The following is a 49,652-nucleotide window of genomic DNA, read 5'->3' as shown; positions in this document are numbered from 1 at the left end:
TTGGGGGGGTAGAAACATTCAAAACCTATAAGTAATATAAGAAAATGAATATACATAACCCTCTTTAAATAAAGCTTTTGAAAAGGATAAAGCTATCATTTTAGATTACGGTATAATCTTTTAAAGCAATCCAAATAAGAGTATTTAAAAGTGCAAATGATTTCTTTTTAGAATAATGCATATAAACATTCCTTTTAAAGATTGTATGTAAGCAATCTAACAAGAGAGGTATAGATTATGGTTATAAGACCTTATACCCCTTGTAAGGTTATCACACTCATTATGTGAGCATGCTTTAATAAGCTTATTCAGTTTCTCTTATTTCTAATTTTGGTAAGTTCTTAACAATCTTCATTGTTTCTAAACTTACGGTAATAACCCTTTGAAATAACTCTAGAGGGTAGGCAGGGTTGCCAACGGTTTCAACAGCATAACGATTGGCATCATTCACAATACCACTCTTTTTATCAGTCTTTACACATTGACGCTCCATAACCCATTCAAGAGCGGGTTTACCATTAACGATATACTCATAAGCTTCAAGAGGGATGTCTGTTATTGTGATATTGCTGTTGTAAATAACTGTAGATTTATCCTTTTCCTTACTATTCTTAATTTTTGCGAATTTCATTTCTGTAACGTAATAAAATTTTTCGGGATTAGAGATCTCTGTTTGTTTTGGATTACCCTTTTTAAAGGTCACTGGATAAGGCTCTACAGTCTCATAATTCACGTGCAAATGCCCTAGTTCATGTCCAGCATTAACAAACTTCCAAAAATCTTCAGCGCTTTTTACACAAGGGATGCGAGGCAATTCTTTAGAGAGGTTATCAGCATAACGAGCACGATAATCTTCCGAATGTAACAATCCGTAGACGTAATAGACCAAATTATCTTTAGTGATTTTTTCATTCGGATAAGCCGCTTGAAAATGGGCTAATCCTTCATCAGTAATGGCATCACGCCTCTGTAAACCAACTGTTTTACTTTCTTCTGTAGAATTCGCAAATAAATGAGATTGTTTTTCATTTTTGTCTCTTGAAACCGGAGCATCTTCATAGAAATATCGTGGAAAGCATTGACTAGCATTCATCACACCTAAATCAGGCAAATTCTTAGTCATAAGTGCAGAAAAGCCAACCATTGCTCCTATGCCTGTAACTTGTATGATTTTATTTTCAACCGCTTTCTCCATTGGGAATATACGCGGCGTTTGGTAAACTCTCTCATTGAAAGTACGATTATAATAAAGCCACTGTCGTGTAAAAGGGCGATATAAACTTTGCGTGAGGCATGCATCTTCGAATTTAAGAATTTTTCCTCTTACCAATTCTTGTTTAACATTATGGCTCCAGCTAATCTTGCTCTCATCTGCATTGATGAAATTGTTTACAGCATTTGCACGTATTTTATGATCAGCATGTGGATAGGCATCATTAAAACGTTCTACTTCGCTATTATAGAAAGTAATCATATTATGCATATTATTTTCTAAAATCTTATAGCTTGAGTTATATGCCCAAGCATCACGGTTTGTTTTTAGACCACAGGAATAAATTTTAAAGAGCTTTTTATCATGTCCTTTTTTAACACCTATAGCTAAAATTTTTTTAAAACTGTCATCACGTTGCTTTATCCAATCCCCATGCTTATCCGGTGTAATTATTTGCCAACCTTGTTTACTCCGTGTAATACCATCAATGCTTCCAAGGGATTCAATCATTGTAAGCTTTTCTTGCCTCGTGAGATAGTCTCCAATATCACGAAAATATATCTTACCACGCTGTTGTGCATTTGGATTTTTTACGAGAACGGAAATCGCTATAGGGGCTCGAGATCCAGAACCAAAAATTTTACCACCTTCTTTTCGAGAAAGTTCTCCAGAAGTTCGTTGGTTACCCCGTAAATGGAAAATATAAAGGCTGCTAAATTCCTCAACGAGGCACTTTCGTAAACCATCCATAGAGTGCCCACTAACAAAGCTTGCGTTTGTGACAAAACCAATAATACCATGGTCTTTTATACGGTCACTTGCCCAGCGGATAGCACGGATATAACTGTCATAAAGTGCTCGTATATTCGTTACTTTCGATTGAGCAGCATAAGTTTTACGGATACGTTCATCTAATATGGGATAAGGGCTGTTCTTTGCATTATCATTTTCGCTTTTTTGCCCCACGGAATAAGGAGGATTGCCGAAGATAACTTCAATATTGAGGTTTTTCTGAAGTTCTAAATATTCACTGTTTTCCTCTAATAAACCTTTCATCAAATCTTGTTTTTCCAGCATCCGGAATGTATCGGTTAAACCAATATGTTTGAAAGGAATATACTCTCCTTTCTTCAAACTATGATAAGTCGATTCAATGTTAATGGCTGCTATGTAATAGGCTAGTAAGACAATCTCGTTGGCATGGATATCATGACGGAACTTATATTCCATATCCTCTGGTTTTATGAGCTTTGATTGTAAAAGCCTTGTGATAAAGGTCCCCGTTCCAGTGAAAGGGTCAAGAATAGAAACTCCACGTGACCCCAAGCTTTTTCCAAACTCATTACGCAACACATCATCAACAGAATGAATGATAAAATCCACGACCTCAACGGGGGTATAAACAATCCCAAGCCTATCCGTGGTTTTCTTAAATGCCTTGGTAAAAAAATCTTCGTAAAGTTTGATAATAAGATTTTGTCTTGCCTGTGGTTCTGTAATGCCAGAGGCACGGAACTTTACGCTGTCATAAAACTCTTGTAATTCTTTGGATTCTTCCTCAATATTTGTTTTATCGAGTTCTGTTAAGATTTTTTCCATTGCTTGCGAAATGGCATTGTTTTGTACAAATTCATTGCCCTCAAACAAGGCTTCAAACACGGGACGCGTCACAAGATGTTGCGCTAACATCTCAATCGCTTCTTCTTGCTTTATCTCACTGTTTAAGTTGTTTTTTAATTCTTTATAAAACGCATCAAAGGCATGATAAGCTTCGCTTGTTTGATCAGAAAGCATAGTTTGAAGGCGTGTGATATGGTTTTGTGCAATCTCAGCAACATTGCCAGCCCAAATGCCCCAATAATCACTCATAGTAGATTTTTTAACAATCAGTGTTTTGAGAGCATTGGGAAACTCAACAAAAAAGGGTAATCTTCCTGTTACGCTATGACTATGTTGCGGTTCATGAGCTTGTGTCCCAATACAAAGTCCGGATTTTTCTGATTTTTCGTGGAGCGGGATTTCGTTAATAACCGTGGTGACATTCTCTAATTCGGTCTTTTTAGAAACTGTAACAATGTCGATGATAGAGCTTACGTCTTGTCCTAAGACCATCTGGTTAAGGGTTTTACTAAAATTCTCATCATGGGCAAGCAAAGCATTGAGAACTTGCCAGACAACACTGTATCTCTTATTGTTTTTTAATGCCTCTTCTGGTGAAACACCAGCAGGAACACCAACCGGCAAAATGATATAGCCCATCTTTTTGCCTTTTGCACGACGCATCACACGTCCTACTGCTTGTATCACATCCACTTGGCTTTTACGCGGGTGTAAAAACATAACCGCATCAAGGGAAGGAACATCAACACCTTCTGAAAGGCAGCGTACATTGGTTAATATACGGCAGACATTCTCACCCGCATCTTCTTTCAACCAATCAAGTTTTATCGTACGGTTTTTGGCACCAGATTTTCCATTAATATGATCTACTTGACAGTTAAGAGGGGGAATATTTTTATGGTTTTCATGAAGATCACGTAAATCTTTCTTAACTTCTTCATCATTGAATGTGTCACGAATGCGTTCAGAAGTATCAATATCTCTACAAAAAGCCAAAGCCCGATGCATGGGTCTTGTATCATCTCCAAGATCAATTTTCAGATCCATTTTGGTAAGAGCTTGATAACAACCCATGATCTTTGTTCTATCATCAAGAATAAGTTCATAATTCTCATCTGTCATCAGATGCTGGATAGATTTACTCACTTCTCCTTCATCAACACCTAAAACGATAATCTTGTAAGGCGTTAAAAGTCCATTTTTTACAGCATGGGAGAAACTATAAGAATAAAGGATTTTTCCATAAAGCTCTTCATCATCCATAGAAGCCAGAACGGCATCAATCTCATTAGCTTGTTTTTTGGCATTATCACTAAAGATACGAGGTGTTGCTGTCATATACAGACGTTTCTTTCCCCGAATAAGGCTATTATTATGAACCTTGATAAACTCAGATTCACTCTTGTCTGTTCCTAACACAGCTCCAGTGGTACGGTGTGCTTCATCACAGATGATCAGATCAAATTCCGGTAAAGCATATTTCTTTTGCGCATCCGAAATCACTTGGATTGAATGGTAAGTTGAAAAGACTACCGTCATTGCGTCTACTAGGTTTCCACGCGCTTCTTTAGCAAGGGCTTGAGCATCCGTGGTAGCAGGGAGAACAAGATCTGATGTTTCCATGCCAACAATATCATCTTGATTTTTACGACGCTTGCCTACTTTTGTATCCGAACACACAGGCAAAGGAACGCAACGGGACTTGTGTATCGGCTGTCCATTCACGGATCGTTTGCGAAACTAAAGCCAGAGAAGGTACCAGAAACAAAACACGCTTGCCTTTTCCTGCTATGTGTTCTGCTATCTTAAGGCTAGTGAAAGTCTTCCCCGTTCCACATGCCATAATCAGCTTGCCACGGTCTGCTTCTTTTAAACCTTCACAGACTTTCTTGATGGCTTCTTCTTGATGGGGACGAGGCTCTTTTGTTGATTTCAGAAGAACTTCTTGTTCTGTTGCAAATATTTGCCAATCTATCCGACTGTTTTCCATATGACGAAGGTCAATACGATAAACGGGTATCGCTTGTCCTTTAATCATGGCATTCACATTCTCACTTAATTCTACTTCCGTGCTATCAACGAGAAGACGATATTTAAAGATATCTTTTCCAGATGCTGCGATAAAGCTATCAATATCCTTTTTACTGATCTGATGGTCTGCTTGATAAAACTTACATTGAATAGCGACATAACTCTCTTGATGACGAAGCTTAGCCACCAAATCAATACCGATATCATTTTTATTCCAACCTTCACGCTTTTGCGCCCATTCATAATAGGTTTGAACCTTTTCGTAGCGTCCATAATGGAGAGGGTCTTTCGTCAAGTAAGCTATGACAAGGTTTTCAAACACTGTTCCTAATTCACGAAGTGATTTAGCTTGTTGACGATAATATTCCAACAGAGAGCGTAAAGTGACGTGTTAATTATCAGACTTAATAGATTGAAGCATATTGTAATAAAAATCCCTTGCCTTATGATATGATCAATAATCATCAAAAGAATCAAAACGAATTCAATTAAATGTACTTAAAGAAAATATCGATAAAAATGGGAAAAAACTGCTAAAAAAGCCGATATTTTTTTTCAAAAGGGGTCTTTAAGGCTGCTTATCAACAGCCCATGACATGGGATAAGATCAGTAAAGTAGTGAAATTTGCTATTCGTTTTATGGAAAAAAGACAAATTCGTTATGTGCTTTAAAATATCATAATGAGTATTTTGATAGGTTTTATGGTGAATTTTTCTTATAGGTTTTGAAGGTGTAAAAACCGTCAAAACCCCCTCAAAACGTATATTATTAGTTGAATTTATAGGTTGTGTTATCAATATGAGTTGTTTTTTTAAGATCTGTAAAATCTTAACCTATTGAAAAATAACATTTTTAATTTTTATCGTTTTTTATCTAAAAGAGGCAACCGTCAAAACTCAAAACCCCTTCAAAACCTATAGAGATTGTGTTTTGGATATCTTTGACACAAGATAAAAGGAGCATGTTTCTTCTTTAAAAAATTATAAAACAAAAACCCTCAAAGATACTTTGTAAACCCTCTGTTGGTACGATAAGATCTTTGAAGGTTTTAAGGATAACAAAAGATTACAATGACTTCATTGTTTGATGCTGTTGTTTTTAACGAAAGGGTGCCATTCATAACGTATGGTAGGTCGACCGCCTTGAGAGCTATTTTCGCTTGCTATTTGACGAATATGATTGGAGCGACATAAGAGCTCTAAAGCTTGCTTAACGGCTCTATTATCTGTTAAACCGATCCAACTTCTTTGATGAATATCACGTAAAGTAAAAACATCGGGTAAATGATCACAGCGCTCGACAATTAATTTTGCACGCTCTGCTGTTAATGTATCATTCGCCGCATAAAGACATTTTGCATGGCTTATCAGATATTTTTCCCAACGCAAAGCTGTTTGAAGGGCATAGAGTCCAATTTCAAAACGACCACTATCAAGAAGTTCAAAAATCAACGCAAGGCTTGCTATGGGTCTTTGGTATTTTTAAAAGATGCGATTGTAAGCTTTCAGAAAGGTTATTCTCTTTAGCTTTTTTAAAAATCTTTTGCATCCACTCACGAAAGATCTCTTGAGCATCAGCAGAAAAACGCATGACAAGCGGGTGTTCAGGAGAACCAAGGGGTTTATCATAATGAGAACGTATTAAGCTAAGAGGAGATGCCAAATTCTCAAAGGAGAAGTGCAATGCACCTTTACGAGTTTTTTGGACTTCATGATTTTTTGTACAACATTATGCCCCCCAAGATTATGTGCCCTTAAGCAGCTACAGTCGTTGATACAATATCCTCAGCAAGCATTTGTTCATCTTGCACATATATTTTTAGTATTTTTAATAATTTTTTTTGGAAGATTTCTTGATACGGCACGCGATACATCAGTGCTAACGTTCTCTTAAAAAACACACAGATAATTAATCAGCTTCAAAAAACAACCTTACCAATGAAGTACTAGCTAGAGGGTTGCATGCACAACGCAATAATGGCACACTGATTCCCACAAGCGTGCTTCACATATTGTACGCGTAGCCTGTACAGAGTCTACCGCTCCTAAATACTCAGACGTAATGCTACTGGATCGTACAGTGACCGCAGTTGCACCCTTAAATACCGGTTCCTACCATATCATAATGCTTGACAAAAGCATCATGCCATCATAGCAACCTCTTTGCGTAGGGGGTCCACAACATAGCTCTACAAATTGTTGACGCATTGCCAAGCTAACAGTTTTCTTGCCCACCTACGCCAATGAGACCATCACTATCCTCTTTTTGAATCGTAAAACAAAATGATTTCCCATGAGCGATAAACCATCTGCTCAAAGTCCAGCTAGCTCAAACTCATAGCATTCTAAACCTTTAGGCTCGCTCTTCCCCCAAGGGGGCATAGTCAGATATATCACTTCCCTCACCTATTCACGCGCTGGGATAAAAAAAATCTGAAACTACGAGGCAACGCTGCATTTGTATGCAGCGTTGTTGTTAGGTATAAGCTTCTATTGAGATAGTTCTAATGGGAAGCCCCCACAGCTAATGGTATAGGGATTAATTTGGATTCTTTCGAAATGTTATATATAAATTTAATGTGCCGCCCCAAAACACACCACCAGTGAACCCACTTAAAAGACCAAAAAGAAGGTTAAAATCAAATGCATATTTCAAATCAGGTACAACCTTGAGAAAAACAATCAATGTGAATTTGATGACAAAAGCGATAAGAATAAATGTCAGCGTCAACGGCGTACCAGGCAGAATAATGAAATCCGTTCCCTCTTTGATTTTTAAACGCGCAGTAGCACGCCAGAGCAACCAGCCAACGCCAAAGCCGATCATCAGCCCTGCCAACATTGCGATTGCTCCCCAGCGTGGGAAAGCCAGCTGGTTAATCACATCGCTTGCGCCCAAAAAAAGAAAGACTAACGGCAAGAGAAAAAGGCGGTAAACCTTCGTTTCCCTATCTTTCAATGCGATTATTCCCCTCGCAATGAGAAAAATAAGCAAAATCCAAGCCCATAAAGGGGTTCCGGTCAGAATGTTAAACAATGACATATTATGCTCCATGATGTTTGATGCGATAAAAATATTGCATGATGTTAGGAAGATATTTAGAAAAAAGAATACCAGTACAAATTAAACCCATAGTGATTAACCAAATCTGGGGGGTCCATGTAAAAAAAGCCACTAGAAGACCATTGGCAAAAAAGATGATTACCCAAATCCATGTAATATATTTATTGATGAGATAAAATAGGATATGTTTGCGTTTTTCTTCAGAAACACCAGCACTGGCATAAAAAATGGTAAAGGGTTTCTTTACCAGCAAGCTAATCAATGAAACCAGAGCAAGTGACAGATAGCAAAAAACTGTGGGGTAGTTCAGTAAAAGTGTAGACCATCCAGCGAAATAATTAACAAACAGGACAATAACTGTCAGAATGTTAGTAATCATCACGGGTTCTCCCTGCCGGACAATTTTAATATTCACAGCAATAATGAACAATAAAATCACAGTTAAGATGAGAGAGCGTTCGACCAGAGTTAAAAAGTTTCCATTGATAACCCAGGAGTAAATACTCCACGGAATAAAAGAGATTATTATGTTAAACATGGCGCATCCTCCTTTTTATATTTGATAGAAAACTTACCGCAAGTGCTTCGTTTTTTAGTTTCCGTATGAATATAAAAAACGCCACCCAGTTCACACTCTGTATCCTGTTTAATGGTCAACTGATAGGTATCTCCCGGATAAACTGCTTCAATGAACTTTACTTTTTTCAGCGCAACAGATGCGATATTTTTCGCCCTACCCTGCGTGGCCAAAGCCAGAACCATCTCAATCAATAGTGAACCAGGACATACGGCGTGGGAGGGGAAATGTTCCTCAAAAAGCGGGTGATGCGCATTAAAGGAAAAAGTACAAGAATCTCCGGTTACGGAAGAAATCTTACATAAATCGCCTAGTAATGGAAGAGCGACTTTCTGAGAACACGAGCCAAGGAAGCAGACTTTACTGACCATGATGATTGCCTGCGCAATAACGGCCTTTCCATTGTCATATGTGCTAGCCTTACAGTGAATACGATAGGCCTCATTAATGCGTTCAATATGTCCTTCAACGCATAACCGATCGCTATCAAAATGGGTGGTAGAGAAAAACTGTTCAACCATAACAGGGAGATAGCGATAAGTGAGATCCGAGTTTTTAGCCACCATGGTGGCGAATCGAACTGAAAACTGATGCAAGGCTTCGAGTAACAAGCCCTGTTTCAAATAGTTATGGGCTAACTCCCAGTGAGAAATATCGATTTGCCCGTAAGCACGCATCGGTGTGATTAAGGTGATACTCTGACATATACCCAAGAAATTTGGCTCGGTGTGATGCTTTATAGCCATAATTGGGAGACCTTTTTATATTTTTCTCTTAAATCCTTTGATGATAAACTGAAGGAATGAGTGCTAAACCGCGCTTGATAGTGCGCGAGAAGTATAGGCATACGACAAACGAAAAAAGCCAACAATCCCAGCTCAGGAGAAGCCCGATGTTTGCTCATGATGCTTGCAATTAGAAAATCGACATTGGGTTGCAGTCCTGTATTGTCCGAAATAGATCGCACAAGCGAACTGAAGGGGCACATAGGCACCTGAAAGCGTGAAAAAAAGAAATCAACCCGGACATCCCATTGCATAATCGGATGACCAAACCTTGGCCAGGGTTTGTCTTTGCAATAATGCGTTACCGCCGCCTTAAGATTCCCGGCTTCAATCTCATGGAGGACACCAGAAAGTCGCATGATAGCATATTTGCAGGCTCCCATATGCACGGAGCCAATGGCACTAAACCCACCGATTAGTGCAGAAATGACGTCGCTCTTGGTACTGATAATAAATCTTACCATGGTGGTTGTGGGTGTCACAGTACCAAACCCGCCCAGCAGTAGAGACATGCACCCGCAAAGCACATTAATATCCCAGTCGGAAGAAGCTTCCTTGCTAGTTAATACTAACCAAAAAGCAAGCTCCAAGGTATTGCAATTTTCGATCGCCGGCAAATCGGAAAACTGTTGGGAAGAGCACGCCAATGCAATAATCCACGGCATCAGCAAGATAATTTTAAGACAACCACCGTCGCTTACGGGAGCCATGACCTTACCCTGAGCCGCAGAAACCTCAACTTGCGATAATAACATCATAAATCGCTGCGTTAAACTCAAAGATGGCAATACATTGATCAGTTGATGCATCGCCTGCAGTTTGGCTGTAGGGTTCGTCTTTTGCAGTTCGGCGTTAGCATTCTGAATCAGCCGATCCATCTGTTCTTCATTAAGAAGGTTGCCGGTCAGTACAAACCATGCGTTCTGCAAATAACGGTTTTCATCGGCAATATCAATCAAATTACATCCACGAATAAACAATGCGTTATTATCTAAACCATAATTATCAATAACATCATCTGACATGATTTACTCCTGCTGCTCCGGTGACACGCTATAAAACCTGATGTTGACATTTATCGTATGCGAATTCCCTGATACAATTTCATTACACAAATTATCAAGTTGCATTACAGGACTCCCTTGCGTCATAAACTAGCAGGCATTTCCCTCTGGGTGAGAAAAGCAAATCGCTATATTCGACGAGGGTGAGATTAATACGCCCGCGCTTTTTCATATAGGCTTCATAAATATCCGGCAAATGATAGATTTCCTCAGTTAGTTCGGACAAATCAAGGTTGTGAAATACTTCGCGGCAGATTTTAATATCCATAATCTCTTGTCTATCCGCGGATAAAGACAATACAATTTGAACAATCACATCGGGCAACCTTCGATTAATAATTTTGAATATTTTTTCATGGCTAATCAAATTTCCCATGAAATTAAAATCAACAGCATTGCGTTTAATACCTTCAAAATAGAGGTCACCATTTTCAACGGATAATGTGCCCATATCGCCCACGGAGTATCTGATAAGTTTGCGCGAGGCATCGGGATCCAGCGATGTCACTAGCAGTCCTCTCTTATCTTCATATTCAAAGAAGAAATCATCGCTGAAGAGTAGGTACCGATTAAGCCGCCCTTCGGCGGACATACCAATGAAACCGCACTCCGACAAACCATATAAACCAATTATCCGCAGATCGGCGCCCAGCATCTCGCGCAGATAGTTTTCATGCACGCTCAGCATCGATTCACCAGTAAAGACCACTTTTTTAATTGCCAGTGGAACCCCAAGGCTGAGCATGGCTTCAACGAACTGAACGATGGTGCTGGGCACACCAAACAGTACCGAGAGCCGTATTTCAGCCAGAAACTCGAAATGATTCTTCAGCAGCAGAGCAATATCGCCAACCGGCACAACATGTGCACGGCAATTTTTTAAAATTTCACACGCCAAGTAGTGTAAAGATGAAAACAGATTAATCGTAAACAGGTTGCCAACGACATCCCCTGGGGAAAAAACCTGCCGCGCGCGCAGGTTACGAATTAAATTGCGCTCTGATGAGCTGATCCCTTCCTTACAGAATTTTAAACGAACGTTGGCCATTTTCATCGCCCCAGTGATGCCGCTTGTAGCACTAATCAGCATCGGTAAGTGTTCACCCGCAGAGTCCACTTGAGTCAAAGAACCACTATCACCAGTGGTCGAATAAACGCGTGTACTTATCCTAACCAAATCGCGGAAAGCAATGTAATCGAGTGCATGGCAGCCAGTTATTGCCGTTATACGTGGTTGCATTTTTGCATACATTTCAGCACAGAAATAATCCATGATAACTCAGACCTTTTTAATGAAAATTGCACAACCCAGAGCTGCTAGACCTTCTCCACATGCCACTGTCCAGCTCATCTCACTAAGATCGCAGCCATATAAAAAATCGGTGATACCGGCTAATGTAAATTTTTCTTCTGTGAACATAGCTGCCACACCGCATTCACGACGTGATTGGTTAAAAACACCCAGTGCTGTTTCTTCTGCATCAGCTAGGGGTTCATGGATGATAATACGACCGCCGCGATCTAAAACACGGCACAACTCCTGTAATCCTTTTTTAGGTTCAGCCCAGTGATGAATTACGGAACGGGCATAAATCATTGAAAAGGAGTTATCGGGAAACGGTAAATTGCTGACGCTGTCTTCAATAATGTTGAATGCATGCTGGTATTTTAACTCCGTACATTTTTTAACACAAAACTGAACCATACGGGGATCAATATCAAACCCGTAAAAGGAATAGTCTGTGAGTTTTTGGAAGCGGTAAAGCTTGAAAAGCATGTAGCCAGTTCCCATGCCAATATCGAGAATTTTTTTCTTCGCAGAAGTAACACCAGATGCTTCTTCCAGAATTCTTTCTATCAAATACGCATTCCACGATGATGTACCTTCAGTAGCATACCTTTCATAGTGCTCAGGGGTGATATTTACCAGTAAATCATTCATCACATATTTCTCTAAATGAAGCTAGTTATGGCATTGCCATAAACTCGTTAAAAACTAACTGGGTATAGAAACGGTTACGTCCTCATATAAGAAGTCATCTAAAATAATTGATTGCAAACATGCATCCAGCAAAACAACGGTTATCACAGATTGACAAAGATAATAGCAGTTACAAATAAATGTCATCCCTTTAAACGTAAATATATTCCCAACGTACCGAAAAACACATCGCGTCCTATCATGTTCAACTAAAAAATAATCATTTATATCAAAAGTGCACGCCGAGATGGCGCATAATGCCTTATACAAGCTCTCCATGCAGCTAAATATTGTGGTGCATAGACGATTATCCAGCACCTGCCCTGCTGGAAAGTCCGCGCATTTTTCACAGTAATCTAGCATAAATGGTCTCGGTAGTTTTTTTTTCTCAATAAATTCGATATCAACCCCGACAGACCGAATCCGCGGATCGTTATTAACCAACATAATACTTTTACTCCGTCCATGGCTCACAGAACTGTGTGACATCTTTACATCTGGCAAAATCCGTTTAAATATATCGATAAAAAGTACCTTCGCCATTTCACGTTGCAATATCATTCTCGATGTACGTTTCGTCGATACAGGCAAATAACGATGAAGCCTATCAATAGCCAAAAAATAGGTATAAAAAGAATGGCTCACAATGCACAGATAATTGTTTGCACGGCGATTAACATACACTCTGCTCATACTATGAGCTTTATCTACACGGTACATTTTATTTTCCCTGTATTTGTCGTGACAATTTTTCTGATATTTACTTTAAATGCATACTGATACCATTTATCAGTTAATAGTTTAGTAACGACTTTAACCTGCTCACTATTTGCCGACATATCAAGGTTGAGATAAAGATCGCCGTTCTGTGCTTTTGAAAAGTAATGTCTTAAACATCCGGCATACTTAATAATGTCATTTGAAATCAGTTGAACTGGGATAAACTTACCATTGTGTTTAAATTCATTAACGGCTCTAGCTATCCAGTAATAGCATTCGGATTCATCTTTAACAAACAGGTCGCCGGAATCAAACCATTCATCACGCGGCTTTAATTGCAAGGAACTATCAACATAACCATCACACGCGAAAGGCGTTTTATAAAACATACGGCGCACTGAATCAGAAGCATCCGCCCGATCAATGGGGCGCAAATCAATTTTTATATCACTCACCAGAACCTTACCCGGTGCCACAACGCCATATTTACTGGTTCTTTCAATATCGCGTAGCGAGCAGATCTTATTATGAAACAAGCGCGGTCCGGATTCGGTCTGACCGAAGTTATTCCATAACGTCGTGCATGATGAGAGGATGCCCGATGCTTGTACGGTAAGCAAACGATCGGATGCATTCAAGATATTTTGCACATGGATTCGGCTTTTGGTAAAAATGTCGCTTACTTCCAGCATCCAGTCACCGATTAAAGGCAAGTTGGTAATGCTGTAGTGCGAAACGAGTTCAACAATATTACTTATTTGAAATTTTTCAAATACCAGTTTGCTATCCGATAAGAAGGCACATAGCATAGTAGAGAGACCATACATATACTGCACCGGGAAATAACACAATGAGCAATCTTCATTACTTAGTCCAAGAGATTGGCTCACCGCGATGGCATTCTCAATCAGAATATTTTCATGATATTGAATCAACTTCGGCTTACTGGTTGTTCCGGAGGTACAAAAATAGAAATGCGCGCACGGATATGCTGTAAAATCAGCCAGATTTTCGTTCACAGTTGAAAGACAATGATCAAACGCGATATTAATCCGGTGACTGATGATACTAATATTCCTGACTTCATGGCTCATTACAACAGCCGCAATGCAATCGGCATCAACTAGCATATCAACAATGTCTAAATCATGAATACTGACGATCCAAGCTTTCAATTTTAGCACAGACGCAACAAAATAGCTGATCAGACCTTCGAAATTATTTCTAATCACAAAAACAAACAGCTTATTTTGCTCCTCTTGCGGGCGATCACGAAAATATCTAACTACGGTATCTGCACACCCTTTTGTCATCATGCTGACATCCTCTGCCGAATAATGACTGTGATGATAAATCACTTGCCAGTTTCTTTCTAATAAGGAATATATTGTTAACATGAGGTGTCCCTTACAAATATTGTGGATTCCCTAAAACCAAGCTGCTTGCGCCACCACCCATACCAAATGAGTTTTTCAATGCGTATTTAAGCGGTCGGTACTGATGCTCCCTCACAAGCGCAATGCCAGCAGGCAATTGAGGATCGATTTCATCACAATTCAAAATTTTAGGCAAAACATTGTTCCGAAAAGAAACCAGTACACACAAAATTTCCATCGCACCGGCAGCAGCAATCAGATGCCCGTGCCAAGATTTTGTCGCCACAATCGCTGGGTTGTGCGCGCCAAAAACCATTCTGATTGCACTGGCTTCGTGCTGATCATTTTGTACTGTCGATGTCCCATGTGTATTCACAAAATCAATAGCGGTACAGTCAATACCCGCATGTTCGATGGCTCGTTCCATCGACAGTTGCATTTCGAGATCATCTTTATGCGGCGCTACAATATGCTGTGCACAAAGTGCACCGCCGTAACCCAATAAATAGGCCAACGGCTCATGCTGCCGCGCCAGTACGTTAGATAATTTTTCAATAACGAACAAACCTGCACCCTCCGCTAAAACAAATCCGCTGCGATGCCGGTCAAAAGGCCGCGAACGCCGTGGTCCACAGTAGTTTTGATCAGTTGATATCACTCCCATTTCTTCTAATCGCGCAAGATTCAGCGGGGTGACTTTCGCAGAAACACCGCCGCAAATCACCGCTTTAACTTCACCATTGCGGATGGCTCGCATCGCGAGGCCGATACTTTGCGTTGATGCAGAACAAAGGCCTAGAAGGGCAAAGCTGAGGCCCGCAAACGGGATAATTTCATGTATCGTTTTTAGAACCGCAGTTGTATCGAGATCAAAAAACTCATTAATTTTAAAATGTTCTAGCGCGACATCGATCAAGCATTGCTTATCCGCGTCGGCGGGAACCTTGTCCGCAAAACTGATAGACTTTTCAATATCGATTGCCGATTCATCAATCCCTACAATACAGCCAATATCTTCTGCTGGATAATATTCCTGCAAATGCAGTCGTTCATGCAGTCTCTTTGCTGCTAAGTCCGCATAAAAAAGCTCGCCGTTTCTGAAGGATTTTTTTTTAGGCCAGCGTAGCAACTCATTACCTTCTATAGGAATCCCAGCTTCATGAGTTTGAAAATACTGGTGATCAAATTTTTTAATCTTCCGTATACCACTTTTCCCATGCATAAAGCAGGCGTGAATTTCATCCAAATGGCTGCCTAATGGCGTAACAGCCCCATATGCACTAATACATAATGTATCTGCATCAAAATGGGTATTCATTGTAAAGCTCCCCTTAGTGTTTAATTATCCAAATATTTCCGATACCATAATTGATAGCCGCACCAGTCAGCATAACTCGGGCCCCCGAGGGAATCGCAGGATCATTAAGACAGCATAAAATATCCAGTATGTTATTGAGTTTTCCAGTGTACCCAGTTTTAGATTTATAGTTAACAACCGGTATCCCTGGAAAAAATTTCTCTAGCGCTGAATATTCAGCTATTTGTTGCATACGAATACCGTTGTTATAACTAACAATAACATCAGGTTCCCCCTGTTGCGTCCGTTGTTTACTCAACAGGCTTTCCCAGTCCCGTTCTCCAAAACTGACTTTAGGGCAATAACGAATAGTCACAGAGATTAATTCAGCTAGCGCATCGCAACTGTTATTGTCTAAAGACATCACTGCCGCCCCCCAACTCGGGATAATACCAGAAATATCTTTATCACTTTGTCGAATTTCACCGAATTTTTTAAAGACAGTCAGACTATCGAAGCTCAGCATATTTGCTGCACTAACAACCATCGCTCGCTCTTTTGCAATTATATTAGCGATGTCAGCATAAGCCAATTTCAATGCAACTAGGCCACTTAATGATGCAGCACGTAACGGCATCCCTTCCTCATGATCAAGTAACAATTTTGAGATGTGATACAACACATTTGTTGGCAACAATCGTAACGTATTCAGAGGATTATTTATCTCCTTATACTGCTGGATATGCTTCCAGACGGAACCATCGTCCTTATATTTACGGCAAATTTCAAAAAGCAAATCAAAGCTGCGGTCTTCACTATCGCATGCAGTATATAGAAAGGCTTTTGCATGCTCCGTCAGGCAATCTTTACTTTGAAAATCTATCAGCGCATTGATTACCATTTTTGACATATCATTTAGCACTGAGCGGTCTTCTCTGCTGACCAGCTTCTTGTCTATCATAGACGGTGTCGAAAAGTGGTAATAGTCCATATCACAAGGATTAATGTCATCCGCAGTGCTGAGCAGCTGGCTCAGCGCTGCACTATTAGGCGCGAATTGCTGATACACACCATAGTTTTTTATATAGACCCTTTCCGTCATGCTAGTTGCGCTTTAAAACTGATATACGCTGGTTGATATAATTCAGCGTGAAATAGGAGTAGAGTTCTTTAAACTGGATTTTCTTATCAATCGATTCATATTCTTTTAACCCCAGCAGGTCATTGATTTTAGCAACACCTTCGCTAGTCCACTCTTTGGTATCAAATGAGTAAAATGCTTCTGTAGTGGCCCATTTATTTACCGGCCAAAGGCTTTCAGGGCTAACATCAACCTTGAAGTGCTTTTTTAACTCGAAGACAAAATCAATATAATCAATCGAAGTCATTCCGTAATCAGAGAATAGCGACTTGTGCGGATCAAGCTCTTCTGACTCATCAAGATACATGACATCTTTAAAAATCTGGCTAATTGTTGTAATATACATTAGATAATCCCCTCACCATTCCCGATCGTTAATGAAACGCCTGTAGTAATAATTTTACCGTTAATAAATGCATTGACAGCACTCGCAACATCTTCGGCAGCCAACATTTTCCTCATTGGGATGGTTTTTTCTATGCTAGCAATACTTCTTCCTTCTTTTGCACAATAGTCCTGAAGCATCTTTGTCTTGATATAACCAGGGCTTACGCACAGCGTTCTGATATTGAATCGGCCCATTTCCAGTGCAATGCCGGAGAGATATCTTTCCATAGCTGCCTTTGTCGAGCCATATAAAGAGTTACCCACTCTGATTTTTTTTGCGGCCACCGAACTGATAAATACCAGCTTGGTCTCATTTTCTTTATACTGCTTCATCGTTTTGACTACCATATTGAAAATCAGCACGGCTGACAGATAGTTAAGACGAGTGATGGCGTTAATATTTTCGGGTTCCAGCTCATCGCACAAACATGCCGGGTTATAACCAGCACAGTAGATAGCTATCTCAATTCTAACATTTTCTAAGGCAGCACAAAACTGCACGACGTCTTGCTCAGATGTCAAATCCAAGCGAACTGGCAAGACAGCACTTTGGTACCGATGCTTCATATCACTAACGGCGGTTTCATTACTGAACCATGTAAAAACTACGAAATAACCACCATTAATTAGTGAATCTATGACATTCCGCGCTATCTCAGCAGTCCCTGCGACTACCAGCGCCAAGGATTTTTCATTATATGCAGGATTATTTACGATATCGACAAAACTATGACTCATGCCTCCCCCTTATATTTAAACATGCTATAAATTTTCCAGCACAGAATCACCCTTGATAAAACATAATCCCAATGAAACTATATAGACGAGGATATCTGCTTACTTTCGCAGTACCACCTAAATTAATTAAAAGCAACTGCTTTTAATTAAAAAATTACCAGTACCTAAAGGCCAAAATTGTCATGATCCTCCCGAGTATATTGCAGCCCCGAATAAAGCTGCAAATCTGGATCAAACAGCTGGCTATGCCCGCTCTTCAACCAAGTTTGGTCATAACTAAAAGAAAAAGTCTCTTTGCCTCTGCCAGATGCAGCATAAAGCTGCCCCATGCGACATGGGACTTCCATGCCAGCCTAATGCGCCCAGACTTCTATCGCTTTTTGTTTTGACGCTTGCATTAATCTCTCTTGGGCACGCAGCGTTTCGTGTGCAGCAGGCCAGAATCCTGCAAACTGCGTCCCAGCGGATCGTTCCCTTCTAACAACAATAAATCTTTTCCAACCGTAAACAAGCATTATCGTTATCATTGACGGGGGTATTTTCATTGTTGTTTTGTAAATTACTATTTTTCATAGTTTCCCTCTTTTAAGAAAGTAATACGTTATTAAAATCAGTTCCTTTTGGAGCTTGCATCATAAAGACCTCAAGGCCTTGTCTATAGGCACGCGCAGCGAGGTTAAAACCTGCTTTACGACCCGCATCATCGCCGTCCATTGCAATGGTGAGACGCCCTTTTATAAGGGGGTAAATTCACACGCATCATGCCACTGGTTGAAAGGGACGCCCATAAATCAACGGGCTCTGATAACAACCCAGACAAAAGAGCCAGACCGGTTTCAATGCCTTCACAAATGACCAGATGTTTTGGATTGGCTTGGCTTAAATGCACCCCACCACCTGTTACAGATCCCAACATGGCTTTTGCTGGTTTCTGATCTGTTTTGCAGCCATTGTCTTTTAAAAAGGTTCTATGAATGGCAAAGGAACCAGCCCCCTTAACAAGAGCAACCAACGCGGGCAATGTACCCCCAGAGGGGTGTGGACATTTGCTATGAAAACGTAAATCAGCAGGCAAATCACATGTAATACCCCGCATACGTAAATAGGTTTCTGCTAAAGTGTTTTTAATTGGTTGGCTTTGTTGCCAAATTGCTTTTGCTCTCTCTGCTTTCCTTTTTGCTTGTTTGAGATCAGCACAAAACTGTTTTGAGAAAGAGAGCGTATGATCATAAGCTTGTTTTCCAAGCAATCCAATTCTAATAAGCGCTTGTATGATCTCTCTAAAAGAGCAGCCAGCATAACAAGTGAGTAAAAGACGCCCATCATGTCCATTGGCAAGGGATAAGCTAGGCAGCCTATCATCATGAGCAGGGCAACGGGCTGTTCCATAACGCCCATGCCAAGTACCATGCAAAGTACGTGTGATACCTTGCGCATTCTTAAAAGAACACATCATTTTAAATCCTATAACGTTGCGTCACAGGACGGTTTGTGCACTCTCTAGGGTGATGAGTTTGAGAAAGCCTTGTCCGTCCTTACGTGACAAGGTTTTTTTTATGCCGCGTCACTTTGACGTTGCTGTTTTGCTTGCTCGATGACATTGATAAGATCCGATTGTAACCAACGGGACAAAAAACCAAATTTTAAAGGTTTTGGGAGAGATCCATTGGTAACATGACGCCGGAATGTTGAGACACTCATATGAAGCAATTTTGCACTTTCACGGTCTGTTAAAAGAATATCATTTTCTGTCATTCTAAAATCCTTTCACGATAAAAATGGTAACAAATCATAACTATTTATTAACCACATTTTGGTTCATTTAGAAAGATGTTTTATTTATAGAAAACAATATTTTATCATACAATTTTTATGTGATAATTTATGACTCTTATTGAGAAAGAATGAGAGAGAAAAGAGAGCTAAAGTTATCCACAGATCATGGGGTTATGCACCCCATATCTTAAGATTGACCCGTGACATAAGCCGCCCATTTATCCATATAGACACGGCGCTGTTCTAGATAGTCAGTGCGACGATAGGCACGCTCTACTTTGCCGCCAACTGTATGACTTAGAATAGTTTCAGCAACCTCATAGGGGGCATTGGTTGTTTCAGCAAGCCAATCGCGTAAACTAGAGCGAAAACCATGCGGGCATGCTTCAATTTTATTTTTTCTCATATACCAAGCCATCATCGTATGTGAAAGAGGACCGCGACCGGTAGGAGAAAAAAGAAAATCACTTTTAGAAATACAACGAGCTTGTTCAATAATTTTCAGCGCTTCTTTTGATAAGGGGACGCGAAATTCTGTTGTAGTATCACGCTTTCCTTTCATATTTTCAGCAGGAATTGTCCAGACATCATCTTCAATTTGACCTTCACGAATATGACGCAAAGGAAAAGTACGAACTCCTGTCAAAATAAGCAAACGCAAAGCCAGTTGTGTCATAGTTGTTTTTTGACAAAGCGTTTGATAAAAAGCCGGCACATCTCTCCAATCCATGGCTGGTCTATTAATAACCTTATGACGTTGTTTGCCTAAGAGAGCGCGTGCTTTTTCCGTTGCTTGTAAATCAACATCCAAACCTAATGCAGCCGCATGTTTGAGACAAAGATTAAGACGCATCAATGCTGTTCGAGCAATTACAGCTTTTGTATGCCAAATGGGAGAAAGGGTATTGCGTATCTCTGTTTGCGTAATCTCTGAAACGGGTAAACAGCCTAATTTAGGGAGAATATGAAGGCGTAAAGGTGTAAACCATTTACCATTTTTACCATCACCTTTTAATTCAGCTTTACGAGTTTCAAAAGTATCTAGTGCAATATCTTTTAAGTAATGGAGATTGCTTATTGCCTCACGCTTTTGTTTTTCACGTTCTTTAATAGGGTCACGCCCTTCACGTAAAACAGTCCGCCATCCTGTTGCCAATTCACGGGCTTGTTTTAAAGAAACATCTCGCAAGGCACCCAAGCCTATTTCGCGGCGCCGACCATGAATGGTATAACGATAAAGCCATTGAGCACCACCATCTTTACGCTTATGGAGAAGCAAGCCGGCACCATCATTATATTTGCCAGCCCCCAATGTTGCGACAGACCTTGCATTAAGACGGTTCATAAGAGCCATTTTTACTCCTTTCTTATACAGTTTTTACCCACACGCCAGCCCCGCTTTTGACGTGCAAACGAATGGTTTTGATTGATTCAAGATAAGCAGATTTGAAATGAGATAATCCTACAGTATTAGTTTTTTCATTCAATATGAAAACAATAAGTTATCATTATAAATCAATGCCTTGAACACAGGGTTTTTGCCATTGTCAATCCGCCCTGCACTATAAGCCGGTGCTAAGAGAATTCCAGGTTCCACACCCAAATGCCCCCGCGCATGCGCTAAGGCATGCACACCGGTCAGGTGAGCGTTTGATCCCACCATCTCAGTTTGTGTCTCAGCAATGGTTGATTTTTCTTCCACACGCACAAGGATAATTTGTGCCTCAATCCCCTGTGCGCACACGGCTTTAATGACATCAAGAGCTGTGCTTCTTGTCCCAAGCTTTTGGATTTTTTCTGTCTCATGGCTAAAAACTAACACGGGCTCGTTGAGGGGAAAAACTTGGTTGTCAGCATCAGGGGCTGTAACAACCGCCCCAAGGGCGGTCTGATCAAATGTTGCTAAGGGACGTGATTTTTTACATTGATTATCCCTATTGACCTTAAATTATTGTCAAATACACAGAGTTATTCTTTATTTTGAGCTTTTCTTAATTCTGTAATGGGAACACCCCCAATACCCCAATTGTCTGTCTCCACTTCATCAATCACGACAACAGTCGTTTTCGGATTTTTATTCAGAATATTAACTAATAATTGAGTTGCCCCTTCTATTAGTTGCCGTTTCTGTTCAGAGGTAACCCCTTCATTAGTAATTTTAATATTTATGTAAGGCATAAGATCTCCATAATTTACAAATATTGAATAAAAAAGCTCAAATAAATGAACGCAAAAAGATTAAATATTAATACATAATAACTATGCATTTTAAAGCTCGTATCCACCGGTGAAATACGTAGGCTACTGGAAGCAAAAATAGCATTTATTGATACAGGAGAAAGGAGTTGAGCTGCAATAAAGAAGCAAATCCAAACCAAATAATCCGTAACCCCATAAGCCATCGATGACCCTAGTAAGGGAAATGCCAAACTAAATAGCACCATAGGATGAATTCCTACTACACTGAAAATTGGCAATACAAAGAGAATACAGGCATAGTGCTGCCAAACAGAAAGTGATGCCAATGAGTGACTAAACGTCACCGGCAACAAAGGAATAAGCAAATCACAAGTAGATATTAGCAGACTACAACCTAGCAACAACATAATTTCACTGGATATACTGCGTATCACTGCCACCAAAGGAGTCAAAAAATCAATACTGCGTGAACTCACACGCTCAATGACGTATAGAATGCTTGCCGTCAATGCAATGCTTTGTAGTGCATTCAACTTGATAACTGTCAACGCAACGATAAATGTTAGCCAGAAAAATATCAAAAAAATCCAAATTCTTACTCTCTCTCCTTCTTTATTCGCTCTTCTCTCATCGCAAATAATCGGGTTAGCTAGCGGTACAACAGGAGAAAGGCACAACAACAACAGACTGAATAGAAAAAGTGGTATCCCCAAAGCAGCGGATGTGAATATTGGTGTTCTAGGCATAGCAGCGAAAACTGTTGCTGCACCGATGCTGGTCGGCATCAGTACCATCGTGATGCTCATCATTCGCATCACAATAGCGGCCAAATGGCGAGAGGGAAAAACACTTTTCTTCAAGGCATCAATCATTAGGGGGATAACCCCCAAACTCATCGGCCAAGCTAAAAACGCAGTCAGTATCGCGATGGACAGGGTAAGCGAACCCTTTCCATAGCGCATCAACCGTTCAGAGAGAAATTCTGAAATACGCCATGTATTCATCACATGGCGCAACAATCCCATGGCGAGTAATAGCCAAAAGACATCAGTAAAACGCACAAGCACAGTACGAACATCAGGCAAGTGCCAACGCCATATCAGCACTAAAGTACAAGCCAACAGGATGAACACACCACTGCGTGCATTCCCCTTCAACCACCAGTATGGTATCGTCAAAAGCAAATAACCGAAAACAGTCACTCCAGCCAATGGAATAAGAAACCAAGTTCTTATTGAGATAGACATAAGAAAAATGAATAGCATCAGCATCGCCATTATAACGGATACGGAGGACATGCGTATCAGGAAGCTTTTTACATCATCAATGTACATTAATTGTTGAATCTTTGACTGAGTAGCGATTAAGAAGCTGCTCGTACATGTCAGTGACACAGCGCCCTGCGTCCCGCAATGCACGCGAATTAACTAAAGGCCTAGGCAAAATATATGTATAAAAATTAGGCCCCTCTACTGGATTACCGACCACCCATAATGTATTTTGTATTTGCCCTTTAGTGTCTATAGGATGCTGCCGACGGTCAATATCAATACCACCAGGATGATATCCTTGGTTGATAAATGGTCGAATGATGCCCTGAGCAGCCAAATTTTTGATAAAAGGAGACTCATCACGCAACGGAGAAAAACTATCAATCTTGGCCGTGATCAGCACATCTCCATCAACTGAACTGTTTTCATCTTGGAAAACAGACTGAATTTCGAAACGGCTAGTACTAGCATTGAGAACAAGTTTAGGTGAAGGGCCGCCAGCCAAAGTCACGATACCAGCCTCCATCAGAGCCTTCAACTCTTGGTTTCGCTGCATCGGTGGGCCGACAGAAATACGGTTAAAGTTTGGATTAAAATATTCAATAAAGTACTTGTGAGATGAAGACGTTAACCCGCAAAAATCAATTGCTGAACGTAAGATATCACGGACATCTCGTAGCACATCTGTAGCAGCTTTCACTGGGCCATCAACATTACCTTCAGCGGAAGAATGAAGATCGTCCTTCAAATGCTCCATGAAGAATCTTGTATAATCCTTCAAAGAGGCAAATATTTTATTTCGATGAGGATACAGCAACGCTTGAATACACTGCTCGTCTTTGGAAGTAACAACATAGGTTTCAAGGTCTAGCCAGTGCCCCAGCTGCGTACTTCGATAGACATAACACATTTCTTTAAGCAACAGAGGTAAAAGCTGCGTTTCGAAATCCAGCTTCGGAGAACCGTTAGCAATGCTGGATTGCTTACGCAGATGATGTATTGCATCGAGAGTAAGGAATGATGGTATGTATTGCCCACTACCACCCTTTTGATTAATCCCGCGACTACTAAAAGGCAATGTTTGACGGGAGAATAAAGCTATCTTCGGTTCTTTGCCGCTTGGCATGTAGCGCAATTGTCCAGCATTTTCAGTAAAAGTCCCACCGCGACCGTAAGTCAATTGCGACAAGACATCATAGCTAGTTAATCCAATTCCCTGCACCAGCACACGAGACTGAGATTGTATAGAGTCCAACTTTTCAATTGGATAAGGATTCGAATAATAGTTCAAAAGCGCATTTTTCATTTGGTGAGCAGCCACAAACTGTTGCAGGCTTTCATCATGCGATGAATATATATTCTTACCGTGACCCGTGGTCATATAAACAAAATCTACACTATAACGACAGCCATCTTCCAAAAGAACATCCGTTTTATTATCTTGGTGGATATGGAGATTAATAACCTTTTGTCGGATCTCCTTAATACGAATACCGGAAGGTAAATCTTGCGTGAGTTCTTGGTAAGCCCAAGACAGGTATTCCCCTAACAAACGACGTGATAAATAATCATTTTCTTTGATTTCTCTCCCAACATCATGCTCTGTACGAGAAAAAACACCGTTAATATTACGATAACCTTGTTGAATAGCCCATTGATAGAAATTCGGTCCCTTCCGAATAGGCCCGACACCCTTAACTGTATCATCACCAAATAAAGTAATCTGGCAAGCGACAGTGTTAACCAATAAATGATCTGGCTGATGCACACTATGGGTACCGGTTCCCATCTCATTGGGATCAATCAATAAAATATCAATGTTCCCAGAAAATGGATAATGGGAATAAAGTGTGAGCAAGCGTTCGAGAATACTGATCCCACGAGGACCAACGCCCAAAATAGCGACTGTAGAGTGAAGCATTCTGTAATCTCCCCTATTAGAATAATTTGACTTTCACAAAATGTTTCAAAAAGAATGGAATAAATTCTCTCGACTTTTTAGTGAAGATTGCGGGTTTATGAAACGCCAACGACCTTTTTACAAAGACAATATTGACAGATTCCAGCAGCAGCAAAAAGCGCTACAGCACCACAGATAACGGAAAGCGCAATGGCATGTGAACCAAACTGTAAAAAACTCGTCAAGAGAGGTCCTAATATTTGGCCAAAACCGTAAGTTAAGGTAGCCAAGCCTAGCAGATTTATGCCATACGGCGCATACAAACGCTTAGCTAACGGCATAACTAGAGAGGTCGTCCCCATAAAAGTAAATCCAAACCCTATACAACTGAGAACGATCAGTACAAGAGACTGGCTGAATAATGTCAGTAATACGCATCCTCCTTGGATAAGCAAATTGAGCATCAAACAACGTAATACCCCCCACCGATGGGCTCCCCATAACCAAATGAAACAACTAGGAACAATGGCTATTCCGACAAACGACCATAAGTGGTTAGCGAGTAGTGGGAAATTAAATGTTTTCGCCATCAGAGGAAGATATGTCGCGACAATAATATAACCAAACCCAGCAAGCCCATAAATCAGAGCGAGTTCCCACCAAACGATATTTTCGTGTGCCAATGACTCATTAATAGCAAATTGAGACGCATCAACACGACGTGGAAATAAAATAAACAACAAGAGCAACAATACAACAGATATAAAACCAGCTCCAAACCAAATATTTTTCGCGTTCAGCGATTTACTCAAACCAATAATAACATACTCATTACCCAGCAGAATACCAACTCCCACACCTGCATAGAGCGAAGCAATAACCCACAGCTTGTGACTATGCTGCATAACCGTCATAGAACCAAAAATCATCATTGCTGCACTCGCGATACCGGCAGCAAAGCGGATAAAGAAGACCAAGTAAAAGTTTGTTGTTAACGCCATGGCAAAAATAAGTGCACTCGTCACTATAGCTGCACCAAATAGCATGTAGGGAGCACGGGATATATTCCCAACTCTGCAAAACGAAAAAAACATACTCCCAACTAAATAACCGCCATAATTAGCGCTAGCTATATAAGAAAGTTGCTTAAAGGTAAACAATCCTTCATCCAACATAACAGGAAATACCGGCGTATAGAAAAATCGCCCAATCCCCATCCCCAAAATCATAATAATCATACCGAATACAGCGATTTTGAAACAACTCAAATCTTGACGATTATTTTTCCCCCCCATTACTCTAATCCCTTAACTAATAATTCGCTCATCCGCATTCTATCTCATCGAGAGTAACACTTATCTCAGAAAATAAAAGCCAATCTAGCCATTTGTTTAGGTAGCCAGAGCAACATATTTAACGATTATTGTCAACATTACTGGATCAGTTATATGCATTTCATCGTTTTACGCCCTGCTCCATGTATGATCTTCTCCCTACAAAGCTTCTTTTTCAGAAAAATAATGGCTGAAATTAAGCAGCAATAACAACGAGAAAATCAATAAGCACGCCCCAGTTCAGACAAGACAATATCCCCCAAAGCGACAGCTTCATCAGGTGCGACTAAAATACCCTCACAAGGTTGCGTTATGTTCACATGATGAACGTCCTCAACCATCAAGCGGCTTAGTATCCAACTTAAAGACAGATCACGCCCAAGCCTTTGCGCACGCGCCCATTCTGCTCTTAAATTCTGCTCCGCTCTTTCCAAAACAAAGGAGCCTTCATCCAGTAACAACCAAAAATCAATAGTATTGAAGGGTATAAAGGCTACTTTTAATATAGCTTTGTTTTTTATCAGCAGCAGTAAAAAAGTTTGTGTTTTTTATAAAAATTGAAATTTATTCATTTTTTATCGTATATTTTATGCTATTAATTTTAAGTTAATAAAGATCATAGAGTTTTAATCTGATGAGATGCGTTCTTTTCTTAATGTACATTCATCAATATTTTATGTAAAAATATCTACTTTACATCATAAAAGTGTATTTACAATAATAATATTTTCATATAAGTTCTCCTATCATATAAGTGGTGAATAATGAAAACATCAATAAAGGGGGGGAACATGGATCATTCAGAATGTAATTAATGACTAAAGAAAATTCTTTTCCCTAGAAAATAAATCTAGGGAAAAGTTGGTTTACTCTACAAGTGGGGAGGAGAAATGAAACAACAATATATTTTAGGAAAATACACACGTGTTGTTGTTCGTGAAGAGGATGCTATTTTTGGTGCGGGTTCAAAGCAGTTTATTATCAATGATAAAAATTTTTGGGAGAACTTAGTGCTTATTGCGGCACAATGGATCAAAAAAAGACAGTAGATGAAGTTTACAATTCACTATCATTAATCATGTTAAAAGAAAATTTTGACCATGCGTTTGATTTTCTTGTTTCTAACCATTTTCTTGTCAAAGCTGAAACATCAAACAATATTTTCAATAATCGGTATTCCAGAAGTCATCTCCATTATCAAAGCTATGGTATGCATCCAACCTCCGTTCAGCATACTCTTTTGCAAAAAAGTGTCGTCATTTTAGGGTGTGGTGGGATTGGTAATCATGTATCAGCAATGCTTGCATCCTCTGGCGTTGGAAAATTGACTCTTGTTGACAATGATGTGATCGAAATGACCAACCTTACCAGACAAATTCTTTTTACTGAAGAAGATATCGATCTTCCGAAAACAACAGTTCTTAAACGTGAGCTGATGCGGAGAAACAGCCAAATTGAAGTTCATGAATTACAAATGTTGATTACTGAAAAAGAGGATATCAACAAATTACCCAAAGCTGATTTATGGATCATTTCTGCTGATTCACCTGTTCAGCTAGGCCTATGGATCAATGAATGGTGTGTAAAAAATAAACAAGCCTATATAAATTCCGGTTATGTTAATGATATAGCTGTCTTTGGTCCATTTTACATACCTGGTAAAACTGGTTGTTACGCATGTAGCTCGTCTATAGGCAATCTTCCAGCAAAAAGTGATCATCTTATTTATGAAGCTTGTGTTATGATTAATAATAACTTCAAAGTTGCTACATTTCCCCCTGTTAATGCACTTTCAGCTGCCATGTGTGCTAATGATGCTCTTAAATTTTTGGGTGGTTATGGAAGCCTTCTTTCCACGGATCGCCGTGTGGGGATATGGAGCAGCCAACTTTTCACAGAAGAGCGTTCTCTAAAGAAAAATCCTCACTGTAAGGTTTGTGGAACAACACAATGAACAGACCACGCACCCTTGCTCTCACCTATGGATCCTATAATGCTGTACGCATGCTGATCGGCGTTTACCATGCTATTTTTTTAATGTCCATGGGAGTTAGTCTGGCGCAATTAGCTCTGCTTCAGGTTGTCTTTTCCACCACCATCCTGCTGCTTGATTTTCCCTGTGCTGTTTTATCTGACAGATATCGGCGTAAATATTCCGTTATGGCTGGGGTCTTTATGACAGGAGTATTTTATCTTCTATGCCTTCAAGCTCCCAATATGACAGCACTTATTATTGCGCAAATTCTCTATGCAGCAGGCATTTGCATCATTGTCAGCGCCATTGACGGATGGATTTACCATTCTCTAGGCGATAAACAGGATCACTTTTCGCATTATGCTCATCTCTACCACCAGGTTAACTCTTTCGGAAGTATTCTCAGTGGGATTGTAGGAATTGGAACGATCTATTACTCTGGACAATATTTTATGGGATATATCATCTCATGCCTCATGATGGGATTTATTTTTTTGATCTTCCTTATTGTTCCTGAAGAAAAGAAAACGACAATTGAAACGTCCAAAACAAAAACAATCTTGCACAATGCCAAGGAAACGCTTTGGATATTTCAAAATACAGTAGGAGGAGCATGGTTTATTTTCCTCATGTGCCTTTTTAGCGCTGGTATTCAAATTATTTATCATTTCTGGCAACCGATAATACTTTTAGAGGGGAAAATTAATCACCTCAATGGTTCGCAAATGCTCGTCTTGATGTGCTGCCATATTGGAGCCTTTTCAGCACAATATTTTTCAAATTTACTGATGTCTAAGTATCATGTTCTTGATAAAAAATATAAGAATTCTATAAAATATTTTTCCTTCTTTTCTGCACTGATGTGCATAGCGCTCTATTTTTCAGTTCATAGCCATCAAACTGCTGCATCAGTCATCGCCTTCTCTTTAATCCATGGATTTATTTGCACTGTACCGATCGGTGCAAAAAGCTTATTTTTCTCAGAACTTAACCAAAAACAAACGCAGCATATTTCCGGTGTTGTTGGTGCTGTCTCTTTTAGCGGAAGAATATTTTCAATTACAGTATTGAGTATTATTTCTTTTCTTCCTGCAAAAGTTTCTCCATCTTACTACCTAATATTACCGACCATTACTTTTTTCATATGTGGTTTGATTGTCATGAAATGGATGAAACACTCTCAAAAGTCTCTATGATGAGAGGAAAATTTTAAAATTATTACCCACAATGTTTTCTTCTAAAAGAAATCTATAACTTTTTTGAGAGCATTGCCACATCCAACTTTCAATATACAATGCAAATATAAAGCAACACGTTGATTTATAATGATAATATACCAAACGCGAATATTGTAAGATTTTTTCTTTTCAAATCTGCTTTATGGTTGAAACAATCAAAATCATTTGCTTGCACATCATAAGCAAAGAAAGCCGTATAAATAAAAACGATTTAGAAAGGAAAAATGCCTTTTATGAACTCTCATAGTCAAAATCTATAACAACAGGAAGGCAGATATATAATATGCCTCTTTGCATCTTCATAAGTATACAAATGGTGTGGCTTTATAAGGCTTTATAATGTCTCACAGAAACTTTTATGTTTTATACCATTTACGAGGCAGCGTCGCAAAATGGGCTTATACACATTGCAAAGATATCTCTTTAAAACAAGTGCATAAATCGGCAACACAAGTATATTTGTGTTTAGAACATGCTTTTTATATGAGAGGCATAATCCCAACGGGATAAACAGAATTCCGATACACAGTCAACTGCTTTTATAACAATAGATGGCGGAGAGGAAGAGATTCGAACTCTCGAGAGCCTTTTGAGCCCTACTCCCTTAGCAGGGGAGCGCCTTCGACCACTCGGCCACCTCTCCAACAGAGAGGCATAAATGGTATCAACAGAAAGTTCAAGACATTTTCGATTTTTTTCCCAAATATCTGAAAATTTTTCTCCTATTGATCCCATAGGAAGCAAAAGTTAATAAAACAAAAATTGTGTCTTTTTTACCACAGCATCTCGAATAGTACATGTATATATTACAAAAAGGTAATTTCATATTTGAAACTCTAAAAAGATTAGTTATAGCTAAAATAACAAGTGCTGCGTATTTTACTTATGTCTTTGTCCTTAATGCGTTAGGCAAATGGTACTCTTTAGAAGAAATTTAACCGGACCTCGGAGATCCCATATGAATATTAAATCCCTCTTTTTAAGCTCTACAGCAGCTTTTTTAGCAATTTCTGGAGCACATGCTGCTTCAACAGTTATCGCCGAACCTGAACCTGTAGAATATATTCGCGTTTGTGATGCCTACGGAAAAGGATATTTTTATATCCCTGGAACAGAAACCTGCATGCGTTTATCAGGAAATGTTCGTACTGATTTTATAGGCGGTGATAATATCGATGCAACAACCGAAACTGAACTAAGAGACAAAAGAAAAACCTATGGCGCATCATCACGGCTCACTCTTGTTTTTCAAGCAGCTTCTGAAACAGAAATGGGAACACTTCGTTCATATGCAAGAATTTATTCAAGCTGGGGTGATGGTAATGATAAAGCTGGTGCAAGGCTTGCAGCAGCTTACATTGAACTGGGTGGTTTTCGCGTAGGTCTTGATGATACAATTTTCAACAGTTGGACTGGTGGTTATGGAAATGTTCTCAATGATGACAGCATAGCACCTGCCGGCACAACACGCACTAATTTTATTTCCTACACCTTTAATGGTGACTCCGGCTTTTCTGCTATTATCGGCGCTGAATTAGGCAATAATGCAGATGCTCTTCCAGGAACAGTAGGATACTACATTGATAAAGATGATAAGCTTGTTTCTATCACGAATGATACTCTTCCAAGTAAAGCAATTAAAAATTACACCCCGAATGTGGTTTTGGGTATAAAGTTTATGCAAAAATGGGGTGGTTTTTCAGCGGTTGCAGCATATGATACTTACTACAAAAAGTGGGCTGGAAAAGTACGTGCAGATTTCAATGTTAACGATCGTTTCAATCTATGGGTAATGGCTGGTTATAAAAATGGACTTGATTACTACACAGTAAATACAAAAAATGAATTATCACGACAAAGCACAACAATTTATGCAAACTGGGGTGGTAAATGGGCTGCTTGGGCGGGTGCCACTTACAAGCTTACTCCAAAAGCAAATTTGAATGCTCAAGTTTCTTATAGTGCTGTAAAAACCTTTGCAACTTCTGTAAATATTACATACACGCTGGTTCCAGGATTTGTGATTACACCTGAATTAACCTATGTTTCTTGGAACGATGATCGCGTTGTGACGGATAAAAATAATGATGAAAAACATTTATTCAATAAGAAAAGTGCTTTTCAAGGTATGATCCGTTTACAGCGTTCATTCTAATCCTATTTAAGCTACAGCTTTTAAAAACTGGCAACATGGTTTGCCAGTTTTTATTTTTGAAATCAAATATCATGAAGATCTTTTCCTGATACTTATTGTCTTGTCTCTCGGAAAAAACCGACTTAGTTTCATAAAACTACTCTTAAGATTAACCTGATATGCTTGATAAGAGCACCTCACACGGGCGTTTACACATTACTTCAAACACAATCTCTTCCTTGCCCTTTAAAGCATGAATAACCCCTTTGCTTTATGACCAAATTGGTCTTTCTTGGTAATTTATACCTAACCTTTGCAATTTAGGTCATGAACTTCTCTGGTCAATTCTATACTGAACAGATAAAATATTGAAAAAACAAGACATCATTGTGTTTTTGATATGCCTGAATGTGTCTTCTATCAACACTCTAAAACACAATGTTTTATAACACTGCTTCATTAAAAAACTTAATCATTAAGAAACATGTTGTCAAAACGATGCAAACATCCCCTAAAGCAATAAAAGAGAAAAGAGATATATCTTCAAAAAAATGAATTGACCTCTTCCCCTTCTTAAGAATAGCCCCCTATCAGTAGCAATCTGTAAATGCCCCTATTTTTCTTGAATCTGCATCACTTTGATTTATAATGATCAATTTATAATTTTGCATGTTTCAATCAACCAAAACCTGTCACTTGTACACGACAAGCGGAGAGAGCCGTGTGAATAAAAACGAGTAAAGAAAACCCTTTTATGAATCGTTTTAAATTTCAAGGGTTGTAGTAACATTGAGATCTGACAAAATGTACGATAGTGCTAGGCACTTTTATTAAGCATCAAAATGAGGATACACTTCATAGAGGATTTTAGATTATATTCTCTATAAACGTCGCTGTAAAATATATGTTGTGATACACATTAAAAGACATTTCTTTAAAACAAGCATGTAAATATACAATACAAATCCATTTTATTTGAAGCGTTTTACCCTGCGTAAGGAACATGTTCATCATATACGCAACATCTTGGCTTTATGCGTTTTTAAAGGAAGAAAAATATAAGACAAAGAAACAATAAAATTTAATCTCTGCAAATCATAGAGCTTTCAGAGTTATGTTTCCATAAAACGCCTTATACCGTACATGGGATTTTTTACACGATTAATACCCTTTTTACATAAAGCCAATTGGCAAAAAGCAGCCTTTCCTGATAATAAAAAGGCTTACACGTAATCATAAGCCATATTTTCAATTAAAACACATTGAATTCACGGAAAATACTTATCAACCAATGCATAAAGAATTGCTGCTGTTTCAACATCTAGAATCCCATCATAATTTTCTTGACGAAAATGAAGTTGAAATGCTCGGATCAAATCTTTGTATCCTGTTTGGGTACACGCAGCAGAAATGTCATATCCATAACATTTTAGCTTCGCCAAAACATCTTCTTTGGGTGGCAAATTCTTAGAGAATTGCTCTTGATAATGACTTTTTAGTTCATCATCATACCATGCTCCTATACCTGCGCTATAAAGTTCTCTCCATGGAAAAGCTGCTCCTGGATCACTTTTTCTTCCAATGGCAATATCACTATGTCCCACAACATCTGTTGGCATAATATCAGGATACCGTTGAAAAATATTCAAGGCAAGTTCCTTAACAGCATCAATTTGTATTGGATTATAAGGAGGAAACATACCCGTCCCATCATGATAAGTCGCTAAATTAACGATTTCAATCCCGATAGATGCATCATTGAGATGACTATGCCCAGCCCATGAACTCACACCCGCATGCCATGCGCGCTCATTTTCATCAACCAGATTAAAAATACGCATATCCTTAAAGCCTGCCTCACGATATGTCTGCTCTGAAGGATCAGGAACAAGATAGTGTGCACTAACCTTTTCTCCTGTAAGCGCCATAATCGAGGCTTTAAAATCAATAGCCGTATAATGCATAACGAGAAAATGAACGCGACGACTAAAACTCTTGACAGAACGATAACTGTTGTAATCAATCTGATACATAAAAGCCCTTTCTTTTTTGCTTAAAAAACCACTGCGCATCACAACAGATAGAATACGAACTGTTAAAAAATGCAATAAACTTCCCATCTAGGTACTAAGAATTACGACTAAAATTTGTTCATCAAAAATATTGACACTCTTATCAACAATTAAGACCACATTTTTATTTTTCTCCCACACACGCATAAAATGTTTTTAACCACATTAAATATTTTCCCCAAAAAAATTCCTACAAATTACCAATCAAAAAGAAAACAAAAGCGTAAAATGATCACTCCTTAAATCTTCACGTCTTACAGAAAAAATAGTTCGTCCTGTTATCAAATTGAAAAATATCGCCCCTCGGAAGCGAATACCCAACGATCATGCAATCACACAAAAACTTAAAGGAAAAATTTTATGAGCTCTTTACAGCAATTTATTATCAGATAACGGAACGGGATATGTTCACAATAAAACTCTTCACGGACATATTGTTCAATAAAATTTGCAAAGCTTTCCTGTAAATGACACGACTTCTTGTCTTTTCACACCATCGCTTTTTGATTTACAAAGAATCTCAATTATCTACAACGCTTGAGACACACGAAGTCTCTGGATTCCTTGTTATCAGCGCTATGGAAGATAACATATTGATTTATAATCATAATTAATCATTATAAATATTGAATGTAGCGAGCCTAATATCGTAAAGTTTTTCTTAATTTTGAATCAATCAAAGTCATTCATTTACACATCAAAAGAAAAATTAACCTATAGACAAAAACCACTGAAGAAAAGGATCAAAATACTTCTTATAATAGAACGTTCAATAATTTGAGCAATATTGTTACATCCCCATAGAGTTTCATTTTTTCTTCTCTGTTTTCAAATATCTTTTTAAGACAGCCCAAGCTGCATATTCTTGTAAGACGACACCTAAAAGTGGTCGCGTATAGGGAAAAGTTATACGATCATCACCATAACCTTTCATCCGTATAGTCATGGTAGCATGTCCAAGGCTTTCTGCTTGATTTTCTAATGTCTCCAAAGAAGGCTCTAGGCTCACTTCAACCTCAAGCAGTGGAACATCTTGTTTACCTTTTTCTATGGGCTGAAAATATTTTAAAAGCCACGGATCATTGGCAGACCAATGAACCTCTGCATACATCGCTAATTGTTTACAAGCAGTAGTAACTTCTGCCCCAACTAAATGGGGGTGAAAATGATTTTCAAATTCTTCCACGAAATGTTGTTCCAAGGGCGCTTCTGATTGAGCAACCAGTTGCACCAAAACATAGGGGCTTTTCCATAAAAAATGCCGTTCAAAGGATTCATTTTCAAGATGATCATCAACCCACTGCGCAATGGTACTTTCATCAATTCCAATCAAAGTCCATGCATACTCCGCACGCGATACAGTAAAATATTTCTTCTCGTTGTGTTCTAAATAATTCTCTAAAAGCGCAAGAGCCTGTGATGGTGGACCAGGCAAAACAACAAGCGTACTTCCATCGCAAGAGAGATAAAACCCTGGTGCTGTACCTGTAGGATTATCAAGCACGGTTGCTGTCTCAGTAAACAATGTTTGACGCGCATTACTCTTATCCGCCGTAATCCCTAATCGTTGTAATTGACCTTTTATTATTTGCCAAACATCTTCATGATGTACCAAAGGCTGCTTTACAGCTTGAGCAACTCCATCGCGTGTTTTATCATCTGATGTTGGTCCCAATCCCCCACTGATAATGATAAGATCTTCTTGTCCAAGACAAGAAACAACAGTCTCACTGATTTGCTGTAATTGATCAGCACAAACAAAATGACGTGTGACTTGAATATTTCTCTTGTTCAAACTTTGGCTTAAATCTTGTAAGTTCGTATTCAAATATTGTCCTGAAAGGAGTTCATCACCAACAGTGATAATCGCCGCATGACAAACAAAGACAGGATTCACAAGAGAATTGCGAACAGCTTCAGCCATTTGACGGGTAGAGGCTACACCTCCAAGATCATAGGTAACGGTTTTTCCAGCACGAATAACTTGATCAACACTCTCAGACAGTTGTTTTGCTGCATCTTTAAAGCCTAAATGCTCTAAGAGTAAAGCCATGGTATAAAGCATCGCAGAAGGATTTGCTTTATTTTGTCCAGCAATACGTGGTGCGCTTCCATGAACAGGTTCAAAACAAGCAATCTCGCTCCCCACATTCACATGAGGTGCAAGCCCCAATCCCCCATTATCCCAGAGCCAAGATCAGAGAGAATATTGCCAAATATATTTTCAGCAACAATCACACCAAGCCGCTCTGGCTTGGTTGCAATCCACAAAGCAACCGCATCAACATTCTGAATATCTGCTTCAATTTCCGGATAGTTTTGCGCAATCTTCTCAAAAATTTCCTGAGCAAACTGACCACTTTCTCGCATAACATTGGGCTTATCAGCAAAAGTAACTCGCCTAAAGCTATATTTCCTTGCATAAGAAAAAGCATATTCAAATAACCGTTCTAAACCAAATCGTGTCTGCAAACGGACTGTCCACGCAGCTTCTTCAAGCCCATATTTTGTCAAATTTGGATGTTTTAGCCAAACGGCTGTTTCAGGAGAAATACCCCGAAAATCCAATCCAGCATAAAGGCCTTCACTATTTTCTCTGATAATACAAAAATGAAAAGGACGTTGGGGACCAAAGATGTATCTTACAGGACGTATATTCGCAAACAAACCTAACTTTTGGCGAAGTTGAAGTACGGGAGAAACATAGGCAAGTTTTTTCTCTTTTAAATGCGGAGCAAGTTCTTTTAAAGCCGCTTCTTTTCCTTTACTGGTCACAGCACCAAGTAAAATAGCATCACTCTGAGTAATTTTTTGCCAAGTCGCTTGAGGAATAGGATCTCCTTCCTGTTTCCAACATTCAAAACCAATATCACCATAAGTCAATTCAATCGGCAATTGGAATTGCTCTAAAACCATCAGCGCAGCATCACAAACCTCTGGTCCTATCCCATCACCAGGTAATACAAGAACTTTCTTTTTCATAGTCCCTCCAGCCACTCATCAATGACTGCATCTGTCATAGTAGGATTATCCTCCCACAAACGCGTACCAGCACCAGAGATAATCTTATATTCATGGTTCAGATTATGACTTTTTGTCTGATTATCTACCGTTGCAAGTTGCGACTTTTCTCCCACTAAAGCTAAAAACTTTCCCTTATACTTAACTATTTCATCTCTAGCATCTATTTCTAATAAGAGTTTAAACCCTCTTGTCATGCGTTCAATTGCCACGCTTTTTTGTTCATCAGGAATCTCCAATAAGGCTCTTTTTTTCATAACGCCAGAAGGATGCATAAAACCATTGAGTATTTCCAAAGCCCCCGATAAATCATTATTTTCTAAGGAGGCAAGAATATCTCCAAGGCGCCATTGCAAAACCTTATCTGGATAGCCAGGCGCATTCACAGCAAGCACAGCTTGAACATTGGGAAGCTGTACTGCCAATATTTGTACCAATGTTCCAGCCATAGAAAATCCCACAAGCACTGCGGGCTCTTTAAAATAGCTTTTAAGTTTTTCTGCCATAAAAGATAAAATGTCTACAGCAGAATAATTGAGAACATGAGAACCCTTAGGAAAAAGAGAAAGCGTATCCAGCAGAGTGACAGGGAATCCTTTTGTTGAACATAGCTTTGTCAATGGAGAACAAAAAACATCACCATCCCAAATTGGCATTACAGGAGAAAGAATAATAATAGGAAGGCTCATTGATCAATTCCTCCCCTTATTTTAAACATGCATTAGAGCCAGAACTTTTCCCACCCAATATAATGAAAATATGTTGAAACTCTAGGCTCATATTCTCCCCCCATAATAATCGATTTGTTAAACTCAAACTAAGCTTGTAACAAATTTTAAACCCACTCAATCCAGCAACTTAATAAAAAAATTCATCTAATGTACAGGTACCCCATTTGTGTAAAACATCAAAAGCATTTCCGCATAATACTTTCTTTTTATCATTTACTCAGCTTATTTCTGAAGTCATAAAATGACGCGCTTTTTGAATATAAATGATAAAACCAATCATACAACACACAGCTAACAAAGTTGCCATAGCCCGTGGGCTATGACCAGAGATTTTTCCGATAACCGCTGCACTGAGTGCCGCACTTCCTAATTGCAAAGATCCCATAACACCAGAAGCCGCTCCCGCAGCTTTCGGATGCGATGAAATAGCCAACGCTGTTCCTAACGGCAATAAAAAACCATTTCCAAAAGTAAGAACAGCAATAGCCATAAAACTTGTCACAAGGGGCCATGGGCTTAGATACATTTGCAAAGCAAACAGCACACCACCTATCACAAAAATAATGTACCCTCTCCCCACAGTTTTTTCCATAGACTCGCGTTCAAAAAACCATCGCGCCAAAAGATTTCCCAAAATATAGGGAAACGAGACACCAATATAGCTATAACTAATGTGTATCGGCGATAACCCCAAAGTCGTGAGTAAAAAAGGCGACTCCACAATATAAGCAAAATAGGCAGCGTAAGAAAAACACGGAATAAGTGCATAAAAAATAAATTGTTTATTTCTGAAAACGCCTAAATATGCCTTCATTAATCCTACAGGAGAAAAATGCTGCCGTTTTTGAGGGGGTAGAGTTTCGCTTAGCACAAAACAACATAGCAAAATGGTCAAAAATATAAAAAAGCTTAAAAAGATAAAAGTTGCCTGCCAATGAAAAGCTTGTATCAAAAGTCCACCAATGAAAGGTGCAAGTGCTGGCGACATTCCAATAAAAGGGAAAACAATCAAATAAAGTTTTCCAGCCGCTTTTTTATCCAACAAATCATTGATAATTGCACGACTTAAGACAAGTCCCGCACAAGCACCAAGACCTTGCAAAAAACGTAACACAAGAAAAGCGTGAATATGAACCGTATAAATCACACCAAGTGTCGTAAATAACCACAAGAATAAGCCCAATAGAAGTGTTTTTTTACGCCCAAAATTATCACTCAGCGGCCCATAAATGAGCTGTCCAAGTGCCAATGCCAACAAAAAAACCGCCACTGCACTTTGAATTTGAGATTGTGTCACTTGATAATATTGACGCATATCGCCCAGTGCCGGTAAAAAAATATCGGTAGAAATCAAACCTCCCGTCGATAAACATACGATAAGTATAATGAATGGTAATGTATATTTATGTTTCATCAGGAAAGTCACATTTCTTAAATTTAAAAATATTTAAATTTTACGTTTATAGAAAAATAATAATTTATATTTATAAATATAAAGCTATTTTAACTTTATCCACAGCGAATAAAATAATCAATTTTCTTTATTCTTTTACTTTATTCGAGAATAATTCATCTTGTTGAGACATAAATCCAGTGTATGATGCGCACGCACACACTCAACACGTAAATAACCACTTAGTTCTTCACTTTATAATTAATTTTAAAGCATAGCAAATCGCAATTTTAAAACTATACGCAAAAGAAGCTAAAAGATCAAACCTCTCCTTCAGAGATATATTTCCCAATCCGAAATAGCGCATTTTGTTGTATTCATGTTGCCCTATATTCATCAGCTTTTTTCATTGATATCATCAACAAAAACGCTTCCAAACTCTATCGCTCTCCATGACAACAACATCACTCTTCCGACAACATCTTTTATCAGAATTGGTTTACAACGCTCAAAGAAAAAAGAAGCCACAAACTCCCTTTCCTCAAAACTCCCCACACAAATATTATTGTAACAATACAGCATATAACAATGCCTCATGGAGAAGTCTTTATCAACACAAATAGTTGAGCAAATAAACTTAATAGCCCACTAATATCATAAAGCAAATTGTGCTTCTATCTCGCTCTAAAATCTAAATTCATCTTGTCCATTTTGTTAGAATTTCATTCTACATAGCCAGCACAAAGTTTATTGCCTAAGCTATTGACAAACATGATATAATAAAAATTTGATAAAATGAATACGATCATAAAAATCCCATCCCTAAAAATCCTATCCTTAGAAACTCAATTTTCTAAACATCTCAAAAACTTTATAAACAAAGTAAATGCAGCCATAAAAAGCATAATGGATGAATGTATTTTAATCGACAGTAAACCCGAAAAATGCACAAGTAACCTTTACACACATACATTTGAAACAGAATCCATGACAACTGCAAATGCAAAAGTGAAAACCTGTAGCACCTATGAACCGATTACAGTTCATAATCCCTACGTCATAAAGGTGGAACGCATGACCTTTACAAAATGCACTTTCTTAATACAAGATGGTCCATCGAACCAAATTTATCTCTCAAATCAAAGTGCTCTTACATCGTATAAAAAAACTGCGGGCGAAACTAAAAAACAACCTTTGGAGAGAATCTCGAAACTTTTGGACATTGTCTCAAAACTTTTCAACTTTCCTCTCTGGTTTTGGGAGTTTTTACTCAAAGAACTTAGAAAAGTTTTCTAGCATTGTTTTGATATAGAGCAATAAGAGAAGGAAAAACAGCTTAGAACACTAATGTTTCTTCCTTCTCTTTTATCTCTCATAGCTTTTTGAATTGAATACTTTTGATATTTATTTTGAATAATTGAAGCATTCTTTTAATTATAAGTACAATATAAAAAATAAAATTTTAGAAGACGTGCTGTTTTTACAAAAAATGGAATAATAAAATAAAGACTCCAGAATTTTACTTTTTACCTTCAAACACAATCAATGATGGAAAAGCGTTTACAAAGTTTTCCTCAGGCAGTATCCAGGACATTACTTGAAAGAAAAAGCATTAAGAGAGCTTACTTTTAAGCTAAGGGGGAAAGATTAAACTTCACAACGACATTCAATCTTTTAAACATTGCAGTACAGAACGGGAAAAAAGAGCCATTCCCCCATAGACCGTTTCCCCCCCATCAACTAAAATTCTCGATAAACTGGTATTATCAGTTCTAGACTGGAGTCATATAAGAAGAATTTTAAGTAATGATCACCGTCTTGTTTTCGATGTTTTCTGTCCTTTTTAGCTGCTCTTTATCCCTTTTGGAACATAATTAGCAAAAAGGCATTGTATCTCCAGCATATTCAAGGAGATAAAACATGGAAACTCGCATTCCTGAAAACACACCATTTGATACGAATTTTTTAGGAGAAACAACTCTAGAAGAAAAGTATTCATTCTTTCACACACCCATTTCATGGTCCGCAATCTTTGCGGGACTGGTGACGGCTCTTGCCACCTCAATCTGCCTCTCTTTTCTGGTCGCAGCTTTAGGCTTAAGCCAAATGGATTTCACTTCTTCATCCCCATTTGAAGGCTCTTTCCTCTCCTTTGGCGTGGGTTCCGTTATCGTTACACTGATTAGCCTAGCCTTGGGAGGCTTTGTAGCTGGACGTTTTGCTGAATCATCAGGGATTCTTCATGGCTTTCTCACTTGGGCTCTCATAACATTGCTGATGACCCTCCAAGCCATCCACGTGGTTTCTAGTACAGAAAAGATAGGAGCTAAAACGGCTTTAGAAAACAGCTCCATGGTCCAACAAACCGTTGACAGCCTAAAAAACAATATTTCCCCTATACTTGCAAAATTAAACAGTGAAAGTCTTGAAAAGTTTTTTGCAAAAAATAGTGACAATGATATCAATTTTGACCAACTTGGTAGTGAATTGCACTCCCTTCTCAATAAAAGTGACATTCCTGCTCTCAACCCTGATCGCTTGAAACAAACCTATCAAGCTGCACTCAATGATATTGGTTCTGCGATAAAAGCTTTCAAAAATGATCCTTCTCACTATCGCACCACTTTAAAAAATCTTGGTGAGCGCCTGTCTGATCGTGTAGAAGATCTCACAACAAAATTTGATCGAAGTGATATCATCAACGCGCTTATGAAGGATGGCATGACCCGTGCGGATGCACAAACAGCAGCCAACCATGCTGTTCAACTCTATCAAAGCGCAGAGGAAAAAACCGAAAAAGCCATCAAAGCCCTTGAAGAACAGGCAGAAACACTCTCAGACAATCTTGAGGATACGATCAAGGCAGCAAAAAACACTGCAACTAAAGCCACAAAAACAGCCTCCAATATGGGGTGGTGGGGCTTTTTAGGAAGTCTGGTAGGCGCCATTATTTCCAGTGTTTTTGGCTATTATGGTTATAGAAGCCGTAAGGACACTTTCATGCTTTAAAAACTTATAGCTCAAAAAGTATAAAACCAATAAAAAGCTGCACACATGGTGCAGCTTTTTATTACACCTGCGTGAAAAGCTTTTTGTATAAATGGCAACTTACGACCTTACAATATTCAGACAAAGCTTTTTAAAATTCAAACTTGAAAGCAAAATACACAAATGATGAGAGAATATTGTGCTCATCTTCCTTAAAAATCAAAAATCCTCGAAGAAAAAAATCTATCTTTTTATAAGAACGTAGAGAGCTCTTCATTATATGCAGTGTATCCCTTCAAAGAAAGAAGCAAAAAAAATCATGCATCTCTTTGTTGTTAAGAAAAAAAGCGTATACCCTTTTCAATGATATTGCTAAAAAACGCCTCAAAAAACAATGATATAACTTCAAAAAGAATAAGAAATATTTTCAAACAACATGACATTTGACAAAAAATAAATCCATGCTAAGTGTAGGAAATTGGTAGTTTTTTATATTTAAATTATCTGTATTTTATCAACTATAAGGGGGGAAATATATGAATATTTCACTTAATAAAGTAAAAAATGTTATTGAATTGGCTGCTGATGAAGTTGTGCCAACTGCAATGCTTACTAAGTATGCACAGCGTAACGATATTCAAATTTATCAAAGTGAGCTTGATGAGCTTAATATGAATGATTCGCTGGAAGTTTAATGATGTATTGTTGATGCAAATCTGCTTATCCATCCATCTTTAAAAATTAAGCTTATTTAAGTGCATGTTTCAGTTATTTTCAGAGGGCTTTTCTCAAAAAATTTGGGCTAAGCAAGCAGCTGAATTGTCAATTTCGTACATCCCTTTCAATGAAAGGGATGTTTTGAATGCTTTAAGACAATACGCTCTACATCCTCATAAACTCTTAGCTCTTAATCCTAAATCCGAAGTAGTAACAGTGGTTAATGGAGTGCGGAGTCCACGTCCTCTTTCAAACTTTCTTGTTTTAGATACGGATAGAACTATAGAAGAATATACTGCCCGCGTTGACCAATATGCCGAAGGACAAGAATGGGCGGTCATGTATTATGGATTATACGCTGCAACCCCTGTTCTATGGGATGTGGCAAAACAGTTTTCAGATCAATTAGCTCATTCTTTAGGTTTTAGTCCTGGTGGGCGCGTGGATATTGACTGCTTCATCGGTCGATATTCCTCCACCCATGTTGGGATACATGTGGATCACGCTCATAATTTTGGTTTTACTCTACAGGATGGCAAAACAATGTTTGCATGGCCCAGTACACGAGAAGACCCCCAAGGGCTAAAATATCCTGAATATGAAGCGCATAAATTAACAGCAATTGCGCTGCAAAACCGTACAGACCGTGTTGCCTACTTTCCCCATGATGCTTTCCACGTTGCTGAAACTGGAAAAAATATCGCGGCAAATATCAATATTGCTTTTTGGGAAACAGCACACGATGCACAACATCATAAAAATTATGTCACGCATTTACTCCATCTTGATGATCGAACGCGACATGATATCCGCGCATCAGGAAGAGCAAATTTAAACCCTGATAATGCTTTTCAACACTCTGCACTAAACTCCGCCATCGCAAATGGTACCTTAAAACGCCATATGCTGGTTTCTCAATTAATTTGTGATACAAGTTCACGTTTATGTGTCAAGCGCCCCCTTATTGACGTCTCTGAGATTGAAAATGAAATCACTCTTCGCGCATCTGCAACCCTCCAATGGGTGCCCTTACTAGAAACAAAAGAACTCCTCATCGCAGCAAATGGGCATTGCGCCAGTTTTGAGTATAGCTCTCATCTAGAACATTTCCTTTCTCAACTTTCATCAGGAAAAAAATTAGATCTAGCAAAATTAAATGATAAACCACATGACACAGCACAGAAGGAAATTTTAAAAGCTGTAAAAGCTTTAGCATGTTGGGGAGCATTGTGACAAAGAAAAAATCCATGATTTTTACCCAAATGGGACTTTTCCTTGTTTTGGGCTTTAGCAGCTTTGCCGATGAAACAGCACAAGTTACATTTGCTCTACACTTAGCAGAAAGCACAGCATCTATTTCAATGCTGCTGTTTGCAGGGCTTGTCGGGGCAATTTGTGCCGGACCAATTGCACCACGCCTCTTGCATCGCTTCCAACCAGCGCGAACAGTACCCATTGTTTTATTGTTTGAAGCACTCTTTATAGCCACAGCTGCAATCGCCAACCAATTTTGGGTTTATATTGCCCTTTCTTTTGCACTAGGGTGTGCTGGTTCACTCTTTTGGTCTGCTATCCTTGTTGCTGTACCTGACTTCGCAAAAAATGATCGGCAATTAGACCATATCAACCGCATTATCCAAACAGTCCGTAATCTTGGCTACATTGCAGGACCACTGTTAGGAGGTGTGCTATATGGTCTCTCAAACGGGCAAAAAGGGCTCTTTGCACTATCTATCATGGTTCTCTGTGCAACCTTTATCACTCTCTTCTGTTTTAAAAGTTTAAACATACATATGCCAACAACCACAACACAGCAAGCCAAAAAGGGACTAGATTTAAGAGGGCTCTTGCGTAAAAAAAATGTTGTCTATGCTCTTTCTCCCCTCATCATTACCATCATCCTCACCTCTGCTCTCAACGTCTTATCGATTGTCCGCATCCGCACTGAGCTGTACTTCAGTGCAGAAACCTATGGGATAATCACAAGCATGTTAAGTCTTGGCCTCGTGGTTGGTCCACTCTGTTTCTCCAGCTTTTTTCATCGCTTTGGTAATGCCGCTGGTGCATCACTGGCTGCCACAACCATTGGCTTAGCAATTTTCTGCTTTTCTCTCACACACATTGTATGGTTAATGATGCTGTCATTTTTCATCCTTGGGGGTGCTAACGGCGTGCAAAATGCTCTGATGGCAAGTTTTATGATGAAAGCCATTCAGAAAGAACACCGAAACAACCAAATGCCCGCCTATATCTTCATCATACAAACAGCGGTGTGCCTTGGCTTTCTAGGAGCTGGTTTTGTAAAAGTGCATCACACCCAATACACACTATTTATCATTGGCATTGCCACCATGATCGCAGGCCTATTAGGCTTTACGTTAAACCGCGCTATGCAAAAAAAGGAATGGGATAATGCCTAGCAAACTTTGCCATCTTTTCTCTCGAAAAAAACCATGCCCAAAAATGGCATAAAAATCATCACCTAATCAAATTATTGTATCTCCCATGCAACCCCATACCAAGCAATGTGATTTTGATAAACCATTCTCGTGTGGAGGAACAAACAACCCCAGCAAACAACCATTGCCAAAACTTGATATTTCAAAGCAGAAGAAAACAGTTTAACATCATGCAACAAGACCCTATAGGCTTAAACTTTTACAATAGAACAGGTGGTTATGTATGGCAACTGGCAGACTATATGCTACATGACTTGAATGAAAGCATCCACACACTTGAATTGCAAAAACCAACACCACCTATAGCCATCAATTCTTTCGCTGTCTACCCACGTGAACTCAATCCTTTATCACGCGTTCAATGGGCAAAGGACGTACAGATAACGAGAAACAAACCAGCACTCATTGGCAAACGGCAAATACAACCCATCACCATTGTTTCTACAAAAGGAGCGACATTTGGCGGATTCGACTTTCCCATATTTGAAGCACTTCGTGAAGGCTGCCTTGTCCAATCCTTAAAAGAAATCAAACTCAATGGTACTCTTCTTGCCTCTGGAAGTCTTTTGATATCACTGCTACGACACGGTCTCATCGAAACAGATCAAAAAGCCTTTTCAGAAAATGATGCAACAGCTCTTTTACGAGAGACAACATGTCGTATCATCGATTCTCCTCTTGGCACTCTTGCCATTAATCAACTTAATGGGCGCACAATCCGGCTTCATGAAAAAACAAAACATCTCTTGCAGAAAGCTGCCACACCAATGCATCTTCAATACCCGCTAGAGGATTCAATAAAGTTTCTTGTAAAAGCAGGAATGCTACGATTGCTCACATTATAAGGATAAAAAGATGCAGCTGATAAGACCTGACATGGGAACAGAAAATAGTGCTCAACTTATCCATACGCTTATTCAAATGGCAAGACCGCGCACAGTCATTGAAATCGGTGCTGGTGATAGTACGCGCTTTATCGCAAAAGCACTTCAAAAAGCGAATTTATCATGGCAACAAGATAAAAAGCTTTTAGAATCCGCCATTTGGGAAGAGCGCACAGCGTTGCTTGATCCTTCAGGAGTCCTTGAGAATTACGAACCACGGCTTATCACAATTGATGATTTTACAGTAGAAGGTCAATCAGCAGAAGAAGCATGGCAAGAACTTCTTAAAGATAGCATTAAAAAAGACACTGTAACATTTATCAATGAAAATTTTTTCTCTCTTGATGAAAGCACCCTCAAATCTTGGGCGCCAATAGATTTTGCTTGGATTGATGCAGGAACCCCCGCAGATGATGTACGATTTATTCTAACCCTTTGGGAACATATCACACCTGGTGGTTATCTTTGTTTGCATGAACCAACAATGATAACAACAATTGCTCTCAATGGCGAACAACGGGTTCGACGTGTTAGAACCCCTATCTGGGAAGAACTCCTCTATCGGCTTGATGGCTCCTATGAGGCTTTAACACTCCCCGAAAACCACAAATATCGCCAAGGTGGTCTGGGAATTATTCGCAAACGCACCCCAGCCGAACAAATTGTACGCGCACAATCACTACAAGCAGAACTCATAGAAATCAATGAACTTCCCATTCGCAACGATCTTTTGCCCATGGGAAAAGAAACCCTTCACAGACGCAATACCCGCAATTCACTGATCTCTGCCATGACATCACCGACACTGCGCGCTGTTTATGCCACCATCATCCTTGGTGCAAAAAATCTTACTGATATCCTCAAACATGTCGATTCAGATGCCAAAAACATTCACAAATCCATCAATCGCCTTTTGAATCTTGGACTTATTCACAACACAACAGAAGGATTTCAAGCCGAAGAGACAGTGTGGAAAATGCTAGAAAATAAACATGAACGGAATAGGGAAAATTTAAGCGACCGCCATTTAGAAACAGAAGAGATGCTATCAAAAATTGGTGAAGCCTTTCAAATGGGAAAAACCTATAGCGAAACGGAAGTTTCCAAGATATGCAACCTCTTTACGATAGACTTTGCCCGATTACGACGCACTCTTGTTGAGAGAGGTTTTTTACAACGCCATGGAGGAAAATATCAACGTATGCGCTAAAAGAGAATTGAAAAATGATTAGCGAACGCTATCGTTTTTCTTCTCTATTTCAAGAGAATGAATAACCTTCCACTAAAAAAATGTAATTTCATTAAAAGGTTACAAAATCATTCATCCCATTCATATGTTGACAATCTATGGAGATGAGATTAGCGTGCTCTCTTCGCAAGAGATGCAATGGGGAGGAACAAGAGTGCGGGATGTCAATTGGTTATTAAATAGGGTTAGAAACAGTCAAACCCATCAGGAGAAGATATAGGATCAAGGTCTCAATGATCTTACGATTGTTGCGCGAACATCCGGGCACAGTGTTGTTGCTCAATCCAAATCATACTCGATATTTCTAAAAACATCGTAGAAAAAACAATATTCTTGCATTGGACTGGCTAGTGAATCAAGAAAGATACTATTTCAACGAAATGTGCACAGCAAAAACAGGGCTGGCAAAACTTCCTCAAAAGATACAACAAAATGTCTTTGATCATTTAACAACACTTCTATGGAAATTCCATGGGCAAAAATAAAATAACTTTTTTCATCTATAGCACAGTTTTTCTTTCTGAATTTTCCTTTTTCTTTGTACTCCCTCTGCTTGGAAACTCTTCTCTCATAACTGCTGCCAATGTTGCTTTTTATCTCGCTGGATCAGTAATCCTTGAAAGCATTCTCATGGTAACCACAACGGGTTTATTAGAAAGATTTTCGCGTAAACTCTTAATGGCTACCGCCTTTATTTTAAGGAGTAGCGCTTTTGTGTGCATTATCCTATCGCTCACACCTTCTGCATGGTTGATCTTTTTTACCTTAATGGCTTTTTCGAAAGCAATTTCAAAGCCATTTTTGAGAGAAATTTTATCAGAACATCTCAATAAAAATGCTCTTAAGCGCGCATTAACTCTCTATTCTTTTTTTCAAAATGCTGCTGTCGTTATCGCCCCTCTTGTTGCAACGAGTGCCATAAAATACAACGCATCAACCTTCTTAATGGCTTTTTTTGCACTCATTGGTTTGTATCTTTGTGTTCTATCCATTCAAATTGTTTATCATTACCCGCATAAAACATTATCTCTTGAAAAGAATAAAAAAACAAAAAAAGCTCTTCTTTCTTCTTTAAAAACAATAATACATAATCGTTCTATTGCTTATTTACTGGTCACGGCTTTGCTTTGTGCATACCTCATGGGAATTTTCATCACCACCACAACACTTCTCAGTAAATTTGACAGCAATCTCGCCCCTTATAGTGGAATTTTCTTTTCAATTGTTGGCATCAGTATTTGTATCTGGCAAGGAATAATCAATAAACATCTCAGCCTTTCCGATAAATCAACTTTCTACCTATTATGGCTTATGGGAAGTTTCTCCTCATTTTTCCTCATGGGTGGGGTCTTTACCGCTGTGACTGCATTAATTGCCTACAGTGTCTATGAATCTGTCATGATTCCAGAAATATACTATCAAGCAGGGAAAACAACTACATCCCTCTCTGCCAGTGTTCTTTTCAGTTATATTCTTGTTATTTCAAATATTGGCCAAGCCGCCGGCTCATGGACAAGTGGATGGATTATCAGCCATTTCAACAATCATATCGCTTTCACCTTTTGCATGATTGTTGGTGCCTCCGCCTTTGCTTCTTGCCTTTGCCTCATGCAAACGAAAAAATAAGCAGCTTCCATATCACATATAGTTTTTGCAACCGGTGGCACAACAAGAGCACTCAAAACACTTCGCCATAAATGGCTCAATTATGATTTTGTAACACACTCTGCGGCAAAGAAGCTCGAAACTGTCTTTAAAGATTGCTCTGTAAACGCCGTTGCAAATTGTCTCATAGCTTAAAGGATTATGAGATAGACAAGCGTAAGGTAGCTACATTCTGCACGAATAATATTCTATTGATATCCATGTGCAACACAGCCAAATCATTTTTCTTATAATTTGCTCATTTCTGCCATGACCTCACCGACACTACGCGCTGTCTATACTGTTATTATACTTGGTGCTAAAATTCTTTCTGATATCCTCAAACTTGTCAATTCAGAGACCAAAAACATTCACAAATCTATTAATCGCCTTTTAAACCTTAGTCTTATTCAAAACACAACAGAGGGATTTCAAGCAATCGATAAATTATGGCAAGCGCTAGAAGATAAAAATGTACGAAATATGGAAATTTTTAGCGATCACCATTTAGAAACAGAAGATATACTTACAAAAATTGCAGAAGCATTTCAAATAGGAAAAACTATCGCGAAACGGAAACATAAAAAATATGTAGCCTTTTTACTTTAGATTTTGCGAGATTAAGACGAATCTTGGTGGAAAATGGATTTTTAAGACGATATGCAAGCAAATA

At 38.9% G+C, this 49,652-nt stretch carries 34 protein-coding genes, 1 tRNA gene and 6 pseudogenes (1 of these 41 running past the window's edge); 13 read left to right on the top strand and 28 right to left on the bottom strand.

The window, feature by feature from the left end; translation table 11 throughout:
• Positions 1 to 304: 304 nt before the first annotated feature.
• The 23 genes and pseudogenes from ACFINZ_RS06815 to ACFINZ_RS06705 all read right to left on the bottom strand — a co-directional run.
• Positions 305 to 5,237 (bottom strand): annotated as a pseudogene (locus tag ACFINZ_RS06815) (DEAD/DEAH box helicase).
• A gap of 704 nt (positions 5,238 to 5,941) precedes the next feature.
• A pseudogene (locus ACFINZ_RS06810) lies at positions 5,942 to 6,509 on the bottom strand (DUF3987 domain-containing protein); the annotation flags it as partial.
• Between the two features lie 894 nt (positions 6,510 to 7,403).
• Positions 7,404 to 7,907 (bottom strand): hypothetical protein, encoded by a 504-nt coding sequence (locus ACFINZ_RS06805; protein ID WP_375701265.1) that lies wholly within the window; start codon positions 7,905 to 7,907, stop codon positions 7,404 to 7,406.
• 1 nt (position 7,908) lies between these two features.
• Complete coding sequence (locus ACFINZ_RS06800; RefSeq protein WP_375641074.1) at positions 7,909 to 8,466, bottom strand: hypothetical protein; 558 nt, start codon at positions 8,464 to 8,466, stop codon at positions 7,909 to 7,911.
• A complete protein-coding gene (locus ACFINZ_RS06795) occupies positions 8,454 to 9,251 on the bottom strand; it encodes a beta-hydroxyacyl-ACP dehydratase (RefSeq protein ID WP_375684197.1) in 798 nt (265 codons plus the stop codon). Before ACFINZ_RS06795 ends, ACFINZ_RS06800 begins: the two co-directional genes overlap by 13 nt.
• Positions 9,242 to 10,315, bottom strand: a complete 1,074-nt coding sequence (locus tag ACFINZ_RS06790; RefSeq protein ID WP_375641076.1) for a citrate/2-methylcitrate synthase — start codon at positions 10,313 to 10,315, stop codon at positions 9,242 to 9,244. Before ACFINZ_RS06790 ends, ACFINZ_RS06795 begins: the two co-directional genes overlap by 10 nt.
• A gap of 94 nt (positions 10,316 to 10,409) precedes the next feature.
• On the bottom strand, positions 10,410 to 11,627 hold the full coding sequence (locus tag ACFINZ_RS06785; RefSeq protein ID WP_375701264.1) for a hypothetical protein: 1,218 nt from the start codon (positions 11,625 to 11,627) through the stop codon (positions 10,410 to 10,412).
• Between the two features lie 6 nt (positions 11,628 to 11,633).
• On the bottom strand, positions 11,634 to 12,296 hold the full coding sequence (locus ACFINZ_RS06780) for a class I SAM-dependent methyltransferase (protein ID WP_375680460.1): 663 nt from the start codon (positions 12,294 to 12,296) through the stop codon (positions 11,634 to 11,636).
• Positions 12,297 to 13,042: 746 nt separating this feature from the next.
• Positions 13,043 to 14,452 carry an AMP-binding protein gene (locus ACFINZ_RS06775; protein ID WP_375701263.1) on the bottom strand — a complete coding sequence of 470 codons (1,410 nt, stop codon included), beginning with the start codon at positions 14,450 to 14,452 and terminating at the stop codon, positions 13,043 to 13,045.
• Between the two features lie 10 nt (positions 14,453 to 14,462).
• Positions 14,463 to 15,749, bottom strand: a complete 1,287-nt coding sequence (locus tag ACFINZ_RS06770) for a beta-ketoacyl-[acyl-carrier-protein] synthase family protein (RefSeq protein WP_375701262.1) — start codon at positions 15,747 to 15,749, stop codon at positions 14,463 to 14,465.
• Between the two features lie 13 nt (positions 15,750 to 15,762).
• A complete protein-coding gene (locus ACFINZ_RS06765) occupies positions 15,763 to 16,830 on the bottom strand; it encodes a hypothetical protein (RefSeq protein ID WP_375680457.1) in 1,068 nt (355 codons plus the stop codon).
• A gap of 1 nt (position 16,831) precedes the next feature.
• On the bottom strand, positions 16,832 to 17,215 hold the full coding sequence (locus ACFINZ_RS06760; RefSeq protein ID WP_375680456.1) for an acyl carrier protein: 384 nt from the start codon (positions 17,213 to 17,215) through the stop codon (positions 16,832 to 16,834).
• Complete coding sequence (locus ACFINZ_RS06755) at positions 17,215 to 17,994, bottom strand: SDR family oxidoreductase (protein WP_375680455.1); 780 nt, start codon at positions 17,992 to 17,994, stop codon at positions 17,215 to 17,217. The genes ACFINZ_RS06760 and ACFINZ_RS06755 overlap by 1 nt, the downstream gene beginning before the upstream one ends.
• 353 nt (positions 17,995 to 18,347) lie before the next feature.
• A complete protein-coding gene (locus ACFINZ_RS06750; protein WP_375642555.1) occupies positions 18,348 to 18,539 on the bottom strand; it encodes a hypothetical protein in 192 nt (63 codons plus the stop codon).
• Positions 18,540 to 18,579: 40 nt separating this feature from the next.
• Positions 18,580 to 19,450: pseudogene (locus tag ACFINZ_RS06745) on the bottom strand (toprim domain-containing protein).
• Positions 19,451 to 19,548: 98 nt separating this feature from the next.
• A complete protein-coding gene (locus ACFINZ_RS06740) occupies positions 19,549 to 19,749 on the bottom strand; it encodes an AlpA family transcriptional regulator (protein ID WP_011180791.1) in 201 nt (66 codons plus the stop codon).
• 208 nt (positions 19,750 to 19,957) lie between these two features.
• Positions 19,958 to 21,124 carry a tyrosine-type recombinase/integrase gene (locus ACFINZ_RS06735; protein WP_375701261.1) on the bottom strand — a complete coding sequence of 389 codons (1,167 nt, stop codon included), beginning with the start codon at positions 21,122 to 21,124 and terminating at the stop codon, positions 19,958 to 19,960.
• A 162-nt stretch (positions 21,125 to 21,286) separates the two neighbouring features.
• A pseudogene (locus ACFINZ_RS06730) lies at positions 21,287 to 21,592 on the bottom strand (phage tail protein); the annotation flags it as partial.
• 146 nt (positions 21,593 to 21,738) lie between these two features.
• A complete protein-coding gene (locus ACFINZ_RS06725) occupies positions 21,739 to 21,948 on the bottom strand; it encodes a 2-hydroxymuconate tautomerase family protein (protein WP_375607418.1) in 210 nt (69 codons plus the stop codon).
• Between the two features lie 14 nt (positions 21,949 to 21,962).
• Positions 21,963 to 23,267 carry a hypothetical protein gene (locus ACFINZ_RS06720; RefSeq protein WP_375637044.1) on the bottom strand — a complete coding sequence of 435 codons (1,305 nt, stop codon included), beginning with the start codon at positions 23,265 to 23,267 and terminating at the stop codon, positions 21,963 to 21,965.
• A 25-nt stretch (positions 23,268 to 23,292) separates the two neighbouring features.
• Positions 23,293 to 25,161 carry an FAD/NAD(P)-binding protein gene (locus ACFINZ_RS06715; RefSeq protein ID WP_375701260.1) on the bottom strand — a complete coding sequence of 623 codons (1,869 nt, stop codon included), beginning with the start codon at positions 25,159 to 25,161 and terminating at the stop codon, positions 23,293 to 23,295.
• A 95-nt stretch (positions 25,162 to 25,256) separates the two neighbouring features.
• Positions 25,257 to 26,369 carry a YbfB/YjiJ family MFS transporter gene (locus ACFINZ_RS06710; RefSeq protein WP_375637045.1) on the bottom strand — a complete coding sequence of 371 codons (1,113 nt, stop codon included), beginning with the start codon at positions 26,367 to 26,369 and terminating at the stop codon, positions 25,257 to 25,259.
• A gap of 326 nt (positions 26,370 to 26,695) precedes the next feature.
• Positions 26,696 to 26,944: pseudogene (locus ACFINZ_RS06705) on the bottom strand (baseplate assembly protein); the annotation flags it as partial.
• A gap of 420 nt (positions 26,945 to 27,364) precedes the next feature.
• Between ACFINZ_RS06705 and ACFINZ_RS06700 the strand changes: the two are divergent.
• Genes ACFINZ_RS06700 through ACFINZ_RS06690 form a run of 3 tightly spaced genes read left to right on the top strand, consistent with a single transcriptional unit; the run spans position 27,365 to position 29,645 of the window.
• The gene (locus ACFINZ_RS06700; protein ID WP_375633564.1) at positions 27,365 to 27,523 is read left to right on the top strand and encodes a hypothetical protein; all 159 of its coding nucleotides are present in this window, start codon (positions 27,365 to 27,367) and stop codon (positions 27,521 to 27,523) included.
• Positions 27,502 to 28,428, top strand: coding sequence for a ThiF family adenylyltransferase (locus tag ACFINZ_RS06695; RefSeq protein WP_375633565.1), 927 nt, complete (start codon positions 27,502 to 27,504; stop codon positions 28,426 to 28,428). Before ACFINZ_RS06700 ends, ACFINZ_RS06695 begins: the two co-directional genes overlap by 22 nt.
• Positions 28,425 to 29,645 (top strand): MFS transporter, encoded by a 1,221-nt coding sequence (locus tag ACFINZ_RS06690; RefSeq protein ID WP_375684178.1) that lies wholly within the window; start codon positions 28,425 to 28,427, stop codon positions 29,643 to 29,645. Before ACFINZ_RS06695 ends, ACFINZ_RS06690 begins: the two co-directional genes overlap by 4 nt.
• A 594-nt stretch (positions 29,646 to 30,239) precedes the next feature.
• Here ACFINZ_RS06690 and ACFINZ_RS06685 read toward each other — a convergent pair.
• A tRNA-Ser gene (locus tag ACFINZ_RS06685) sits at positions 30,240 to 30,330 on the bottom strand.
• 315 nt (positions 30,331 to 30,645) lie between these two features.
• Here ACFINZ_RS06685 and ACFINZ_RS06680 point away from each other — a divergent pair.
• Positions 30,646 to 31,842, top strand: coding sequence for a porin (locus ACFINZ_RS06680; protein ID WP_375655353.1), 1,197 nt, complete (start codon positions 30,646 to 30,648; stop codon positions 31,840 to 31,842).
• Between the two features lie 1,247 nt (positions 31,843 to 33,089).
• On the opposite strand, the gene ACFINZ_RS06675 is transcribed toward ACFINZ_RS06680, so the two are convergent.
• From ACFINZ_RS06675 to ACFINZ_RS06660, 4 genes and pseudogenes are all read right to left on the bottom strand, one after another.
• Positions 33,090 to 33,854 (bottom strand): N-acetylmuramoyl-L-alanine amidase, encoded by a 765-nt coding sequence (locus ACFINZ_RS06675; protein WP_375612480.1) that lies wholly within the window; start codon positions 33,852 to 33,854, stop codon positions 33,090 to 33,092.
• Positions 33,855 to 34,701: 847 nt separating this feature from the next.
• Positions 34,702 to 36,875, bottom strand: a pseudogene (locus ACFINZ_RS06670) (isocitrate/isopropylmalate family dehydrogenase).
• On the bottom strand, positions 36,872 to 37,603 hold the full coding sequence (locus ACFINZ_RS06665; RefSeq protein ID WP_375701259.1) for an alpha/beta fold hydrolase: 732 nt from the start codon (positions 37,601 to 37,603) through the stop codon (positions 36,872 to 36,874). Before ACFINZ_RS06665 ends, ACFINZ_RS06670 begins: the two are co-directional and overlap by 4 nt.
• 259 nt (positions 37,604 to 37,862) lie before the next feature.
• A complete protein-coding gene (locus tag ACFINZ_RS06660; RefSeq protein ID WP_273791533.1) occupies positions 37,863 to 39,059 on the bottom strand; it encodes a multidrug effflux MFS transporter in 1,197 nt (398 codons plus the stop codon).
• Between the two features lie 1,899 nt (positions 39,060 to 40,958).
• On the opposite strand from ACFINZ_RS06660, the gene ACFINZ_RS06655 reads away from it, so the two are divergent.
• From ACFINZ_RS06655 to ACFINZ_RS06615, 9 genes are all read left to right on the top strand, one after another.
• Positions 40,959 to 42,047: a DUF3792 domain-containing protein gene (locus ACFINZ_RS06655; protein WP_375701258.1), complete on the top strand. Its 1,089-nt coding sequence runs from the start codon at positions 40,959 to 40,961 to the stop codon at positions 42,045 to 42,047.
• Positions 42,048 to 42,562: 515 nt separating this feature from the next.
• Positions 42,563 to 42,721, top strand: coding sequence for a hypothetical protein (locus ACFINZ_RS06650; protein WP_375618735.1), 159 nt, complete (start codon positions 42,563 to 42,565; stop codon positions 42,719 to 42,721).
• A 64-nt stretch (positions 42,722 to 42,785) separates the two neighbouring features.
• Positions 42,786 to 43,976, top strand: a complete 1,191-nt coding sequence (locus ACFINZ_RS06645; RefSeq protein ID WP_375701257.1) for a hypothetical protein — start codon at positions 42,786 to 42,788, stop codon at positions 43,974 to 43,976.
• Positions 43,973 to 45,163: an MFS transporter gene (locus tag ACFINZ_RS06640; protein WP_375701256.1), complete on the top strand. Its 1,191-nt coding sequence runs from the start codon at positions 43,973 to 43,975 to the stop codon at positions 45,161 to 45,163. Before ACFINZ_RS06645 ends, ACFINZ_RS06640 begins: the two co-directional genes overlap by 4 nt.
• 113 nt (positions 45,164 to 45,276) lie before the next feature.
• A complete protein-coding gene (locus ACFINZ_RS06635; RefSeq protein WP_375637055.1) occupies positions 45,277 to 46,047 on the top strand; it encodes a hypothetical protein in 771 nt (256 codons plus the stop codon).
• Positions 46,048 to 46,057: 10 nt separating this feature from the next.
• A complete protein-coding gene (locus ACFINZ_RS06630) occupies positions 46,058 to 47,296 on the top strand; it encodes a DUF2087 domain-containing protein (RefSeq protein ID WP_375701255.1) in 1,239 nt (412 codons plus the stop codon).
• A gap of 510 nt (positions 47,297 to 47,806) precedes the next feature.
• Positions 47,807 to 48,961, top strand: coding sequence for an MFS transporter (locus tag ACFINZ_RS06625; protein WP_375701254.1), 1,155 nt, complete (start codon positions 47,807 to 47,809; stop codon positions 48,959 to 48,961).
• Positions 48,962 to 49,249: 288 nt separating this feature from the next.
• Positions 49,250 to 49,588 (top strand): hypothetical protein, encoded by a 339-nt coding sequence (locus tag ACFINZ_RS06620; protein WP_375701253.1) that lies wholly within the window; start codon positions 49,250 to 49,252, stop codon positions 49,586 to 49,588.
• 26 nt (positions 49,589 to 49,614) lie between these two features.
• Positions 49,615 to 49,652 carry the 5' portion of a hypothetical protein gene (locus ACFINZ_RS06615; RefSeq protein ID WP_375638870.1) on the top strand. 16 nt of this gene lie beyond the right edge of the window, so 38 of the gene's 54 nt are visible here — the first part of the coding sequence; it begins with the start codon at positions 49,615 to 49,617; the stop codon falls past the right edge of the window.

Source organism: Bartonella sp. AA81SXKL, from assembly GCF_042196945.1.
GTDB lineage: Bacteria > Pseudomonadota > Alphaproteobacteria > Rhizobiales > Rhizobiaceae > Bartonella.
This window is presented reverse-complemented; position numbering and strand designations above follow the sequence as displayed.

Coding starts and splice junctions, on each gene's coding strand:
- ACFINZ_RS06665 (WP_375701259.1), bottom strand. CDS start 37,603: ATGAGCCTTCCTATTATTATTCTTTCTCCTGTAATGCCAATTTGGGAT.
- ACFINZ_RS06720 (WP_375637044.1), bottom strand. CDS start 23,267: ATGTCCTCCGTATCCGTTATAATGGCGATGCTGATGCTATTCATTTTT.
- ACFINZ_RS06680 (WP_375655353.1), top strand. CDS start 30,646: ATGAATATTAAATCCCTCTTTTTAAGCTCTACAGCAGCTTTTTTAGCA.
- ACFINZ_RS06785 (WP_375701264.1), bottom strand. CDS start 11,627: ATGGATTATTTCTGTGCTGAAATGTATGCAAAAATGCAACCACGTATA.
- ACFINZ_RS06625 (WP_375701254.1), top strand. CDS start 47,807: ATGGGCAAAAATAAAATAACTTTTTTCATCTATAGCACAGTTTTTCTT.
- ACFINZ_RS06650 (WP_375618735.1), top strand. CDS start 42,563: ATGAATATTTCACTTAATAAAGTAAAAAATGTTATTGAATTGGCTGCT.
- ACFINZ_RS06760 (WP_375680456.1), bottom strand. CDS start 17,215: ATGTATATTACAACAATTAGCCAGATTTTTAAAGATGTCATGTATCTT.
- ACFINZ_RS06660 (WP_273791533.1), bottom strand. CDS start 39,059: ATGAAACATAAATATACATTACCATTCATTATACTTATCGTATGTTTA.
- ACFINZ_RS06805 (WP_375701265.1), bottom strand. CDS start 7,907: ATGTCATTGTTTAACATTCTGACCGGAACCCCTTTATGGGCTTGGATT.
- ACFINZ_RS06800 (WP_375641074.1), bottom strand. CDS start 8,466: ATGTTTAACATAATAATCTCTTTTATTCCGTGGAGTATTTACTCCTGG.
- ACFINZ_RS06780 (WP_375680460.1), bottom strand. CDS start 12,296: ATGAATGATTTACTGGTAAATATCACCCCTGAGCACTATGAAAGGTAT.
- ACFINZ_RS06790 (WP_375641076.1), bottom strand. CDS start 10,315: ATGTCAGATGATGTTATTGATAATTATGGTTTAGATAATAACGCATTG.
- ACFINZ_RS06740 (WP_011180791.1), bottom strand. CDS start 19,749: ATGACAGAAAATGATATTCTTTTAACAGACCGTGAAAGTGCAAAATTG.
- ACFINZ_RS06645 (WP_375701257.1), top strand. CDS start 42,786: ATGTTTCAGTTATTTTCAGAGGGCTTTTCTCAAAAAATTTGGGCTAAG.
- ACFINZ_RS06620 (WP_375701253.1), top strand. CDS start 49,250: ATGACCTCACCGACACTACGCGCTGTCTATACTGTTATTATACTTGGT.
- ACFINZ_RS06630 (WP_375701255.1), top strand. CDS start 46,058: ATGCAGCTGATAAGACCTGACATGGGAACAGAAAATAGTGCTCAACTT.
- ACFINZ_RS06775 (WP_375701263.1), bottom strand. CDS start 14,452: ATGTTAACAATATATTCCTTATTAGAAAGAAACTGGCAAGTGATTTAT.
- ACFINZ_RS06795 (WP_375684197.1), bottom strand. CDS start 9,251: ATGGCTATAAAGCATCACACCGAGCCAAATTTCTTGGGTATATGTCAG.
- ACFINZ_RS06770 (WP_375701262.1), bottom strand. CDS start 15,749: ATGAATACCCATTTTGATGCAGATACATTATGTATTAGTGCATATGGG.
- ACFINZ_RS06735 (WP_375701261.1), bottom strand. CDS start 21,124: ATGGCTCTTATGAACCGTCTTAATGCAAGGTCTGTCGCAACATTGGGG.
- ACFINZ_RS06750 (WP_375642555.1), bottom strand. CDS start 18,539: ATGAAAATACCCCCGTCAATGATAACGATAATGCTTGTTTACGGTTGG.
- ACFINZ_RS06725 (WP_375607418.1), bottom strand. CDS start 21,948: ATGCCTTACATAAATATTAAAATTACTAATGAAGGGGTTACCTCTGAA.
- ACFINZ_RS06715 (WP_375701260.1), bottom strand. CDS start 25,161: ATGCTTCACTCTACAGTCGCTATTTTGGGCGTTGGTCCTCGTGGGATC.
- ACFINZ_RS06655 (WP_375701258.1), top strand. CDS start 40,959: ATGGAAACTCGCATTCCTGAAAACACACCATTTGATACGAATTTTTTA.
- ACFINZ_RS06690 (WP_375684178.1), top strand. CDS start 28,425: ATGAACAGACCACGCACCCTTGCTCTCACCTATGGATCCTATAATGCT.
- ACFINZ_RS06755 (WP_375680455.1), bottom strand. CDS start 17,994: ATGAGTCATAGTTTTGTCGATATCGTAAATAATCCTGCATATAATGAA.
- ACFINZ_RS06695 (WP_375633565.1), top strand. CDS start 27,502: ATGGATCAAAAAAAGACAGTAGATGAAGTTTACAATTCACTATCATTA.
- ACFINZ_RS06700 (WP_375633564.1), top strand. CDS start 27,365: ATGAAACAACAATATATTTTAGGAAAATACACACGTGTTGTTGTTCGT.
- ACFINZ_RS06765 (WP_375680457.1), bottom strand. CDS start 16,830: ATGACGGAAAGGGTCTATATAAAAAACTATGGTGTGTATCAGCAATTC.
- ACFINZ_RS06710 (WP_375637045.1), bottom strand. CDS start 26,369: ATGATTTTGGGGATGGGGATTGGGCGATTTTTCTATACGCCGGTATTT.
- ACFINZ_RS06675 (WP_375612480.1), bottom strand. CDS start 33,854: ATGTATCAGATTGATTACAACAGTTATCGTTCTGTCAAGAGTTTTAGT.